Origin of the sequence: Streptomyces sp. Ru72, from assembly GCF_002920635.1 — a bacterium.
In the GTDB taxonomy this organism is placed as follows: Bacteria; Actinomycetota; Actinomycetes; order Streptomycetales; family Streptomycetaceae; genus Streptomyces.
In genome coordinates, this window is record NZ_PQSR01000004.1 from 1 (window position 1) to 55934 (window position 55934).

Below are 55934 nucleotides of genomic sequence, written 5' to 3' on the forward strand. Positions count from 1 at the left end.
GGCACCGCCCTCGACATGCTGCGCCGGTCGCTCGGGCAGCGCGAACATCAGCAGGAAGATCACGAGCATCACCGCCGCGACCCAGCCGAGCGCGTGCTGGAAGGCGCGCACGAAGGCCGGGCCCACCTGCGCGGGGGCCAGCCGGTCGTCGATCTCGCCGAAGAAGACCACCGACACGAGCCCGAGGCCGAGCGCGTTGCCCATCTGCTGCACCGTGTTGATCAGACCGGACGCCGATCCGGAGTGCTCGCGCGGCACCTCGGACAGGATCGCGTCCGTCAGCGGGGCGACGATCAGCCCCATGCCCACGCCCATGACCACCAGCGGCAGCGCCATCTGCCAGGAGGCGATCGACTGGCCGTACCGGTGGGCCTCCGCCATGTAGAGGAGCACGCCCGCCGCCATCACCAGCGCGCCCGACTGCAGGACCTTGCGGCCGAAGCGCGGGACCAGCTTCTGCACCGACATCCCGGCCGCGGTGGAGACCGCGATCGAGAACGGCACGCCCGTCAGTCCGGCCCGGAGCGCGCTCCAGCCCAGGCCGACCTGCATGTACAGCGTCCAGACCAGGAAGAAGACACCGAGGCCGACGCCGAACACGGTCTGCACCGCGATGCCCGCCGCGAAGCTCTTCACCCGGAACAGGGACAGCTCGACCAGCGGGGAACCGTCGCGGGCGGTCTTGCGCTTCTCGTACGCCACCAGCGCCCCGAAGACGACGAGCGCGCCCGTCATCGACGCGTACCCCCACAGCGGCCAGCCCAGTTCCCGGCCACGGGTGAGCGGGTAGAGCAGCATCAGCAGACCGAGCGTGACCAGGGCGACGCCGACGAGGTCGAGGCGCAGGGCCCTCGGAGCCTTCGACTCGGTGATGAAGCGCCGGCCGAGGACGTACGCGGCGACGCCCACCGGCAGGTTGATCAGGAAGATGGGCCGCCACTGAAGCCCGAACAGGTTCCACTCGGTGAGCAGCGCGCCGAGGAGCGGCCCGGAGACGGCCCCCAGCCCGACGATCGCGCCGAACAGGCCGAAGACCTTGCCCCGCTCGTGCGCCGGGAAGGTGGCGTGCACGATGGACAGCACCTGCGGCACCATCATCGCGGCCATCGCGCCCTGCAGGATCCGGGAGGCGACGAGCATCTCCGGGTTCGCGGCGAAGCCGCACAGCGCCGAGGCGAGCGTGAAGCCGCCGATGCCGATCAGGAAGAGGCGCCTGCGGCCGTGGATGTCGCCGAGTCGGCCGCCGGTGATGAGTCCAGCGGCGAAGGCGAGGGCGTAACCGGCGGTGATCCACTGGATCTGGCTGAACGAGGCGCCCGCGTCCCGCTGGATCGACGGGATCGCGATGTTGACGATCGTGACGTCGACGAGGTCCATGAAGGCCGCGGTCATCACGATCGCGAGCGCGAACCAGCGCCGGCGGTCACCCGCGCCGGCCGCGGTGCTGCTGAGTGTCTCGGTGGAGGTCATGCCCCCGAAGTTAGGAGTGCGTTAGGTCAGATCCGGTCCTAACTCTCCGGCATCCTCGACACATGACGACCGACACTCCGGCCCGGCTCCTCCAGTTGCTCTCCCTCCTGCAGACACCGCGCGAGTGGCCCGGCGGCGAGCTCGCCCAGCGGCTCGGGGTGTCCCGGCGCACCGTGCGGCGGGACATCGACCGGCTGCGCGAGCTGGGCTACCCCGTGGAGGCCAGCAAGGGCGCCGACGGCGGTTACCGGCTGGTCGCCGGGAAGGCGATGCCGCCGCTGGTACTGGACGACGAGGAGGCCGTGGCGATCGCCGTCGGGCTTCGGGCGGGCGCCGGGCACGCGGTGGAGGGCGTGGAGGAGGCCTCGGTACGGGCCCTGGCCAAGCTGGAGCAGGTGCTGCCGAGCCGGCTGCGCCACCGCGTCACCACGCTCCAGGCCGCCACCACCGCACTGGCCAGCGGCGACGGGGCGAGCATCGCGCCGGAGACGCTGACCGTCATGGCCTCGGCGATCGCGGGCCGGGAGCGGCTGCGGTTCGCCTACCGCTCCGGGGACGGCACACCGTCGCGGCGCCTGGCAGAGCCGTACCGGCTGGTGTCGACGGGGCGCCGCTGGTATCTGGTCGCCTACGACCTCGAGCGCGAGGACTGGCGGACGTTCCGGGTGGACCGGGTCGCCGAGCCGTTCGCGACCGGTGCTCGGTTCCCGCCGCGCGAGCTGCCGACGGGGAGTGCGGCGGAGTATCTGCGGCAGTCGGTGTACCGGCGGCAGGAGACCTACGAGTTCGAGGCGACCTTCGCCGCCCCCGCGGACTTCGTCGCGGCGCGCATCCCCCGGTGGGTCGGCACCCCCGAGCCGCTCGGCGAGCGCAGTTGCCGGCTGCGGGGTGTGGCCAGCGACTCGGTGGAGTGGCTGGCAGTACGCCTCGCGCTGGTGGACTGCGAGTTCACGGTGCACAGCCCGGCCGACCTCGTCGCCTCCGTACGGGACCTGGGGGCACGGATGAGCCGGGCGGCCGGGTGAGGCCGCGGCTGAGCCGCACTCCTCACGGGGAGTCGGGGTCAGCCGCGGTCCACGGGAAGTCCCGCAGCGCGTCCAGGTTGCGTACGGCGAGTGCGGCGGGCCCGCCCGGGCCGCCGGCCGGTGCGTCGCCCGCGGCCCAGCTCTCCACCGCCACGCGGACGGCGGCACTGGCGACGGCGGCGGCGAACCGGAGGGACGGGGTGACCTGGCCCGGCGTCCCGTCGCCCGCCCGTGCCGCGAGCACCTCCGCCAGCTTCCGCTCGGCCGCCTGACAGATCTCCGCCCATACCTTGCTGAGCGCGGGATGGGACTCGGTGAGGCGCAGCAGGGTACGGACCCACTCCAGGGACGTGGCGGACACACCGGTGCCCGGGGTGAGGGTGTGCCGCACCGCGTCGCGCAGCGCCTCGGCCACGGTGAGGCCGGCGGGGGCGTCGCGGACGGCGTCGGTCCAACGGTGGGCGCCCGCGGTGAGGAGCGGCGCGAGCGCTTCCTCCTTGGTCGCGAAGTAGCGGTAGAAGGTGCGCGGGGCGATCCCGGCGGCGCGGGCGATGTCCTCGGCGCGCGTGGCACGCAGGCCGTTCGCCATGAACAGCCCCGCGGCGGCCCGGGCGATCTCCATACGGGTCGCCGCCTTGCGCCGTTCGGTCAGGGACGTGCCACGTGCGGTACTGCTCACGAACGGCAGGTTATGCCGCTGTGGCACAATCTGCCATCCGGGCCGCCCCGGGGTTCAGGTCCGGGGCGACCCGTCGACGTGCCCCTGCCGTGGCCGGACATCCGTGGCCGGACATACGAAAGAGCCGGTCCCCGGCGCCAGGGGGGAGTGGCGCCGGGGACCGGCCCGGGGAGAGTCCCGGCGCCGGGGGGAGTGCGTCGGGACTCGGCTCTGGGGGATGTACCAACCGTGCGGTCGCGGGACCCGGAGGTCTTGTGCCCCGGACCCGCGCGTTCGATGCGGGGCAACCAGACCGCCCGTCAGGCCGCCGCGTCGAAGCCGGTCTGGCGGGCCAGCTTCTTCAGCTCGAGCAGGGCGTGCTTCTCGATCTGGCGGATGCGCTCACGCGTCAGGCCGTGCTCCTTGCCGACCTCCGTCAGCGTGCGCTCCCGGCCGTCCTCGATGCCGTACCGCATCTTGATGATCGAGGCCGTGCGGTCGTCGAGCCGGCCGATCAGGTCGTCCAGCTCCTCGCTGCGCAGCAGGGTGAGCACCGACTGCTCCGGCGACACGGCGGAGGTGTCCTCGAGCAGGTCGCCGAACTGGGTCTCGCCCTCGTCGTCCACCGACATGTTCAGCGAGACGGGGTCACGCGCCCAGTCGAGGACGTCGCTGATGCGCTCCGCCGACGAGTCCAGCTCGGCCGCGATCTCGCTGGGCTCGGGGTCCCGGCCGTTCTCGCGGTTGAACTCGCGCTGGACGCGGCGGATGCGGCCCAGCTCCTCGACCAGGTGGACGGGCAGCCGGATGGTGCGCGACTGGTCGGCTATCGACCGCGTGATCGCCTGGCGGATCCACCAGGTGGCGTAGGTGGAGAACTTGAAGCCCTTGCGGTAGTCGAACTTCTCGACGGCGCGCACGAGACCCGCGTTCCCCTCCTGGATCAGGTCCAGCAGCGGCAGGCCGCTGCGCGGATAGCGGCGCGCGACGGCGACGACCAGTCGGAGGTTGGAGCGGATGAAGATGTCCTTGGCCCGCTCCCCCTCGGCGACCAGGGCCTCGAGCTCCTCACGGGTGGCATCCGCCTTGGCCTCCTCCTCACCGTCGAGGATCTGCCGTGCGAACACGCCCGCCTCGATGATCTGTGAGAGCTCGACCTCCTTGGCGGCGTCGAGGAGGGGCGTACGCGCGATCTCGTCCAGGTACATGCCGACCAGGTCGCGGTCGGCGATGTCTCCGCCCTGGGCGCGAACACTGCTTGCCGCGGCGTCGATGGTTTCGCCCTCGGCGGCCTGGCGACGGGCGACGGCACGGGTTGCCATGCGTGCTCCCTTGCGTTGGGGGTCCCCCCGCTCGAGCGAAGCCGAGAGTGGGGGGAGGGCTAGCGGATGGTCTGGTAACGATTCGGCCACCCTTCCGGGTGCCCGGCATCCGAAGGAAACAACGACTGGAATCCGGACAGAATTCCCAACCCGCCCCTCATTTTTTCTGATCATGCAGTACCCTGTCCCGCCACACTGGGAGGCGGAGCGATGGCAGAGCGTAGGCACGTGCAGGTCAGGCCGGGAGCCGAGAGCGACCTTCAGGCGCTCACGGACATCTACAACCACTATGTGCGTGAGACGCCGATCACATTCGACACCACGGCCTTCACTGCCGAGGACCGCCGCCCCTGGCTGCTCTCCCACCCTGAAGACGGGCCGCACCGGCTGATGGTTGCCGCGGACGCCGAGTCACAGGAGATCCTGGGGTACGCCACATCCAGCGCCTTCCGCCCGAAGCCGGCGTACGCGACCTCGGTCGAGGTCACGGTCTACCTCGCCCCGCACGCGACCGGCCGCGGCGTCGGCGGACACCTCTACAGGGCCCTCTTCGAGGCCCTGGCGGGCGAGGACCTGCACCGTGCGTACGCGGGCATCGCCCAGCCCAACGAAGCGTCCGTGCGCCTGCACGAACGCTTCGGTTTCCGCCACGTCGGCACCTACCGGGAGGTGGGCCGCAAGTTCGGGCGGTACTGGGACGTGGCCTGGTACGAGAAGGACCTCCAGCAGGGCCTCCGTCCCGACGCGTAGCCTTCGGCCACCGTCATCCGAACTGCACCGACCGCTTCGCCATTCCCATCCAGAAGCCGTCGATCACGGACTTCTGGGCGTCGAGCTCACCACCGGCCTCCGCCGCGCCCATCGTCACGAACAGCGGAGCGAAGTGCTCGGTGCGCGGGTGGGCGTACCGGCCGGCAGGGGCCTTGTTCAGGAAGTCCAGCAGGGCGTCCCAGTCGCGCGTCTCCAGGGCGCGGCGGCCCCAGTCGTCGAACTCCGAGGACCAGGTGGGCACTCCCCCGTGCCGCAGGGCGGCCAGGTTGTGGGTGAAGAAGCCGGAGCCGACGATCAGGACACCCTCGTCGCGCAGCGGGGCCAGCTTGCGGCCGATCTCCATCAGCTTCACCGGGTCCAGTGTCGGCATGGAGATCTGCAGGACCGGGATGTCGGCCTCGGGGAACATCTCGACCAGCGGGACGTACGCGCCGTGGTCCAGGCCGCGGTCCGGGATGTCCTGGACGGGGATGCCGGGGGCGCGCAGCAGCTTGCGGACGGCGTCGGCGAGCTGCGGGGCGCCCGGGGCCTCGTACCGCACCTGGTAGTAGTGCTCGGGGAAGCCCCAGAAGTCGTAGACCAGCGGGACGGTGCGCGTCGCGCCGAGGGCGAGCGGGGCCTCCTCCCAGTGGGCGGAGACCATCAGGATCGCCTTGGGGCGCGGCAGGCCGGCGGACCAGGCGGCGAGCTGGCCGGGCCAGATCGGGTCGTCGGCCAGCGGGGGCGCACCGTGGCTCAGATAGAGGGCGGGCATGCGCTGGGGCGCGGTGCGCTCCTCGACGGCGGCGGACATGGCGGCGGCTCCCTTCGTGCGGCAACGGTGCGGCGTGCCCCTGAAGATTGATTTGCTTGAAACATCAAGCTGTCTCACCGATGAGGTTACGCCTCACTTGTTTAAGTTTCAAGAAGGCGCCTCGTACAGTGGAGTCATGAAGACGGCACCCGCTGAGGACACCCGCTGGCTCACCGACGAGGAGCAGCGCATCTGGCGTGCGTACATGCACGCCGTCACCCTTCTCGAGGACCATCTCGACCGCCAGTTGCAGCGCGACGCGGGCATGCCGCACGTCTACTACGGACTGCTCGTCCAGCTCGCCGACGCGCCGCGGCGGCGCCTGCGGATGACCGAGCTGGCCATGCGGGCGAAGATCACGCGCTCCCGGCTCTCGCACGCCGTCGCGCGCCTGGAGAAGAGCGGCTGGGTGCGGCGCGAGGAGTGTCCCTCCGACAAGCGGGGGCAGCTCGCGGTCCTCACGGACGAGGGGTACGAGGTGCTGGCGCGCACCGCGCCCGGTCATGTGGCGGCCGTGCGCCAGGCCCTGTTCGACCGGCTCACCCCCGAGCAGCAGAAGTCCCTCGGCGACATCATGTCGATCGTCGCGGAGGGACTGCAGCCCAAGGACGCGGGCGCGGACCTGCCCTGGCTCCGCTGAGCCGCCGGGCGGACGCCCGCAGACGGGTCCGCTCCGCCCGCACGGGGCACCGATCCGCTCGGCCCGCACCGGACACCGGCCCGCACCCGACCCGGGCCGACACCGGCCCGCACGGGGCACCGATCCGCTCGGCCCGCACGGGACCATGGCCCCCCCGGCCCGCCCCGGACACGGGTCCGCCCCGGCCCCACCGGATCGGCGGAGCCGGGGCGGACCCCGTCAGACGTACGGCCGAGACGTCCCCTTCCTCGTCCGTACGTACGGGCTCTGTTCTCTACGGGTACCCCTGCGGAGGCGTCTCAGTGGGCGACCACCGGGACGGCCACCTCGTCCTCGGCGCCCTCGCCGGAGGCCACCGGACCGGAGCCCGGGCGGCCGGCGTTGACGAAGGTGACGACGATGACGGCGGCGAGCACCAGCATGCCGACGGCGAACCAGATCGCGTTGGTGTAGCCGTGCACCATGCCCTGCATCTGGACCAGCTGCTGCTGCGGCTTGGAGGTCGCGGTGGCGATGTGGTCCTTGATGTACGAGGTCGTCGCGGAGGCGGCGATCGTGTTCAGCAGGGCGGTGCCGATCGCGCCGCCCACCTGCTGCGAGGTGTTGACCATCGCGGAGGCCACACCGGCGTCCCGGGGCTCGACGCCCAAGGTGGCCAGGGACATGGCCGGCATGAACGCCGTACCCATGCCGAGGCCGAGCAGCAGCATCGACGGCAGGACGGTCGAGGCGTACGACGAGCCGATCTCCAGCTGCGTCAGCAGCAGCATGCCGGACGCGGCGACCAGGAACCCGGGGCCCATCAGCAGCCGGGCCGGGACACGGGTCATCAGGCGCGTGCCGATCTGGGTCGAGCCGACCATCATGCCCGCGATCATCGGCAGGAAGGCGAAGCCCGTCTTGATCGGCGAGTAGCCCTTGATGACCTGCAGGTAGTAGGTCAGGAAGAGGAACGTGCCGAACATCGCGATGATGGCGATGCCGAGGGAGAGGTAGATGCCGCCGCGGTTGCGGTCGGTGACCACGCGCAGGGGCAGCAGCGGGGCCTTCACCCTGGCCTCGGTGATGACGAAAGCCAGCAGGAAGACGGCCGACGCGACGAACAGGGAGACGGTCGTCGAGTCGCCCCAGCCGTCGGACTCGGCGCGGGTGAAGCCGTAGACCAGCGAAACCAGACCCAGGGTGGACAGGACGACGCCGGGGATGTCGAGCGGGGAGCGGTTGCGGCCGCCCTCCGGCTCACGGATGACGAAGTACGCGCCCAGCGCGGCGACCACGGCGAACGGGATGTTGACGAAGAACGTCCAGCGCCAGTCCAGGTACTCGGTCAGCACACCGCCGAGGATGAAGCCGACGGCGCCGCCGCCACCGGCGATCGCGCCGTAGATGCCGAACGCCTTGGCGCGCTCCTTGGCGTCCGTGAACATCACGGCGAGCAGCGAGAGCGCGGCCGGGGCGAGCATGGCGCCGAAGACGCCCTGGAGGGCGCGGGCGCCGAACATCATCGCGCCCGTGGTCGCCGCGCCGCCGAGCGCGGAGGCGGCGGCGAACCCGGTCAGGCCTATGACGAAGGCCCGCTTGCGGCCCCACAGGTCGGCGATCCGGCCGCCGAAGAGGAGCAGACCGCCGAAGGCGAGGGCGTAGGCGGTGACGACCCACTGCCGGTTGCCGTCGGATATCCCGAGGTCCTGCTGGGCGGACGGGAGGGCGATGTTCACGATGGTGGCGTCGAGGACGACCATCAGCTGGGCGAGCGCGATGAAGACGAGCGCCCTCCAGCGGTTGGCGTCGGGGACGCCTGGGGCCGTTGAGGCTGTTTGAGACATGGGGGTACCCACTCCGGGACGTCGTAGAGGAAAAAGGTGACGGTTGGTGACGGCACGTCGTCGCTGACGGCCGGAAGCTCTGCTGTGAGGGATGACTTGGGTGGAGCGCGGAACTAATCGCTACGGATCGCTCAGGACTGGCGCAGCTCCTCCACGGTCACGGCCGTGCCCGGCAGCGTGGAGCGGGCCGGAGCCCGCAGACCGTCCAGGAACAGCTGAAGATGGCGGTGGACGAAACGGTCGGCACTGAAACACGCGGTACCGGCCGGGGGCCGGCTGAGCTGGGCCACGGCGACCATCAGGTCACCGACGCCCACGTCGGGGCGGAGGGTGCCGGCCGCCTTGGCGCGGTCCATGAGCTCCTCGATGAGTCGCTCGACGCGCCGCCGGGCGGCTTCCAGGTCCGGGTGGTGCTTGTCGAACGTGTCGGAGAGCATCGGGCACAGCGCGCTGACCCGCTCGTCGGCGGCGGCGTGCGTGAAGCGCTCCAGCGCCTCGAACGGGTCGGCCTCCTCGGCCAGCGCCTGTTCGGCGACCTCGGAGGTACGGTCCATGACCGAGCAGACGACCTCGCGGACGAGTGCGTCGCGGTCGGGGAAGTTGCGGTACACCGTGGCGTTGCCGACGCCGGCCCGGCGGGCGATCTCGTCGAACGGCACGTCCGGGCCGAACTCGACGAACATCTCCCGGGCGGCGGTGACGATCCGCTCCCGGTTGCGCAGGGCATCGGCCCGGGGCCGGGACGCCCGTCGCTGCACGGGGGTGGCGGTCTGCACGGCGTACTCCTGGTGAGGGGCTGGGTGATCGCGATCCGGGGATCGAGTCCCCGTTTCGCTCGGACACAGCACTAAACGGGGAATCGGTCCCCGGTTATTTCGCCAACGCCGACCCATTTCATGTGATCTGAGTCACAGTGCGACGACGTGGCGTGACCTCACACCTCCCAGCGCCGACCGTCACCCCTCCCCCGCCCCCCAACCCCTCGTTCGGCCTTTCCCAGCGCGCGTCCCCGTACCCCCCGGCACAGGGTGATCGCAAGGGTGCAGCCGGTGAGGCGCGGCTGCCGTGGAGCGAAGGGTCACCGCATGCAGCCGTCCCGCCGCCGGATACGCCCGCGCCGCGCCGCCTCGCTCGCCTCCGTCACCGTCCTGACGCTGGCGGTCTCCACCTCCGCCGGCACGGGGCATCTGACGGCGGGCTCCGCGGCGGGCCCCATAGCCCCGGCCCGCTCCTCGACGCTGCGCCCCTGCATGCTCCACGGTCACCACCGCGTGCTGATGCCGGAGAGCATCCCCACCCCCTCCGGCTACGCCCGCTCCACCGGCACCGTGCACGCCCTGAACCTGATGATCGACTTCTCCGACGCGCCCGGACAGGGCAGCGCGCTCGACCGGCTGGCGGAGTTCGTCCCGCAGACCCGTCAGTGGTTCACCACCAGTTCCTACGGCCGCCTCGACTACCGCACCGAGGCCCCGATACGCCACTGGCTGCGCATGCCCAAGCCGTTCGCGGCGTACGGCATACAGCGCGGCGCCCCCTTCGACCCCGGCTACCGCGAACTGGTGCAGGACATCGTGACCACCGCCGACCCCGAGGTCGACTTCCGCCACTACGACCTGGTGAACGTACTCGTCACCCCGAACGCCGGCCCCTCCGCCCTGGACACCGTCCTGTCGGTGACCTTCGCCGGCAACGCCGAGGCTCCGGTCGCCGACGGCGTCCCCGTCTCCAACGCGTCCTTCATCTACAGCCGCCAGGACGACGGCTCCGGCTCCTACCCGCAGACCGGCTTCCGGGTCCTGCCCCACGAGAACGGCCACATCTTCGGCCTGCCCGACCTCTACACCCCTGAGGGCGGCGCCGCCGTCGGGCACTGGGACATCATGAGCGAGGACTGGGGCGCCGACAACGACATGCTCGCCTGGCACAAGTGGAAGCTCGGCTGGCTCGACGACTCCCAGATCGCCTGTGTGACCGCGCGCGGCTCCGGGCAGTACACGCTGACCCCGCTGGCCCGCGCCGGCGGCCGCAAACTGGTCTTCGTGCCCCTCGACTCCAGGACCGGCTACGGCGTGGAGCTGCGCACCCGCGAGGGCAACGACGCGGCGGTCTGCCGGCCCGGCATCCTCGTCTACCGCGTCGACGCGGACGTCGACACCGGCAACGGCCCCATCCAGGTCTACGACGCCACCCGCGACAGCGGCGGCTGCACCCGCAGTCCGAACGTGCAGGCCGAGCTGTCCGACGCGCCGTTCGTGCCCGGGCAGAGCTTCGTGGACCCCAAGGCGGGGATCGTCATCACCGTCGAGGCGAAGGACCCCTCCGGCGACTACCGGGTCCGGGTGACACGGCGCTGACGCACCCCGGAGGTGTCCCACCGAGGGCATACGGGGGTCGGGGCGCCCTGCGCCGTATGTGAACACGCCGCAGGCGGCCGGCCCCGCATTACCGTGACCACATGCCCCCGAACGTCATCCCGGCCCCGGACAGCAGCGCCCCCGCCGAAGCCGTCGCCCCCCTCATGCGCGGCCTCAACGTGCTGCGGCGACTCACCGACGCCGACGGCAGCTGCAGCCTCAGCGCCCTGGAGCGGGCCAGCGGGCTCGCCCGCTCCACGGTCGACAGGATCACGGCGACCCTCGCCCGTATGGAGTACGTCCGGCTGGACGGCAGGGACGTCGTGCTCGCGCCGCGGCTGATGGAGCTGGGCAACGCCTACCTCGCGGCGCTGCGGCTGCCGACGCTGCTGGACGCGCACGCGGACGCGCTCGCCGACGAGCTGGACGAGTCGGTGTCGCTCGCGGTCGCCGACCTGGACGGCATCCGCTTCATCCACCAGGCGACCCGGCGCCGCGCGATGTCGCTGAGCTTCCGCATCGGCGATCTGCTTCCCGCGGAACGCACCGCTCCGGGTCCGCTGTTCGCGACCGAGTGGGACGAGGAGGACTGGGCGCGGTGGCACGCCCGGCGGGCGACGGACCCCGAGGACCGCCGTTTCCCGGCGGTGCCGGCGCGCAGCCGGCCGCTCGACGGCTCCGACCGCTCGGTGGGCGACGACTTCCAGGAACGCACCGTCCAGGCGCGGGCACAGGGATGGGCGCTGGACGACCAGTTGATCGAGCCGGGTCTGGTGGCGCTGTCCCTGCCCGTGCGGGAGGAGGACGGGCGGATCGCCTGCGTGGTCAGCGTGGTGAGCCACACCAGCCGGCACACGGCGGACGATCTACGCCGGGCCCTGCTGCCCCGGCTGCGCACGGCGGTCGCGGCCATGGAGCGGGAGCTGCGCGAGGCGCCGCCCGCCGTGCCCACGGCGCCGTCCGGGCTCGCGGCCTGGACGGGGGCGTCGAAGCAGGAGCTGGGGCGGGAGTTCGTGGAGTCGCTGGCCCGCGGGCTGACGGTGATCACGTCGTTCGGGGAGGGCCGCTCGGAGCTGACGCTGACGGAGGTGGCCGAGGCGACGGGGCTGGCACGGGCCACGGCACGGCGGGCGCTCATCACGTTGGAGCACCTGGGCTACGTCACCGTGCGCGGCCGCTTCTTCCGGCTCACCCCGCGTGTGCTGGGCCTCGGCTTCCCACCGCTGTCGCGGACGACCCTGTCGGACATCGCGATCCCGCATCTGACCTCCCTGTCCGACCGGGTGCACGAGTCGACGTCGCTGGCGGTGCTGACCGGCGACGACATCCAGTACACGGCCCGGGTGGCCCCGAGCCGCATCATGAGCGTCAACATCACGGTCGGCGCCCGGCTGCCGGCCTACGCGACCTCGCTGGGCCGGGTGATGCTGGCGGACCTGCCGAAGCCGCCGCTGCCCGAGCCGGCCCCGCTGACGCGGCTGACGGTCACGGACCCGGCCGAGCTGAGGGACGTGCTGGAGCGCGTACGGCGCGACGGATACGCCCTGGTCGACGGGGAACTGGAGGAGGGGCTGCGGTCGATCGCGGTCCCGGTGCGGGACCACGGCGGCCGGGTGGTGGCGGCGGTCAACGTGGCCATGCACAGCAGCCGCCGTACGCCCGAGGAGTGCGTGACGGACATCCTGCCGCAGCTGCACGCGACGGCGGCGCGGATCGAGGCGGACCTGCGGGTCGCGGGGCGGTTCCGGAAGGTGCCGAGAACCTGACGGGGTGACGGCCGGCGACGCTCGCGCCCTCGTGCCGTCGCGCCTTTGTGCTCGCGCCCTCGTGCCCTCGCGCCTTTGTGCTCGCGCCCTCGCGCCCTCGCAACCACGCGGCGGAAGGGAGAGCCGATCAGACGAGCTCCGCCTGTCTCCCCGTGGCCACCACCCTGCGCTGCGTCGGCGCCGTGGCGATGCGCGGCAGGAGCAGCGACCAGAAGCGGGTCAGCGTGATCCGCGACAGCCAGCGCACGTCGTGCCCGCCCAGCTCGGCGAAACCGACCGTCGCGCCGACCACCGTGGCCACGAGGTCCCGAGGGGCGACGTCGGAGAGCAGCCCGTCCCGCGCGCACCGGGCGACGCTGTCCTCCACCCAGGCGTGCCACCGCTCGTGGAGGCTCACACCGCGACCGGCGTCCTCCGCGACGCCGTCGAGGCAGAAACCGGCGCGCAGCACGCGGTCCTCACGCAGGTTCAGCAGCAGAGCGTGGCTGGTGTCGACCAGCGCCTGCAGCGAGCCGCCGAGCTGGGGCGGCGGTCGCTCGGCGGAGACGATCCGGTCGAACCGCTCGGCCGCCGCGCCCCGCACCGCCGCGGCGAGGTCGGCCTTGCTGGGGAAGTGGAAGTGCAGCGCGCCGTTGCTGACCCCGGCCCTGGCGCTGATCGCCGCCAGCGAGACGACCTCGTAGCCGTCTCGGCCGAACAGTTCGGCGGCGGACTCGATCAGGGCGTTGCGCGTGCGGACAGCACGTTCCTGCTTGGCCATCAGACGCTCCGTTACTGCGCGGGTACCCTCAGGATAACAAACCGTCCGTGCGGTTTCTGAAGCCTGCTCGGCTTCCGGGCTGACCTGCTCAGCGCGCTCGGACGACCCGGCGGGCTCGGACAGACCCGGCGGGCCCGCCCGGCCCGACGTCTGGCCGGCTCTCTCGGTCAGGGGCGGAGCACGACGGGCAGAGCCCCGTATCCATGGACGATGAAGGACCGCACCGGTTCGATGCCGTCGAGCGGAATCGTCGCCTCCAGGTCAGGGAAGCGGGCGAAGAGCGCCGCCAGCGCGGACGTCGCCTCCAACCGGGCCAGGGGTGCCCCCAGGCAGCGGTGGACACCGTGCCCGAAGGCCAGGTCGTCCCTCCGGCCGGGCCGCAGCACGTCGAAGACGCCCACGTCGTCCCCGTACGCCTCGGGATCCGAGGCCGCACCCGCGAAGGAGACCAGGATCGGATCGCCCTTTCTGATGAGCACCCCGTCGAGCTCGATGTCCTCGACGGCGAACCGCATCGGCGAGTACGCGGCGGGGGCGTGCGTGCGCAGCGTCTCGGCCACCACGTCGGCCCAGTCCGCGCGGCCCTGAAGGACGTGCGCCCGCTGGTCCGGGTGGGCGCACAGCGCGCCGACGGCGTTCGTGATGAGCGTGCAGGTCGTCTCCTGGCCAGCGGCGATCATCAGGTAGAGCGTGCCGAGGAGTTCCTGCTCGGTCAGCCGGCCGTCGTCGCCGTCACGGACCTCGATGAGCGCGGTCGTCAGATCGTCGCCGGGCCTGGCCCGCTTCCCCGCGACCAGCTCGCCGAGCATCCCGAACACCCGTACCTGCGCCGCGGCCATCTCGGCCCCGGGCACGGCCGTGCCGAACACCAACTCCAGGTCGGCGCAGAGCGGTTCGCGCGCCTCCTCGGTGACACCGAACAGCTCGCAGATCACTCGCATCGGCAGCACCTTGGCGAACCGGTCCCGCAGGTCGACCACTTCGCCGTCCGGCAGCGCCTCCAGCTCGTCGAGCAGTTCTCCGGTGAGCTGCTCGACGCGGGGCCGCAACGCCTCGGTACGGCGGACGGTGAAGGCGGCGGCGACCAGCCGGCGCAGCCGGGCATGGCTGTCACCGTAGGCGAAGAGCATGTTCTCGTTCGCCACCCACGGGTACAGCGGCCAGTCCTCACCTATGCGGCCGGCGACGAAGTCGGGCCAGTGCCGGCGGGCGTCCTTCGAGACCCGGGGATCCGTCAGGAGCCGCTTGACGTACTTCTGCCGTACGACGGCCCAGGCGCGCACCCCGCCCGGCAGTTCCACCTCGACGGCGGGTCCCTGCGACCGTAACCGCGCGGTCTCGCCCGCCAGGTCACGTCCGGTCACGTCAAGGGCGTACGGGCACGCGGTCATGTCCATGGGGGTGCACTCCGTTCGATCGGTCGGTCGGCCCTTCGGCTTTCGACGCGGTGCGCCGGCGCAGGCATCACCCGCGTTCTTCCTCTGCGCGTTCCTGTTCGCGTTCTTCCGCACGGCGTCTCATCGCGGCTTCGAACACCTTCGGCCCCCGCTCCGGAGAGAAGTCCAGGCGGACGAGGATCCCCGGCACGGCCACGGACGGCATCAGGAACCGGTAGAGATCGGCCACCCGCTCGGCCAGGTCCACCCGCCCGGTCATGATCCGCGACAGGACCTGGACCCCGGTGAACGCGCCGACGAACAGCTTGGCGAGCGCGGCGACGTCGACATGCGGGAGGAGTTCGCCCCTCTGTTTGGCCTCCGCGAAGAGCGCCTGCGTGTGCTCGGTCCACTCCTGCATCGGCACCCGGCGGTTGAGGTGGTCCTTGGGCGACCCCTGGTCCACGGTCAGGCGCACGCTTCCCTGGACGATCGGATCACCGGTGTCGCCACGGAGCAGGTACGACAGCAGAAGCGCCTCGTCCAGCGACTCCTGCAGCTTCAGCTCCTGTTCCGGGACGCGCGGCAGCGAGGAGACCTGCTCGGCCAGCACCGCCTGGGCCAGCTCCTCCTTGCTGGTGAAGTGGAAGTACAGGGCGCCCTTGGTGACCCCCGACCTGTTCAGTACGTCGGAGATCGTCGCCGCCTCGTACCCCACCTCGTCGAACACCTGCGCCGCGGCGACCAGGATCGCCCGCCGCGTCCGAATGGCCCGCTCCTGCCGCGCCACAAGCAGTCCCCTCTCCCGTCGCACCGGACAATAAAACCAGCCAAACGGTTTGACAACCCTGATTGCACCGCTCCGACAAACGGACACTGGGGAGGAAAAAGGGGTCGAATGAGGCCGTAGCGCGCCTACTGAGACCCTCGAGGGGCTTGAAAAGAAAACCGGTTGGTACGTATCTTCAGTCGGGCTCAGCGCCTGACTCGAGCCCAGACCCCCACCAGGCACCCACACCAGGGGAAAGCCCCATGACTGTCATGACGTCCGAGGCATTAGGGACATCAAGGACGGAAACACCGTCAGGAACGGAAGCCGGGGCCCAGGCACACCCGGCGACCGGCGATCTTGCCGGCCTTCTCTTCGAGGGCGCTCGCCGTGAGCGTACGCACGGCGTCTGGCGCACGGCGATCTCCGGCCGGGCGTTCGCGTACCGGCCCGGCCTGTCCGCCGCCGAGCGGACCGCCCTCTCCTACGACCGTCTGCGCCTCCTCAACGACACCCTCGACGATCCGCTGCGGTTCGCGGCGGACCCGCACCGGCTGGCCGCGCTGCACGAGTGGATCGGACCAGTGGACGGCGGGCTGACCACCCTCGCGAGCATCCACTACAACCTCTTCCTCGGCAGCCTCGTCGACCACGACCACGGGGACCGCGACCTGTCCGCGTTCAGCTCGCTCCGCAACACAGGAACGTTTCTGTGTACCGAGCTGGAGCACGGCAACGACGTGGCCGCGATGGAGACCGTCGCCGTCTTCGACCGCACGAACGGCGGCTTCCACCTGCACACGCCGACTCCCGGCGCGCAGAAGTTCATGCCCAACACGACCCTGACGGGCGGCCCCAAGACGGCGGTCGTCGCCGCCCGGCTCCTCGTGGACGGCGAGGACCGGGGGGTGTTCCTCTTCCTCACCCCGCTCAGCGACGAGACCGGGCACCTGCCGGGGGTGACGGTCCGCCGGCTGCCGGAGCGCACCGGCACCCCGGTCGACCACGCCCTCACGTCCTTCGACCACGTGTGGCTCCCGCGCGAGGCGCTCCTGGAGGCCGACCACGGCCGCCTCGCCCCGGACGGCACGCTGACCAGCAACCTCGGCAACAAGCGCAAGCGGCTCCTGCGCTCCATCAACCGCGTCACCATGGGCAAGCTCTGCATGAGCGCCGGCACCCTGGGCATGGCCCGCGCCGCGCTCGCCATCGCCGTCCGCCACGCCCACAGCCGACTGATCGCCGGCCCCAGGGCCGGCGAGCGCATACCGGTCGCCGCCCACCGGAGCCATCACAGTCGGCTGCTCGACGGCCTGGCGACCGCGTACGCGATGACGTTCCTGCACCGCACCGCGGTGGACCGGTTCGCCGCACACACCGAGGAGGACCGCGAGGAGGTCGAGCGACTCGCGGCGATCGCCAAGGGCTGGATCACCTGGCAGGCACGCACGATCACCCTCGAGTGCCGCGAGCGGTGCGGGGCGCAGGGCCTGTTCCCCGCCAACGGCATCTCCGAACTGCCCGGCAACATCGAGGGCGGCATCACCGCCGAGGGCGACAACCTGGTGATCTGGCTGAAGGCCGCCTCCGAGATGATCTTCGGCCACGATGCCAGGCCCCCGCAGGCACCACCGGCCGACGCGGACCTGACAGACCTCGTCTTCCTACGGGGCCTGCTCGCCCGGATCGAGGCCATCTGGCAGCAACGGGCTCGCGCAGCCCTGCGCGAGGGCCCGTCCGGCGACCCGGTCGGCCGCTGGAACGCCACCTCGGAAGCCGCCCTGGAGATGGTCTCGGCCCACGCCCGGCTGCAGGCGGCGAACGCGTTCGCCACGGCCTGCGAACGGCCGACGGACCCGAGGACCCGCCGGCTGCTGCGCAACCTGTGCCGCCTGTTCCTGCTCCGCCACCTGCGCCCCCACACGGGAGACCTGCTCGCGGAGGGCCACCTGTCGCCGGACCACGTACGAGCGCTGCCGAAGGCACGGGACGCGCTCATCACCGAGCTGGCACCCCAGATGACGACTTTGGCCGACGCGTTCGACTTCCCGCCCGAGATGCTGTCGCGAATACCGATCGCGCGCGGGGGGACGGTCGAGCCGCTGCAGCCGTCCGAGTAGCTTCGGCCGATCGAGCCGAAGCTCACCTTCTGACGGCCGACTCATGACCATGGGCAACCGTCCGATTACCCTCAGACAGCGTGCGGCTACACACCGCTCTTGAGTCACCCCAGGAGGACGGGCCCCTGGGCGGGGCGCAGCTCCTCGAGGACACGACTGCAAGGGAACGGGGACGACCACGAGGGAGCGCATCCGCTAGGCTGTGAGCGGTCGACACGCGTTCTCACGCTTCGGCCTTGCCTTCGTAGCTCAGGGGATAGAGCACCGCTCTCCTAAAGCGGGTGTCGCAGGTTCGAATCCTGCCGGGGGCACTGGCTTAGCAGCAGGTCAGAGAGTTGTCGGCCCCCCGTTCTGTTCGAACGGGGGGCCGTTTTCATGATCGCAGTCCACATAGAGTCCACATGCCCCGGTGATCTTCACCCGTACGGCTAGTGCATCCGGCTGCGTCACGCATACCTACTTACGAGGGCTGGCGCGTCTCCCCGCGCGCCATACGCGGGCTCGCATCATCCGTGCACGCGCAGCGCTGCCCGGGCTGCCCACTCTCCGGGGCCTGGAGCGCCGAAGCCTGCGACGCTTCGGGGTCAGGTCAGGCAGTGGGCCCATCGAGCGGGTCGTCTGCTGTGGCCGTGTCCATGAGCCGCTCGGCTTCCGCCTCCGTTGCGGCCGGTGGCACGACGAGCAGGTCCCAGCGGCCGTGTCCCGGGGCGAGCAGGCAGACGGTGTGTTCGGCTCGTGGCGAGTCCGTCCGGCGCAGGTGCACCATCTGGTCCGCGACGAGCATCCCTTCCCCGGGCAGCGACCACATCGTCCCGTTCACGAGGACACTGCTGATGTGTCCCCAGCGGTGCGGCAACCCGGCGAGCAGTCCGGGCAGTTCGGCAGTCAGGTCGTACGACCTCGGCCACCAGGCCCCGTCGATACGCCGAGCCGAGCCGCCCTGGCGAGGCTCCGCTCCCAGCCGCAGCCGGGCGGAAGACGGGGGAAGCGCAGAGGAGGTCGTCATGAGGGCTCCTGGGGGCTGGTGCGGACGGGAGACCCGCCTCGGTCTGGGATTCGGCGGGCGGTGGCCGCTCCGCCGAGCGCCAGCCGGAGCCCGACGCAGGCAGGCGCACGCGTCACGCGGTCTCGCCCGGATGTGTCCGGTCGACGGGCGGTCTGCTGGCGTCCAGCCAGGAGCGGAGGGGGCCGGCGCCCCGCGCGGGATCGAGCGTGAGATGCAGACGCGTCCCTCTCCCCGACGCGAACGCCGGATAGCTGCGCTGCTCGTCCCCGGCGAACAGCAGCCGGAGAACGTCCGCGACGTGCCGGGCCGCTTCGGCATCCATGGAGACGAGGCGCACCTCGACCGTGCCCTCGGCGGGAACGTCGTCCGGAAAGTTTTCAGTCAAGGGTGAGGGCGACTGCAGGGATTCGGTGGTCATGGTCGGCACCTGCCCCGGGCCGTGCAACGGCTCGTGTCGTGTCACGCGGCCCTACCCTGCCGCGCGCCGAGGACGAGACCAGTCCTGTCACCGGTGTACGAAATACCCTCGACACTCCCCACCGTACTCCTGGTACTCCTGGCAACCCCGGCGCAGCGCGCTTCCGGTCGCGGGCGGCGTACGGTTGAGATACCGAGGGCATCACCACTCCGGCCGCCGCGCCGGGTCGTCCTCGGCGAGTGAGGAATCCCGAGCCACCTCAGCGGTCGGCGCGGAGACGGGTCGGCATCATGTCCGCCGCAGTCGAAGCAACTCCACGCAAGGTCGTACTGGCCGCCCGGGAGCCGCGTCCCCGTACCGGCCCGCGCTTCTGCCGAGGGGAGGCGTGATGGTGCTCTCCCGGCTGGACATCCACCGGCGGAACCGAGGGGAGGGGGCACTCGTCACGCTCGCCGGTGAGATCGGACCGGCCACGGCCCCGCTGCTGCGGGCCGCGCTGGAACAGTGTCTGCGCGACGGCGTCACCGTCATCGACGTCGACCTGACCACGGTCGGCTCCTGCGACGCCAGGGGCTTGGACGTCTTCCTGTCGATGTCACGGCGCGCCGGCCGGGTGCACACTTCCCTGCGGTTGCACCACCCGTGTCCGCAGATCACCCGCCTCCTCACCGTCACCGGCTCCACCCCCTTGCTCCTCGCGGCCCCCACGGATCCCGTGCCGCCCGCGCTGCCCCGCGGCCTCTTGGAAACGGCCTCCTCAGGTCCGTCGGCCGACGGGACGCGGACGCCTGAGGACACCGCTCGCGCACCGGTCCTCAAGGACGGAATCCGCCTGCGTCGGCTGACCCGTTGGCAGGCCGAGGGAGTGGAGGAGGACATCGCGGACCTGGCCATGGCGTCCGTCGCGAACACTCCCAGCGCGTTGTTCCACGGCCGGGGAGGGTTCCTGCGCCACCTGGCCGTCAGTGCCCGGCGCCCCGGCTTCGAGCTACTGGTCGCCGAGACGACGGTGCTGGTCGGTTGTGCCTACGGCTTCCCGCTGGGCCCGGACGGCTCCGGCCGGCGAGGGTTCGACCGATTGCTGCAGGAGAGCATCCAGCGGCTCACCACCTGCGCACGGTTCGTCATCCTCACACAGGTCGTCGCCCATCCGCACGCTCAGCGCCGCCACATCGCCCGCCGACTGCAACAGCGCCTGCTCACCGACCAGGACACCGCCCTGGGAGTCACCCTGCTCCATCCGGCCGACCAGGCCGGACATGCCGTATTCGAGTCCTGGGGCTGGCAGAACATGGGACAGGTCGTCGGGCTGCCCGGCCCTGTCGCCCCCTGCGTGCTGACCCTTCCCCTGGAAAGCCCCTCACCGGCAGGCCGGTGATCACACTGCTGTGGTCGCGATGAGCCGGTGGGCTGTACCCTTCTCGGCCGTACCAGCCGCGGTGGTACCGCCGCCTCTCGTCTGCGGTACGAATGCGCCCTCCGTAATACGCCGGTTGCGCCCCGCGCCGTCCGCCATGGCCGGGGGTACCCTGGCAGTTACCGAGAGCTTTTCGGCCGCACGACCACGGCGAGGCCGTTCCCGGCGAGTGACGAACGCAGGCAGCCGAAAGCCGCCCGGGACGGGATCGCACGATGGACGCCATCACAAAGCCCGCCGAAGGCGCACAACCAGGTGACGCGCACACCTACCGGATGCCCTTGCCCCGTCTCAGTCTCACGCCGGGCGTCAGCCACGGTCCGCTGGACGGAGCGTGGTGGCCGCGCTGCGACGCGCTGGAACTGGAGTTGCCCGCGCTGGTCGCCTCATTGGACCCGGCCGTCGGCACCGTCACCCGGGTCACCGTGGACCCCGCGTCCTGGCCCGATGCCCCGCAGAAGGTGATGGCGCCCGGTCACGTGATCGAGGTGGTCCGGAGCGACCCGGCCGCCGAAGCGCATGCCCTCACCCTGGACTGCAGCACCACGGGGCGCTGGGAACTGCTGGTCGCCCCACCCGACGAGCCGGCCGGAGCAGCCACCCGGCTGCTGACCGCCGCCGCCGACCCCGAAAACACGCTGTCGGCTCCGCGCATCCTGGCACTCGCCGAGAGCGGCCTCGACGCAGAAGCCACATGGGCGTCGGAAGGAGGCCCCGGACTCAGGTGAGGGCCCACGCGGTCGGTCCCAGGTGACCGGCCGGCCGGTCCGGTCGTCGAATTCCCCGGTGGAGTCATGGCACGAGCGATCTCTTCGCCGTCCCGCACCGCCGCTACCGATGCGCGCGGATCATGGCGGGTGAGCGGATGATGCCCGGACGACGTGCGGACCACTCCGAGAGCTTCGGGGAAGCGCTGCTGGGAGCGGTTCTCGACCGCGCGCACGAGCTTCCTCCCCACCTCATCGGGTCCTTGGTCGCCGACGTGGTGGAGCGATTGGAGGGCCGCCGTCCGCAGGTGCTGCTGCAGGACTACGGCCAGCTGATGCTCGTACCCCTGCCCGGCGAGGGCCTCGCGGGCGGGGAGCCCCAGCTGATCGACGACTCCGACGCGGGACGCTGCTTCCTCGACGCGGTCTCCGTCGAGGTGTCCGACGACGACGGTGTACGGGTCCACCTGCCGCTGCTGGACGGCGGTGACCAGGTGGGGGTCATGGCGGTGACGCTGAACAGCGTCGACGACCACGACCGCCGCCTGCTGCACAGGATCTCCGGCCTGGTGGCCGACCTGCTGGTGACCAAGCACGGCTACTCCGACCTGTTCTTCCGTGCCCGACGTGATGAGCCGATGAGCGTCGCCGCGGAGATCCAGTGGTCCCTGCTGCCACCGCTGGCGATGATCATGCCCAAGGTCGCCGTGGCCGGGATCCTGGAACCCGCCTATGACGTGGCGGGTGACAGCTTCGACTACGCGCTCAACGGGGACATCCTCCACGTGGTCATGATCGACGCGATGGGGCACGGCCTGGACGCGGCCACGATGGCCACCGTGGCCATAGGCGCCTACCGCCACGCCCGCCGCGCCGGCATCGGGCTGTCGGAGATCTACGACTTCATGGACCGGGCGGTGGCGGAGCAGTTCGGTCCCGAGCACTTCGTCACCGCGCAGATGATGCAGCTGGACACGACGACCGGACGGGTCCAGTGGGTCAACGCAGGGCATCCGCCGCCGATCCTCGTCCGCAACCACCGCGTCGCGGGCCGCCTGGCTGCCCCGACGACCCTCCCTGTCGGCCTGGGCGGTCCGGAGCCACGGATCAGCGAACTGGGACTGGAGCGCGGGGACCGCGTCCTCTGCTTCACGGACGGACTGGTCGAGGAGCACAAGACCAGTAGGGAGGAGTTCGGGGAGGACCAGCTGATCAACTGCGTGAACCAGCTGGAGAGAACCGGCCGCGGGGTCCGGGCGGTGACGCGCTCCCTGTCCCACACGCTCAAGCGGGCGCGGGGCGGACACACCACGGATGACGCGACGCTGCTCATGGTGGAGTGGCGAGACTGACCTCATCGTTGTCGTCCGCCAACATTCGCCGGCCTCGGCCGAAGTTGCGGCGTATCAGTCCGGCAGAACCTGCCCGCTTCCGGTGTCGATGAGGATCTGTTCCGCCGCGGTGATGTTGCCGGCCCGCACCGCCTGGGCCATCGCGGCCTGGGCGGCCTCGGGTGTCGTGTTCGGCGGGACCACCATCAGTGAAAAGAGGTCCTGGTCGCCCCGGGTGATCAGGACGGTGTCGTCACCCACCGGGAACGAGTCGATGTGCACCACCCGGTCGTCGACGACGATCCGCGTCGGCAGCCCTTGCCAGGCCGCGGTGTCCAGCCCGACACGTGACACGGGGCCGAGGTGCTCGGTGAGGGCGCTCAGCAGCGCGGGCAGCTCGGCACCGATGTCGCGCGACCGCGGCCACCACGCACCGTCCAGGACGCCTTCGCGCGACTCCGTCGTCTCCAGCCGGAGCAGCGCGCACCCCGGCCGCACGACCGCGTGAACGCCACTCGGCAGGTGCCGGGAAGGGGGTGAGTCGGAGCCGGTCATATGGGACCACCCGTCTTCGGGAACCGGTGCGAACACGGGGATTCGCCTCGCTTCTCCCACGCTACTCCGCGTGGCCCCGGGTTCGGAGTCTCCGGGATCGGCCCGACCGCGGTGCCTGCTTCGACGGTCGGAACCCCAGTCGCGGCATACGCTTCAGGAAAGGGGCGTATGCGGAAGCGGGGCGGGCACCCGGACGCCGGACGGTTCTGAGCGGTGGCCGCATATGTCCTCAGCGCCACCGCCGTAGGAGGTACGCATGGATGACGAACCACTGCCCTCGCCTGGCAACGGCTAGATGCGCCTCGTCGCGGCGCCTCCGAAGGCCGTTCGTGGCGTCGCCGAAGGTGGGTGCCTCACTGCTCACCCCGACCGAGCAGCGCAGCTACCCCGCCGGCCGCGAAGGCGCGACCCGCATCCGTCTCACCATCGACCGGCAGGCGCGCCTCACACGGCTACGAAGCCCGCCGCCCCCGTCGGTGCCCGCACCGTCGGCCACGAGCCCGAGAGTGACAGCCATGACACTTCGTGAACGCAAGACCTACCGCCAGGCGATTCTCCGAGCCCTGTACGGGGCGGTCGAACGCAATCGTCCCGAGGTCAGCGGAGCGACACTCCGTGACGAGGTCTCTCTTCCCGACGCGGATCTCTCCGCAGCCTGCGCCTACCTGGCCGACGCGGGCCTGATCACCGTCGACTGGACATCGCACAAGACTCCCGCCACCGCCTCGCTGACCCATGAGGGCATCCGCTTCATGGAGGAGGAAGAAGAGTCGGCTGCATCGACTCAGGGTGACTGACGCGGCGCCCGGTCGCTCCCCACCGCAGGAGGTCGCGGACGAGGTCGGGCGCTGCCGCTGCGAGGGGTGGACGACGTGCTGCGCGGGTGCCGGCGGTCACGTCCGACTGCCTGCTGGCCACCGGCCGTCGCGCTCTTCGCGGGGGACGTGACCTTCATCGCGGTAGTGGAGGCGCGCCGCGCCCTTGCCTCAGGATGCGGGCTTCGTGCGTGCGCGATGCGTGAGCGGACTGCCCGGCACAGGGCGTCATACGGGGGATCGAGTACGCAGCTGCATGGCTGCCGACCAGGGCAAACAGCACTACGTAGCAGCGTTGAGCAGCCCCCGGCAAGGATTCGATCCCACTCCTAAAGCGGGTGTCGCAGGTTCGAATCCTGCCGGGGGCACAGCGCGTTACCGCTCTGACCTGGGGTTTCTCCCCCAGGGAGGGCTCCTATTCGGCCTCGGAGTCCTCGTCCGGGGCCGTTTGCGTGAGCGGTGTGTGAGCGGACGGAGAGTCGATCTCCGGAATTTCTCCTGACGGATCAGCATCATCCGGCACGGACTCCGGGCCGGGATGCTCTGGCTCCGCTTCGGGGGCGGTGTTCTCAGAGGTGGCGCGGGCGCGCGGGACGAGCCGGGCTGCGGCCTCGGCGATCGCCAGGTCGGCCTCGGGGAGCAGGCTCGTGTACGTGTCGGCCGTGACGGTGATCGAGGAGTGGCCGAGCATCTCCTGGATGTCCTTCAGGTCGGCCCCGGCCGCGTGGGCGAGGGTCGCTGCGCCGTGGCGGAGGTCGTGGAGCCGGACCGGCGGGAGGCCGATCTCCTCGTACAGCTCGATGAACCGCGGGTGAGGGTCTGCTGGGTTTCGCGGGTCAAGCGCAGCGGCCCGCCGTCGTCGGACACGCCCGTCCAGGCGTCGGCGGGGCAGGCTCGGGGGGGCGCTTGCGGGAGGGTGAGCGGGCCGAGCTGGAGCGACTGCGGGCCGAGGCCCGGGAGACGGACAAGCGCATCCGCGAGCTGAAGGAGACGGACAAGCGCATCCGCGAGCTGAAGATGGAGCGTGATGTGCGCCAGCGATTCGTGGCCTTGCGGGTGAAGTAGCTGAGGAAGACCCGGCCGTGGCGGCCAGGGTGATCAGCAGCTGCAAGGCCGAACAGATTCCGCACCGCATCGGCTGCCGGGCACTGGGCGTGTCCAAGTCCTGGTTCTACAAGTGGCGCGATCGTGAACCGGCCGCACGTGCGGTGCACCGGCAGCACTTGGCGGAAGAGATCGAGGAGATCTTCCAGCGATCCGGGAACACTTACGGTTCGCCGAAGGTGTTCATCGAGCTGGTCCGGCGCGGCCGGCGAGTGTCGGGGAACACGGTCGCCAAGGCCATGGCGGTGAATCCCCTCGATCTGCGACCGGCGCTATGCGCTCATCGGCAACTGAATGCCCCGGCACCTCCAGCGAAAGCCTCGCCCGGGCGAATCGTTGCTGGAGTGTGTAGATCGGCTTGTGTACGACGGCGGACCTCTTCGACGCTGACGTCCGGGGCGAGTTCGGCAAGAACCAGACCGTCTGGGGTGACGTCGATGACGGAGAGGTCGGTGATGATGCGCTGGACGCAAGCCAAACCGGTCAGCGGCAGGGTGCATTCCGTGACGATCTTGGGAGTGCCGTCTTTGGCGTTGTGGTCGGTGAGGGCGATGACTTTGCGCGCTCCGTGTACGAGGTCCATGACGCCGCCCATGCCCTTGATCATCTTGCCGGGGATGGTCCAGTTGGCGAGGTCGCCGTTCTGAGAGACCTGCATGGCTCCGAGGACGGCGACGTCGATGTGGCCGCCGCGGATCATGCCGAAGGAGAGGGCGGAGTCGAAGTAGGCGGCGCCGGGGAAAGTAGTGACGGTTTCCTTGCCGGCGTTGATGAGGTCGGGGTCGACGTCGGTTTCGGCGGGGTAGGGGCCAGTTCCCAGGATGCCGTTCTCGCTGTGGAGGACGACGTGGATGCCGGGGGGAAGGTGGTTGGGGATGAGGGTGGGCAGTCCGATGCCGAGGTTGACGTAGGCGCCGTCGGGGAGTTCGGCGGCGGCGCGGGCTGCCATCTGCTGGCGGGTCCAGGGCATCAGTTCTCTCCGGCTTCGTGGGTGGAGCGCACCGTGCGCTTCTCGATTCGCTTGCCGCCGGCGGGGACGGGGCCGATGACCCGGTTGACGAAGATGCCGGGGAGGTGGACCGCTTCGGGCGGGATGGTGCCGGGCTCGACGAGTTCTTCGACCTCGGCGATCGTGATCCGTCCGGCCATAGCTGCGAGTGCGTTGAAGTTGCCCGCGGCACGGCGGAAGACCAGGTTGCCGTGGCGGTCCCGCGCGCGGCGCGCACCAGCGCGTAGTCGCAGGTGATGGCTTCTTCCAGGACGAACGTCCTGCCGTTGAAGGAGCGTGTCTCCTTGGGTGGTGAGGCGGTGGTGATGCCTCCGGCTCCGTCGTATCGCCAGGGCAGCCCGCCGTCGGCTATCTGCGTGCCGACGCCCGCGGGGGTGTAGAAGGCGGGGATGCCGCAGCCTCCGGCGCGCAGACGCTCGGCGAGGGTGCCCTGGGGGATGAGTTCGAGCTCGATCTCCCCGGCCAGGTACTGGCGGGCGAACTCCTTGTTCTCACCGACGTAGGAGCCGGTGACACGGGCGATGCTTCCGGCGCCGAGCAGCACACCGAGACCCGCGTCGTCGACGCCGCAGTTGTTGGAGACGACGTGCAGTTCGCCGGCGCCTTGGTCGTGCAGGGCGCCGATGAGGGTTTCGGGGATGCCGCCACAGCCCGAACCCTCCGACAGCCAGTGAGGCTCCGTCAGGAATGTCGGCGACGGCCGACTCGGCGGTCTCGATCACCTTGTCCACGTCTGTCGTGGTCCTTCCTTGAAGAGCCTTCGCCCCGAGCGTGCCGGGGCGAAGGCTCGTGTGTGCGTCGGTGGGCTCAGCCTGTATGGGCGGTGGAGCGCTCCGCGTCCGGTATCTCATCGCCGAGGACTCGGCGCCGCTGGTGGACGACGCCTGCGAGGACCGCGACGGCGGTGACCAGCAGGGTGAGGAAGAGCGAACGGCTGGTTGAGGCATGCATCGCCATGCCGCCGATGATGGTCAGCAGTGCCGCCAGCACGAGCAGGTTCAGGTGGGGGAAGCCCCGCATGCGCAGGGTGAGCAGGTGCGGCGCCTCCCGCTCTATGCGAACGCGGGCACGCAGGTGGGTCACGGTGATGGCCACGTAGATGACGACCGCGATGGATCCGGAGGAGTCCAGGAGGAACTCGAAGACGCTGGTGGTCGGCAGGAAGTAGTTGGCCACGACGGTGGCCAGTCCGACGCTGGAGGCCAGCAGGACGCCGGCGGCGGGGCAGCCGTTGGAGAGGGTGCGGCCGAACACCTTGGGCGCCTCGCCGCGCCGGGCGAGGCTGTAGATCATGCGCGAGGAGGAGTACAGGCCGGAGTTGAGGCAGGACAGCACGGCGGTCAGGACGATGAAGTTCATGACAGGCGCGGCGTAGGGGATGTCCAGGTGTTCCAGCACGGCCACGAACGGGCTCTTGGTGACGGCTGTCGAGTTCCAGGGCAGGAGGGTGACCACGATGGCGATGGCGCCGATGTAGAAGAGCAGGATGCGCCACACGACGCGCGCATGCCGGCGCGGACGGCCTCGGCGGGGTGCTGGGCCTCGCCGGCGGCGATGGTGATGGCCTCGGTGCCGAAGTAGGAGAAGAACACCACCAGGGACGCTTGGAGCACCGGCAGCCAGCCGTTGGGGGCGAATCCGCCGTGGCCGGTCAGGTTGCCCAGGCCCGGCGAATCACTGGAAGGCGCGGCGCCGAGGATGGCGGCGAGTCCGATGAGCAGGAAGGCCACGATGGCAGCCACCTTGATCATGGCGAACCAGAACTCGAAGCGCCCGAACGACTCCACGCGGGAGAAGTTGACGGCCATGAGGGCCGCCATGATGACCAGTGCGGCGAGCCAGGTCGGAACCCCGGGGAGCAGTTGGTTGGCGATGGCCGCCCCGGCGATCGCTTCGAAGCCGATGACAACGCACCAGTGGTAGGCGTAGAGCCAGCCCACCGACAGGCCGGCCCACCGGCCGAGTTCGCGGCCCGCGTAGCTGGAGAACGAGCCGGTCTCCGGCTGGGCGACCGACATCTCGGCGAGCATGCGCATCACCAGGACGACCAGCGCGCCGATGAGCGTGTATGCGATCAGCACCGCGGGGCCGGCCAGATGGATCGCCTTGCCGCTGCCGACGAAGAGGCCCGCGCCGATGACGCCGCCGATGGCGATCATCGTCAGTTGCCGGTTGGCCAGGGCGCCGCGCAGATGCACGGAGCCACTGCCACCAGGGGGTGTGCTCATGAGGGGCCTCCTGGGCCGAATGCGGATGCGGAGTGCGCGCAGACCAGCCACTACGCAATGAAACTTGCATGACTTAGTACGCAGGCAAATCTGTTTCGCGTCAAGGGCCTGGATCGAGGTTCGAGTACGCCGTCGCTCGCGATTCCGGACCCTGACGGCACCCCTCAGGGCACCCCTTACCAGGAAGAATGAAGAGTGCAAGCACACTTGCATTCCATGTCGACGACGCAATGAACGTGCGCCACTCAGGAGCGAGGGCCGCGCACGCAAGCCCCGATGATGGCCCCCGGAGGCAAGAAAGATCCCCGGCACCTCTTCGGGGTGGCAAGGTGCCGGGGTCTTGGGTCCACCCGGGCAACGGCGCGTGAACCGAGCGGGGCCTGCAGGGGCGACCACCCCTTGTGTGCAAATTAAACTGCACTGCAAGATGTGGCGGCAAGTTGATTTTTAATCAACGGGGCTTGCGCGTCCTACCCGGACCGCGTGCTTGACGAAAGGTGCAGCATGGGCGCTCACGTGCGCGAGCAGGAGTTCGCGGGACTGCGGTGGCTGGTGGTCGGCGGGGGGCGGGAAGAGGTCTTTGCGGCGCCCGCAGTCTTTGATGCTGACCAACCTCCGAGGCGATCTGGGCACCGATGACGGCTCGGGCTGCACCGATCTGGGGTGGCGCCGCTCGCGCTCGTACGTCGCACACAACGAGGACGGGGCCCCGGCGCTGGAGGGCCGGCTGATGCTGCTGACGCTGCTCATCGACGGCGACGCCCCCGTGACCACCCAGTGGTACCCGGGCTTCCTTCCCTCCAACACCTACACCGCCACCGGACACGGGCTGGTGTGGGGCATCAACCACATCCAGGCCACACGCCCCGCTCTCGCGGCCGGCCGTCACTTTGTCGCCCGAGCACTACAGCAGGCCCCCGACCTGGAGGCCGCCGTACACCTCCTCCGCACCGTCCCCTCCGCCGGCGGCTTCGCCTACACCATCGGAGAGCGTGAGAGCGGCCGGGTGGTCGAGGCCGTCGCCGGACGGTCGGCGGTGGTCGAGGTCCAGCCCACCCATCCGCTCCAGTGGCACACCAACCACCTGCGCCACCACCCCCTCCCTCCGGACGTACCGAGCACGCAGCCGTCCTCAGGTGTCGGCAGCCTCGGGCAGCGGGCCGCCGGCAGTCTGGGAGGGTATGAGGAGAGCCAGGCCCGCGGCAAAGTCCTCGACGGACTCGACGTGCCGGACCGGGAGCCGTCCGTCGACTGGTTCCTGGACACGCTGACGTCGGCCCCTCTGCCCCACGGTGTCTACCGCACGGCCGCCGGCTCCGACCCGCTGATGACCCTGTGCACCACTGTCACCGACCTCGACGCGGACAGCATCACCCTGCGCATTCCCGGTCACCCATCCGCCACCTTGCCGTTGTCCGCCTACGTACGCGGCAACACCGACGCACGGTGACCCTCACGACTGTCCCGTCACCGGGAGACAATCGTTGGCATGGCCTCTCAACCGCAGTCTTCGCCGCAGACCTACGACGAACTCCTTTCCGTCCTGCATCAGCGCGGGGACACCCTGACCCGTGCACAGCGCCTCCTGGCCGACCGGGTGATGGCCGACCCCGAGGGCGTGGCCTTCATGACGGTCTCGGAGCTCGCTGCCACTGTCGGCGTGAACGAGGCCACCGTCGTCCGGTTCGCCACAAGCCTGGGCCTGGACGGCTACCCGGGCCTGACCCGGCTGTGCCGTGAACGGCTGCGCGAGCAGGCCCAGCTGCTGCGCCGCTACAACCAGCTCCAGCAGTTCACCGCCGAGGGGGGCGACCCGCTGCAGCGGGCCGTCGCCCTCGACCAGGCCAACATCGCCCGCACCTTCGCGCGCATCAATCCCGAAGACTGGCAGGCCGCCGTCAAGGCCCTTGCCGACAGCCCTCGCGTCCACGTGATGGGGCTGCGTAAGTGCTACGCCCCTGGCTACCTGCTGGGCTACCTCCTGCGCATGCTCCGCGAAGAGGTGCACACCGTCACGGGCGCCGCCGGCAGCCTCACCGACGAACTGCGCCGCGTCCGGGAGGGGGACTGCTTCGTGGCGATCTCCATCCACCGCTACAGCGCCGAGACCGTCAAGGCCGCCGCCTGGGCCCACTCCCGCGGCGCCTGGTGCCTGGCGCTGACCGACAACCCGTCATCGCCTCTGGCCACCACCGCCGATCAGGCGTTCTACATCGACGCCACCGGGCCGTTCGTGCTGAGGTCCCTGAGCGCCTTCACTTCCCTCGTCCAGGCGCTGGCCACAGGTGTGGCCCAGGCCCGCGGACACGAGGCCCGTTCCACCCTGCTGCGGGAAGAGGAGCTGCTCGAGACGTTCTCCGTCTACGAATCCCGGGAGAAGTGAGAACGCGGAAGGGGGACAGCATGTACTGTCCCCCTTCCGCATCCCGCGGTGCCGGCCGCTCAGCCGTGCTGCGTCAGGCTCCTCAGCGCGCCGCGCAGGTGCTCCAGCGAGGAAGCTATCCACGGCAGCGACACCGGGTCGTCGCTGTCCAGCGCCTTCCAGCGCTCAGAGGCGGACTCCCCGTACAGCAGGCTGGTCGCCACCCGCACGCGCAGGCCGTCCGGAGTGTCGCCGAACGCCTCACCGGCCAGGACGCCCACGCCGTGGCGCTCCAGCAGCGCATCGGCCAGCGACACTCCGCCCTCGATGCCCTGAGCGGCCAGGATGGGCCGTAGCGGCTCGAAGTCGGGATACAGGTAGAAGCCGGCCTCCGGCCTCCGGCACACGGCGCCGGCGGCGATGAACTCGGCGTGCACCGCCTGCGCCACGGCGGCATGCAGGCGCCGCGACTGCGCGATGTGGGTCACCAGCTCCGGCGGGTCGTGCAGCACATGAACGGCCACCGCCTGCATGGGTGCGGCCAGGCTCGACCAGATCTCACTGGCCACCCCGACCAGATCGTTCATCAGACTCTGCCCCCAGGCGCCCTGCGGCACCCGGGCCATGCCGATCCGCCAGCCGCCCAGTGCCATCGACTTGCTCAGACCAGTGGTCACCACCGTGCGCTGCGGCAGGAAATCCGTGGCGCTGGGCGCCTGTCCGTCATGGACCAGGTCAGCGTAGATCTCGTCCGCGATCACCACGAGCCCCCACTTCTCGGCGATCGCGCATACCTCCCGCACATGGTCCTCCCGCGCCACCGTGCCGGTCGGGTTGTCAGGCACGGTCAGCACGAGAATCCCCGGCCGGGCACCGGTCGCCCGCGCCGCTTCCAGCGCCTGCTCCAGCAGCCGCGGATCCGGCACGCCGCCGGCCTCGGCCGGTATGGGAACGTCGATCGTCCGCTTCGCCGCCAGCGATGCCTGGGCCGCGTAGCTCACCCACGACGGGCAAGGCAGCACGACATCTCCGGGCAGCGCCAGCATGAGAGCGAAGAGCAGCGGCTTGCTGCCCGGCGCGAACACCACCTGGTCCGGCTCCGTGTTCAAACCCCGGCGCGAGAACCAGCCGGCCGCAGCCTCCCGTGCCTCCACCGACCCGACGACAGGGCCGTAACTGTTGCGTCCGACCGCCCCGGCCAGCACCGCAGCCACCGAATCCGGCACCGGCAGACCTGCCTCGCCGAAACCCAGATGCAGCACCGTCTGGCCTGCGGCCCGACGGGCCGCCAGTGTCTCGTTGATCGCCAAGGTCGCCGAATGCATCGTCACGGCGCCCACACTCCTCACTAGCTCGACAGAGTCAGGCAATATCTCCTGCGTTCGGCAGAGTACGTGCAAATCAATTTGCACACAAGGGAGGGGGACACCCCATCGAGTGCCGGTCCGCCCTGCAGGCCACCCACCACGTAGTTCAGGCACGCGAGTCAGCTCACGACATCCATCCCGCGCTGACCTCACGGCACGCCAGCGGGCCGTCACGACATCACGAGCGCGGTGGACCGCCGATCTCCCCTACTCCGGCGTGGCCCGCACGGGCGTGATCCCCACACCGCCGGCGATCAGCAGAGCGCCTGGGCGAGGAGTGAGCCAGAGAGCAGCGTGCCGGACGGATGGCGGACAGTACGCTGAATCCAGCGGGATCGGGCCCGCAGCACAGCGTCCAGGAGGTGCTTCATGACGGCCGAGATGGTGGCCCCGGCATGGATGCATGAGCAGATCACGGCGGAGGAGTACGACTCCTGGTCCGAGGAGCAGTGCGCCGGTATCGAGATCGTGGACGGGATGGTCGTCGTGAGTCCGAGCGCGTCCAAGCGGCACAACCGGCTCGCTCGGATTCTGGCGAACGCCCTGGATGCCGCCGCGGGCCCGGAGTGGAACGCCGACACGGACTTCGACGTCCGGCTTCAGGACGTCCCGCTCACCAATCGCCGCCCGGACGTCATCGTGTATCGCGCAGACACGATCGACATCACCCCCACCCGCCCTGAGCACGTGCTGCTGGTCGCGGAGGTGGTGTCACCAGGGTCGGAGACCACCGACCGGATCGTGAAGGTCGACCAGTACGCCAAGGCAGGCATCGGCTTCTACTGGCGGATGGAGCAGGCCGCGACAGGCGTTCCTCTCGTGTACACCTACGTTCTCGACCCCGCCACGAAGACCTACCGGGACGGAGACGTGTTCACCGGCATCCTCAAGGTAGCGGCTCCCTTCCCGGTGGAGATCGACCTCGGCAAGCTCTGACCATGCACTGCTTGGCAGTCCGCGACGCGTGAGCAATGCGTGAGCGCACTGCCCGATACACGGCGGCATGAGCCGGATCAAGTGGCTCGCCACACGGTTCTGACCAGGGGAAACAGCACCGAGCGGCAGCGCCAGGCAGCCCCCCGGCAGGGATTCGATCCCACTCCTGAAGCGGGTGTCGCAGGTTCGAATCCTGCCGGGGGCAGGACGCGTTACCGCTCCGAACTGGGTTTCTCCCCCAGGGAGGGGTTCTAACCGGCCGACGTCGTGGGTGAGACCTGCCCTGGTCGCGCTGCGCGGCCGAGGCGGGGTGCCGGGCGGCCATGCCCGGCGGCCCTTTGCACCACGGCCCGTCCAGTTTTCGTTATCGGCCTCGCCCCCGCCCGTCTCCATGGCATGCATGCGACACGACAGATCAGCCGCCGCACCATGCTCAAGGCCACGGGCGCCGCAGCCGGAGCCGTCGGCCTCGCCACCGTCGCCACCCCCTCGGTGGCCGCTGGCGGGGCCTTCGCGCACCCCGGCCTCCTCCACACCGGCGCCGACCTCGCCCGTATGGCCGCCAAGGTGAAGGCCGGCGCCTCGCCCTACACCGCCGGGTACGCGAAGCTGACCGCCAACCGGCATTCGCAGAGCGGCTGGACGCCCAATCCGCAGACCATCGTGTACCGGGGCGTGGAACTGCGCCCCCGCAGCACGTGGCCGCAGAACTACGGGATCCTCTACAACGACATCCACGCCGCGTACCAGAACGCCCTGCGCTACCACGTCAGTGGTGACAGCGCCCACGCCGACACCGCCGTCGCGATCCTCAACGCCTGGTCGGCGAAGCTGACGAAGGTCGACGGCAGCGCCGACCGGTTCCTGGCCGCCGGGATATACGGGTACCAGGCCGCCAACGCAGCCGAACTCGTCCGCGACCACCCGGACTTCGAGCTCGGCCGGTTCCAGAAGATGCTGCTCGACGTCTTCTACTCGGTGAGTGAGGACTTTCTCGTCCGCCACAACGGCACTCCCACCCCCCACTACTGGCCCAACTGGGACCTGTGCAACATGGCCTGCGCGCTGGCCACGGGCATCTTCTGCGACGACCGGGCCAAGGTCGAGCGGGCCGTCGAGTACTTCAAGAGCGGCGACGGCATGGGCTCGATCAAGCACGCCATTCCGGTCGTGCACGACGACGGGCTCGCCCAGTGGATGGAGGCCGGGCGCGACCAGGGGCACTCGCTGATGGGCGTCGGCCTGATGGGCACCATCTGCGAGATGGCCTGGAACCAGGGCATCGACCTGTACGGCTACGACGACAACCGCTTCCTCAAGGGCGCCCAGTACGTGGCCAAGTGGAGCCTGGGCGGGAATGTGCCGTACACGCCCTACGCCAGCCTGGACCGTCGGCCGGGGATCCAGCACCCCACCAACGTCGCCCCCGCCGACCCCGCGCAGATGCGGCCGGTCTGGGCCATGGTCGCCAACCACTACACCAAGCGACGCGGGCTGTCCGCCACCTACCTCACGCAGATCGCCGCCAAGGCCGCGCCCGAGGGCGGCGGCGGGGACTACGGGCCCAACAGCGGCGGGTTCGACCAGCTCGGCTTCGGGACGCTGGCGTTCACGCGGGACAAGGCGACGGACACCAAGGCCACACCGACGTCCGCCACTTCACCCTCGGTCACCGCCTCCGACTCGCGGCCCCAGACGGCGGCCACCGCATCGGCCTCCGCTTCCGCCTCCACCACCGCGGGGGGCGGCCTCGCCGCGACCGGCTCCGGCGAGATCGTCGGGTGGACGGCCGCCGCGGGCGTCACCGCCATCGCCGGCGGCCTGCTCTTCCTGCGCCGCCGCGACCGGGGTCGCCACGGGGCGTCGTAGGACGATGCACCACATTCCCGGGGTCCTCTACATCCGGCCCTGGCCCCTGGACCCCGGCCTGCGGCCCTACACTCCCGGCACCCGCGAGACCGCATGGATCAACACCCCGGCCCGACGGTGTACGTGCCGGGTGCGGTGCCCTGCGGCAGTGGGCTGTCGCCGGGACAGCGGGTGGACCTCCAGTGGGAAGCCCCCGGCTTCAAGCAAGACGGGTGCGGCTACCGGGCAGTGAGCCTCGTGCCTCGGTCGGCCTGACGTCCGGGCCCGACGTCGACGACGCTAGAGGTTCTGTCAGTCGCTCTCCCGGTAGTTCATGAACCAGTGGGTGTCGAAATAGCGGGCCATCGTGAACCGGTGGTGCGGGTCGATGAGAACGCGGCAGACGAACTCCGCGGCCTGGCAGTCGAAGGGGACGTCCTTGTTGTCGAAGGTCCGGACCACGACGGGCCGGCGGTCGGGGTCGTCGCCGTCGGCGCCTCGAGCTGGTCGCGAGGCCGGTTATCCCGGAGCTGAAGGCCGAGATACGCCGCCGGCGTCGCCGTGGCCGCCCAGGCGGGCTTCAGACTGCTCGACGTGCCTGATCAGGGGTGAGGAGAGGGGGAGACCTACGCCCCGCAGACGTGGGTTCCACGGCCAAGGCCCGGGTCGGAGACCCGGGCCTTCTTGCTGTCCGGCGTGATCAGCTGTGCGCCCCCCACGGTCGGCGTGATCAGCTGTGCGCCCCCACGGTCGGCGTGTTCAGACCGTGGGGCGGCGCCGGAGGACTCCCGCCTCCTCCGGGAGGTGGCCTGTGCCGCCCAGGACGATCACTTGGAAGGCGGCGGCGACGTAGGCGGTCACGAAGCTGGAGATCCTGCGGGTGCTGTGCATGTCGGGTCACCTGCTTGCTCTCGGGTCTGTGGGCCGGTTCATCGAGCGCGCGCTCGGCGTCACCAGTTGATGGCGTCGTCCATCGACTGCTGCCAGTACGTGACCTTGAGCGAGTCGTCGACGTAGACACCCTTCGCGGGCAGCGAGGGGTGGGCGGCCGCGCCGACGCTCTCGTTGCCGGAGCGGCCGCGGAAGTAGACGGTCAGCGAGTTCACGGTGTGGCCGTTGGAACCGCTGCCGTCGGTGGCGGACAGGTTCACCGAGGCGTAGCCGGACTGGCCCGGCTCAAGCGTGACGACTGCCTGCGGCTGCGATTCCCGGATGACCGGAGGCACGGCCTGGGCCTCGCCGAAACGGACGGCCGGGTAGCCGTAGAGGAAGCAGCTCTTGCTGCCGGTGTTGGTCACCGTGAGCAGCATGTGGTTCACGGGGCGGTTCAGCGGGGCCGCGACCGTCTTGGTGTTGGACCCCTCGCAGGTGACTGGCTTGCCGGAGGAGACGGGCGCCTTCGACGCAGAGGTGTCCGCGGCGGGCCTCGTGGTGCCGGTGGCGGGCCTGGCCTCCGGGGAGGAGGAGCCGGAGCCGGAGCTGGAAGTCGAAGTTCCGGATGAGGAAGAGGCGCCGGCGGAGGAGTTACCGGCCGGCGCGGTGGTCGCCGATGCACCCTCGTTGCGGACGCCGCTGCCGTCGTTGCTGCGGTCAGGGAGAGCGCGGCGAGAACGACGGTAGCGGCGGCGCCGACGAGACGAGTGCGGGAGGTGCGGAGATTGGACATGTGGCCGTGCCCCTTCGGTGTTCGGGTGGAGGTGGTGATTGGATGACCGAAGCTTGTGGGGCGTTCTGTCCCAACTGCCAGGCACAGCGGGCAGTTGGGGACGCTGGAACAGCGAAACGCGCTCTGACCAGGGAGAAGGCAGCGGCCCTGGAACGCGGTACTGGAACACGAGGGGATGGGGGAACGGGTGTCGGGGGCAACAGGGGCCGGCGGAACGGAGGCGTTCGCGCACCTGCTGCGGGAGCTCAAGGACCGCTCGGGACTGAGCTACGGGGCGCTTGCCAAGCGGCTGCACATGAGCACGTCGACGCTGCACCGCTACTGCAACGGCACAGCGGTGCCCGTCGAGTACGCACCGGTGGAGCGCCTGGCCAGGATCTGCCGGGCAACGCCGGACGAGCTGGTGGAGTTGCACCGGCGCTGGATCCTGGCGGACGCGGCACGAGGGAACAGGGCCGAGCAGGCCGCGGCGACGGGTTCGGGACAGGGAGCCGGTTCGGCTGGTACGGCGGATACCGCCGATGCGGCGGAAACGGTCGATACGGCGGATCGAGGATCACCCGCACCGGACGGACGGGGCGAGGGCGAGGGGGAGAGCGACGACGAGGACGGTGAGCAGGTCGTCGTCGACGTGCCGCGCGAGCTCGCGCCGCCACGTCGTCGCCGTACCGTGCTGATCGCCTCGGTAGCGGTGGCCGCCACCCTGGGAGCCGTCGTGCTCACCGTGCGTCCGTTCGGCGTCGGGAACGACACCGGCGGCCGACAGGCGGCCGGTGCCACCGCCACGACCACCGGTACGGCCACCGGCATGACGGACGCCAAAAAGCCGTCCGCCTCCCCGTCCCCGAGCGCGAAGGACCACAAGCCGTCCGCACCGGCCTCCGCCGGCACCGCGTCCGAGGGTGCCGGATCCGGCTCCTCGAAGGACGGCGGCAAGCAGGGCGGGGCCCGGCGGCCCGGCGGCGGCGCCACCGGCGCCGCTCCTCTCACCGTCGCCACCCGTCCCTACGTCTACGACAACCCGTGCAGCCAGCATTTCCTCGTCAACAGCGAACCCGAGCAGGTGGGTCCGCCGGCGAACGAGCAGGACGCCCCGCGCTGGGCCGCCGCGTACGGGGCGGTGTCCTCAGGCGCGCAGGAGATCGCTCTCACCGTCCAGGGCACCGGCGAGGACACCGTCGTCCTGGAGGCGTTGCACGTCCGCGTCATCGCCAAGGGCGCGCCGCTCGCCTGGAACGACTACTCGATGGGCGTGGGCTGCGGAGGAAACGTCGACACCAAGTCGTTCGACATCGACCTCGACGACGGCAGTCCCACGGTCACCGCCAAGAACGGCCAGCGCGACTTCCCGTACAAGGTCAGCGAGTCCGACCCGGAGGTCTTCTACGTCACCGCCCACACCAAGGCCCACGACGTTCGCTGGGACCTCACCCTGGACTGGTCCAGCGGCAGCCGCCGCGGCACCGTCCACATCGACGACGGCGGCTCCTCGTTCCGCACCAGCGCCGACGTGGGCCGTCCGGGCTACGACTACCCGCTGGGCGGCAGCGAGTGGATCGAACGGACCGGCTGACAGGGCCCGGGATCAGCCCGGACCCGGCTCCGTGTCCTCACCGTTCTCCCCGCTCCCCGAGTAGAGGTGCTCCGGACGGCCGGCGGCGCCGTACCGCAGTTCGATGCGGATCGTGCCGTCCGCGGCAAGGTCGGCCAACGCTGGGCCGTCGGCCGGGAGATGCCCGGGCGTTCGGCGAGCGCGCTGGCGGTGATCGGGCCGTCGAGCGAGGCGACGGTGTCCGCCACGAGGTTCCCGGTGGGGGTGGCGCGCGGCCGGCGGGCGCGGGCGGAGCGGTCCGTGCCGTGCAGGGCGCGCAGCGGACCGCGGCGTACGGCCCGGTGCCGGGCTGCCGGGAGTCAGGCGGTCATCGCGTCGCGGACGAGCGCGGTGTCGACGAACTGCTCGAAGCGGACGATCAGGCCGCCGCGGACCACGAAGTGATGGGCGACGCGGACGTCGATCGGTTTGCCGGTCGCCTTGTTGGTCGCGGTGTAACGGGCCAGCGCGACGACGTTCTCGCCGTCGACGACGTAGGTGTCGTCGTGGGCGGTCCAGCCGTCCCAGTCCTGGCCGAGCCTCTCCATCACGTTCGATGTGACCCCCTCGGGGGTGCGGTAGGTACCGGCGAGCGGAAAACCGGCCATCTCCGTCCACTCGACCTCCGGGGCGAGCGTGGCGCGCAGCGCCTCCAGGTCGCCGGCCGCCGAGGCCAGGTACTGACGGCGCACGACGTCGGCCGGGGCGGCGGAGGTCGCGAAGTCGGTGCTGTCGTGCGTCATGGCGCTCAGCCCCACTTCATCTCGCCCTTGGCGACCTTGGCACCGATCTGAGCGGCGATCAGCATGCCGTTCTCCGGGTACCGCTTGACCAGCGCGTCCGTCAGCGCGGCGCCGTCGGCTGCCTTGCCGAGCTCCTCCTCGAAGGCGAGAAGGTACGCGCGGGTGGCGGTGATGGCGGAGCCGTCGGCGGGGGTGCCGGGCAGCCGGTGGCCGGGCACGACCAGTTCCGGCTCGAGCGCGGCCATCTCGTCCAGCAGCTCGACCCAGGCCGCACGGTCGCCCGGGGTGGGCGTGTCGGCGACCCACACGTGTTCCTTCTGGAACAACAGGACGCCACCGAGGATCGCGCGCCGATCGGCCTGCCACAGGTGGTGCCGGTCGGGCAGCCCGGCCGGGCCGCCCTTGAGCTCGAAGCGATGGCCCTCCAGGGTCAGGTCGCCGTTCAGCGGCTGCAACTCGACCAGGCGGGTGGGGAGGTTGGGGCCGAGGGCCGCCCACGCCTTGAGCTTGCCCTCGTAGGAGTGCTTGATGTGCTCGATGACGATCGGGGTGGCGACGAACTTCGCCTCCGGGAAGGCATCGGCGATCACTTCGGCACCGAAGTAGAAGTCGGGGTCGCCGTGGCTGACGAACACGGTGGTCAGCTTCCTGCCCGAGTCGAGGATCTCGGCGGCCAGGCGGTGGCCGTCGGCCCGGGTGAAGCCGGCGTCGACCAGCAGGGCCTCGTGCTCGCCGGTGACGAGGGTGGCGGTCTTGTTCTTGCTGCCGGCCGGGAAGTCCAGGTCGAGGACCTTGAAGGAGAGGGTGCTCACTTTTGACTCCTTGCGGGGAGGGGTGGTCGGGGACGGTGGAAGCTCAGTGAGTACGAAGAGCCGCGAGGCGCCGGTCCACTTCCTCGGCGGTGGCGTGGCCATGGGCCAGCGCGGCGACACGGTCGCCGTCGACGGCGAGGAGGGTGGGGAAGCCGGTGACGCCCAACGACACGGCCCGGTGGAAGTCGGCTTGCGCCGCCACCCGCGACTTGGCACCTTCGAAGGCGGCGACCACGGCGTCGGCGTCCAGGCCGGCCTCCTCGGCGACCTTCCGTTAGGTCCCGGGGTCGGAGAGGCTGCGGCCGTCGACGTAGAAGGCCCTCTGCAGTGCGATGGCCAGTTCCGCCGCACGGGCGGGAGCGGCCTGGCGCAGGGCGGCGACCCCGCGTGCAGCGGCTTCCGAGTCCATGACGAACGAGCCGTCGGCGATCAGCCGCTCATACGCCTCGCCGAACTCGGCACCGGTCAGCTCGGCGATCTTGGCGTTCGCGCCCTGGACGTAGCCGAACTCGCGGATCGGCGTCCGGCGTGATCCGGTGAACAGCCCGCCGGACACGACCTCGACCGGCAGTTCGGGGTGATGGGAGACGACCTCGCTCAGCGTTCCGGAGAACCCGTGCGACCAGCCGCAATAGGCGTCGAAGACGTAGACGAGCTTCATCGAAGGCCTCGACAGGGGTGCGGCGCCCGCCGGACGCGGGCGATTCGCCTGAGAAAACAGTAACTGACTAGTCAGATATTCCGGTGTGACCGCTGCCACACCCCTGCCTCTGCGGCCATGACGGCAGCGGCACCGCCGACTGCTCGACGTCAGGGCAGCCGCGGCAGGACGTCCCGCGCCGCATGACTCAGGATCCGGAGATCCTCGGCGAACCGGTCACGATGCGCCGGCGGAAGCGGCGCCAGGAAGAAACGGCGGATGTTGTCCACATGCACGCGGGAAGCGGCCACGGTGGCCTCCGCACCCTTCCGGGTCAGGCGTACCAGCCGTCCTCGCCGGTCGCCGGGGTCCTCGGCCCGCTCGACCAGCCCGGCCGCCTCCATGCGGTCCACCAGCCGAGTCGCGCCCCCGGTGGTCAGCACCTGCTCCTGGGCGATGGCCCGCATCGACAGCCCCGGCTCGCCGGCGCGCCCCAGGATGAGCAACACCTCGTACATGAGATGGCTGATTCCGCACTCCTGTTCCAGGGACCGCCCCAGGATGTACTCCAGCCGGTTGGCAGCCCCCTGCAGCCGCCCGAAGGCCAGGACGAGCGCGTTGTTCGCGGCATCCTGCGGCGTCGAAATCTCCAGCTGTTCGTCCACGACCCCGGGACCCCTCTCGTCGTACCCGCCCCCATGCCGTTCGATCATCCCCCACAGCAGCCTCTGCCCGGTCCTGCGTCGGCCGTGCCACGGACACGGGATGCGCTTCGGCACGCCGAGGCAGCAAGCGGGCCCTCGGTGGCGACCAGGACATGGCCTCACCGCTCTCAGCGGTTGCCTCTCAGCAGGGCGGTGACCCGGCTCAGCCATCCCGCGCGGGGCCGGTTGTCCCTGTCCATCAGGAAGCGGGCTGTCCGTAGCGGGTCACGCGGGGACCGGCCCATCTGGTGGCGTCGCCAGTAGCGGGCCACTCTCCGCTCCAGGTCGGCCCGGTCACTTCTGGCGGTCCTGGTCAGAACGACCCGGCCTTCCGGCCCCTCGGGAGCGGTCAGCACCAGCACGCGACCCTCCGGTGAGTACGCCGCCGTGTACTCACCCTCCGAAACGTCCATCGCCTCAAGGTAGTTCGTGGCATGCGCGAAGGATTCGAAGACGATCAGGTCTTCCTCTTGGTCGAAGACGAGCACGGTTTCGGGCGGGAGTTCCACACCGATCACTCTGGCAGCCGCTTCCGTCGCGCCGCACCGGAAATACGCGGCGTCTCAGGCGGGTGCCGGCCCCTGCACCGGCCCCCTGCCCAAGCACCCTCCCGGCCGTCCTCCCAGCCGGACGGCCGAGGGCGTCCGGCCGCAAGCCGATCGACGTTCAACTTATTGACATGGACGCACCCCGATGCGACGGTGAGAGCGCTCTCAAAAAGGTACGGACCAACCTCCCCCAACTCCCCCCACGGAGGTGGAGCGTGCTCAGCAGGCTCACTCACCGGCTCCTTGCGCCGACAGCGGCGGCCACGCTGCTCGCGGCATTCCTCGCGCTGCACTCGGCCCCGTCCGCCGCCGCGGCGGTCCCCGACACCATCCCCCTGAAGCTGACCAACAACTCGGGACGCAGCGAGCCGGTCCACGTCTACGACATCGGCACCCTGCTCTCGACGGGACAGCAGGGCTGGGCGGACGCGAACGGCACCTTCCACGCCTGGCCCGCCGGCGGCAATCCGCCGGCACCCGCGCCCGACGCGTCCATCCCCGGCCCCGCGGCCGGACAGTCGAAGACCATCCAGATCCCCAGGTTCTCCGGCCGCATCTACTTCTCCTACGGCCGGAAGCTGGTGTTCAAGCTGACCACGGGCGGCCTGGTACAGCCGGCCGTGCAGAACCCGAGCGACCCCAACCGCGACACCCTGTTCAACTGGTCCGAGTACACGCTCGACGACTCCGGCCTGTGGCTCAACAGCACCCAGGTGGACATGTTCTCGGCGCCCTACGCGGTCGGGGTGAAGCGCGCCGACGGGAGCACGGCCAGTACCGGCCACCTCGAACCGGGCGGCTACAACGGCTTCTTCGAGGCCCTGCGTGGACACTCGGGCGGCTGGGCCGACCTCATCCAGACCCGGTCGGACGGCGCCGTGCTGCGAGCCCTGTCGCCAGGGCACGGCCTGGAGACCGGTGCCCTGGCGGCGTCCGTCATGGACGACTACGTGGGCCGCGTCTGGCAGAAGTACGCGACGACGACCCTCACCGTCACGCCGTTCGCCGACCAGCCGAACACGAAGTACTACGGGCGCGTGTCGGGCAACGTCATGAACTTCACCAACGCATCCGGTGCGGTCGTCACCAGCTTCCAGAAGCCGGACGCAGACAGCGTCTTCGGCTGCCACAAGCTCCTCGACGCACCCAACGACCAGGTGCGCGGGCCGATTTCACGGACGCTGTGCGCGGGATTCAACCGCTCCACCCTCCTGGTCAACCCCAACCAGCCGGATACGAGCACGGCGAACTTCTACCAGGACTCGGTGACCAACCACTACGCCCGCGAGATCCACGCCCGGATGACCGACGGCAGGGCCTACGCGTTCGCCTTCGACGACGTCGCGAACCAGGAGTCACTCGTCCACGACGGCAGTCCGCACCAGGCCTACCTGACCCTCGACCCGCTCAGCTGACACCGATCCCGGGGCCGCCGCACCCGGTGCGAGCGAGCCGGGGACGACCAGCCGGGCGAGTCGCGGCCGCCTCCGGGCGGCCCGGCCCGATCAGGGCATCGCGTCCAGGAACGTCAGCACGGACGCGTCCTCCTCGATCAGCGGGGCGAGGGCGGCGTTGAACGGGGCGCCGTACGGAGCCTTCAGATGCGCCTGGAAGGCGTCCTCGTCCCGGTACACCTCGAAGATCCAGAAGGCGCGCGGGTCGGACGCCTTGGTGTACACGTCGAAGGCGAGGTTGCCGTCCTCCTCGCGCACCTTCTGGGCGTACTCCCCCAGCAGACCGGCCACGTCGGCCTCCGCGCCCTCACGGGCGGTGAACTCGGCGAACAGGGTCTTCTTCACGGTGTCGCGTCCTTGCGTCGTCGTTGTGGCCGTTCGACGGCACCGGGGCCACTGGTCTGGATCACGCCGTCCTCCACCCGCAGAGGGCAGACGTGCGCGCGGACGCCACCGAAGCCCACGTCACCGCAGTGGGTACGGCACACGCCCGCCCCCGGCATGTCATCGCCGACCTATGTCATCGATGACATCGAAGGGTCCGACGATGATGCGGGCAACACGGCCCACGCGTCAACGGGTTCGGCGACCGCGGCGGACGTTGCCGATTTGTGACGAGCACAAGGCATTGACGTTGCCGGGAGCGGAGTCCATCATCCTCGGCAAGCAAGCAGTGTCAACGATGACATATGTCAACGATGACACCTCGGGACGGCATGCTTCGATGCCGGCCGCGCCGACCGCAATCCCGCAGGAGTCGTTCATGTCTCGCACCACTCGTCTGTCCCCCTCCCTCCTCAGAGTCGCCGCGTGCACCGGCATCGCAGCCCTCACCCTGACGGCCTGCGGTTCCGGCTCCGGTTCCGGCTCGGCGAGCGCGGGCTCCGGCTCGGGCAAGGGCGTCAAGGTCGGTCTGATCACCAAGACCGACACCAACCCGTTCTTCGTGAAGATGAAGGAGGGCGCGGAGAAGGCCGCCAAGGAGGACGGCGTCCAACTGGTCACCGCGGCGGGCAAGTTCGACGGGGACAACGCCGGTCAGGTCACCGCCATCGAGAACATGGTCGCCTCCGGGGTCAAGGGCATCCTGATCACCCCGAGCGACTCCAAGGCGATCGTGCCCGCGATCCAGAAGGCCCGCGCCAAGGGCGTCCTGGTGATCGCCCTGGACACCCCGCCCGAGCCGCAGAGCGCGGTCGACGCCCTCTTCGCGACCAACAACTTCAACGCCGGCCAGCTGATCGGCCAGTACGCCAAGGCCGCCATGAAGGGCAAGGCCGCGAAGATAGCCACGCTCGACCTCGCGCCGGGCGTCTCCGTCGGCGTCCAGCGGCACGACGGCTTCCTGAAGGGCTTCGGCGCCACCGGCAAGGACGTCGTCTGCTCCCAGGACACCGGCGGCGACCAGGCCAAGGGCCAGACCGCCATGGAGAACTGCCTGCAGAAGGCGCCCGACATCAACGTCGTCTACACCATCAACGAGCCCGCGGCCCTGGGGGCTTACACCGCGCTGAAGGCCAAGGGCCGGGAGAAGGACGTCCTGATCGTCTCCGTCGACGGCGGCTGCACCGGCACCCAGGCGGTCAAGGACGGCAAGATCGCCGCAACCTCGCAGCAGTACCCGCTGAAGATGGCCGCCGACGGCGTCAAGGCGGTCGCGACGTTCGCCAAGGACGGCACGAAGGCGTCCGGCTACACCGACACCGGCGTCACCCTGATCACCGACAAGCCGCAGGCCGGGGTCACGTCCAAGGACACCGGGTTCGGCCTGCAGAACTGCTGGGGCTGAGCCGCCCCGAGGACCGTTCGACACCGCCTCTTCCCTCAGCGGGGCGGCCGGCCCCACACCTCCCCGACCGTGGGACGGCCGCCCCCTTGTCTTCCGACAAGGACTTCGCATGACCGCCACGTCCACCACCACGCCGTACGCCGAGCTCAAAGGACCGACGACGGCCCGCAGAGTGCTGACGGCACCGACGACCGGCCCGCTGGCCGCCCTCCTGCTGGCCTGTGTCTTCTTCTCCCTGACGACCGATCAGTTCCTCTCCGGGGGGAACTTCTCCCTGATCGTCCAGCAGGTGATGGTCGTCGGCACCCTCGCCATCGGGCAGACCTTGATCATCCTCACGGCGGGCATCGACCTGTCGTGCGGGGCCGTGATGGCGTTCGGCAGCATCCTGATCGCCAAGATGGCGGCCCAGGGCACCCTGCCACCCCTCCTCGCCATCGCTCTGGGCATCGCCGTCTGCGGCGGGTTCGGCCTGGTCAACGGGATGCTGGTGCAGAAGGTCCCGCTGCCGCCGTTCATCGTGACCCTCGGCATGCTCAACGTGGCGTTCGCGCTGACCCACATCTACTCCCAGGAGCAGACCGTCACCAACCTGCCCGGACCGCTGACGGCCCTCGGGCAGACCTTCCCGCTCGGCAGGACCGACATCACCTACGGCTCCCTGGTCACCATCGCCCTGTTCCTGCTGCTCGCCTACGCGCTGAGCAGCACGGCGTGGGGCCGGCACGTCTACGCCCTCGGCAACAGCTCCGAGGCCGCCCGGCTCAACGGCATCCGCAACTCCCGGCTGACCGTGGGCATCTACACCGTCGCGGGCCTGCTGTACGGCATCGCCGCGCTGCTGCTCATCTCGCGCACCGGAGTCGGCGACCCCCAGGCGGGGCAGACCGACAACCTGGACAGCATCACCGCCGTGGTCCTCGGCGGCACCAGCCTCTTCGGTGGACGCGGTTCGGTGCTCGGCACGTTCATCGGCGTCCTCATCGTCGGCGTCTTCCGCAACGGCCTGCAGCTGATGGGCGTCGCCTCCATCTACCAGACCCTGATCACCGGCGTCCTGGTGATCCTCGCGGTGACCGTCGACCAGATCTCCCGGAAGAAGGCCCGATGACCGCCACCTCTCCCACCCCCGTTCTGCAGGCCCGCGGCCTGGTCAAGCGCTACGGTCACGTCACCGCCATCGACGGCGCCGACTTCGACCTGCTGCCCGGCGAGGTCCTCGCGGTCATCGGCGACAACGGCGCCGGCAAGACCAGCCTCATCAAGGCCCTCACCGGCGCGGTGATCCCGGACGCGGGCGAGATACGCCTGAACGGTGAACCCGTCACCTTCTCCGGTCCGCAGAGCGCACGCGCCCACGGCATCGAAACCGTCTACCAGGACCTCGCCGTGGCGGCCTCCATGGACATCGCCTCCAACATGTTCCTCGGCCGCGAACTGCGCCGCCCCGGCCTCCTCGGCAGCGCGTTCCGCATGCTCGACAAGAAGCGGATGCGCCAGGAGGCCGCCGAGCACATGGCCGACCTGAAGATCGGGCTTCGGTCGCTCACCCAGGCGGTCGAGACCCTCTCCGGCGGCCAGCGCCAGGCCGTGGCCGTCGCCCGGGCGGTCGCCTGGGCCCGTACGGTCGTCGTCATGGACGAACCCACCGCCGCCCTCGGCGTCAAGGAGTCCGGCCAGGTCCTGGACCTCATCCGTCGCGTCCGCGACAAGGGCATGCCGGTCGTCCTGATCAGCCACAACATGCCCCATGTCTTCGAGATCGCCGACCGGATCCACGTCCACCGGCTGGGCAAGCGGGCCGCCCTGATCAAACCCTCCGACTACTCCATGGCGGAGGTCGTCGCCATCATGACCGGCGCGCTCACCGTCGATGAGGCCGGCGGTACCGTCGTAGCGGATTCCGAGGCGGCCAAGGCCGCCGGCGTCCAGGCCAACTGACTTGACAGTCTTGTCGGTTCCGGCCGGTCGAGCGGCCGGGACCGACGAGCCCACACGGAACGGTCCTCCATGGCAGCGAACCGCCGACCCACCCTGGCCGACGTCGCCCGAGAAGTCGGCGTCAGCGCCAAGACGGTCTCCCGCGTCCTCAACGCGGACGGACCCGTCTCGGACCGGACCAGGCAGCAGGTGCTCGCCGCCGTGGCCAGGCTCGGCTTCCAGCCGAACCTCATGGCGCGCAACATCCGCGTGGGCGGACCCGACACCACCATCGGACTGGTCGTCCCGGACCTCGGCAACCCGTTCTTCGGGGCCGTGGCCGGCGGCATCGAGGACACGGTGCGCGACCGCGGTCTGACCCTGCTGATGGGTTCCTCCGCGGACGATCCCGGCCGCGAGCACGCGTTGACGGACCAGTTCCTCGCCCGGCGCGTCAGCGTCCTGATGGTGGTGCCGTCCGTCGGCGCCGACCACTCCCACCTCAAGGCCCATCGTGCCGCGGGGCTGCCCGTGGTCTTCGTCGACCGCCCGGGGGCGGGCCTGTCCACGGACAGCGTCGTCAGCTCCAACCGTGCAGGTGCCCAGGAGGGTGTCGCCCATCTGATCGCCCACGGCCACCGGCGCATCGGTTTCATCGGTGACCTGCCCGTCAAGCTGTACACACGCCGCGAACGCCTGGCCGGATACCGCTCGGCCCTTCAGGAAGCCGGCCTCGCCTACGACCGCGCCCTGGTCACCAGCGCCCACGACCCCCAGGCGGCCGCCGCCGCGACCTCGCGCCTGCTCGACCTGGCGGACCCGCCCACGGCCCTGTTCGCCGGCAACAACTTCGCCGCCCTGGGGATCGTCGCCGAACTCTCCCGCAGCAAACGGAAGGACGTGGCGGTCGTCGCGTTCGACGACCTGCCGCTCGCCGAGGTACTGGAGCCGGCCCTCACCGTCGTCGCCCAGGACCCGGGAGAAATCGGCAGGGCGGCGGCGGCCACCGCCCTGGCACGACTCGACGGCGACCGCTCCCGCACCCGCACCATCACCGTCCCCACCCGACTGATCGTCCGGGGCTCGGGCGAGTGCCCTGCCCCTGTGATGCAGAAGGCGTGACCCTCTCGAACTCTCGACGGGCCGAAGGAGCCTGACGGGTGCCCGCAGAGGGCCGAGCCGCGCCCCGGCTCAGCCGGTGAAGAACCTCTCGTCGAGCGCGATGGCCACCAACTGGTCCATGCTCAGAGCCGGCTGCGGTCGCGTCACCGGCCCGCTCTCGGCGTACGAGTTGACCTCCCGCACCGCCACCCGGCGGCCGTCCTTCCGCAGAGTGTCGACCAGCCACACCGCGGCCGAACCACCCTTCTCCGCATGCCCCTTGACCTTCTTCACCTTGGTGCCGTCGGCCAGGGTGACGGCCTCGCACCCAGCCGAGACCCCGGCGCACCCCATGAGGCCGGCCACGAATCTCGTCTGGTCGTACTGCACGTCGACCTCCACCATGTTCTTCCCGTGGCCGTCGTCGTAGACCAGCTGGACCAGCGCGTCGTCGGCATTCACGTCGGACACGGTCCCGCCCCGGGGCAGGTGCGACTTCAGCACCTCGGTCAGGCGCGTGCCCGGTACCCGCTTGCCTCCGGCGGAGGACGTGGCGGCGGGCGCCTCCTGCGGGGCGGGCAGCGCGGCGATCGCCGTGTTCCAGGCCGGGCTGCGCACGATGGAGGTCAGCTGGGCGATCGACAGCAGCGGGTCGGCTCCGGAGGCCGAGCCCTTCTCACCTCCGCCGCCGAACTCCTGCACCGTCAGCTGCGCCCCGTCGCGGGTGGTGTACACGACGTACCACCGTTTCTGCCCGGTGTCGCTGTTGGGGTAGGTGAACGACTTGGTGGTGCTGAGCACCCCGCCGCCCGGGAGCTTCCGGGTGGTGCACTTGTCGTACGGGCGCACCTCCACCGGAAGGCAGCCGCCCTGGCCCTGCTGTCCGGCGGCTGCGCCGGAGTCCAGCCGCGCGATGGCGATGTCGATGCCGGAGGTCCCGTCGGCGGTGGAGTAGGTGAGTCTGGCGGACGGCCAGACGACCGTATCGCCCCCCTCGGAACCCCTGCCCGAGGTGGCCAAGACGGTGCCGCCGGACGGCAGCAGGCTCTTCAGCGTGCGGACCATCTCGTCCCCGCTGATGGACGCCGGTGCCCGGGAGGGCGACTGTTCGGTGGAGTGCACGGGGCCACCCGGCCTCAACTGCTCGGGTGAGCCGCCGCCCCCACTGCCGAGGGCGTCCGTGGCCATCAGGGTGCCGCCCGCGGCGACCGCCGCGAAGGCGGCCGTGGCGGCTGCGACCTGGGTGGCGCGGATCAGCCGCATCCGCCTGCCCCTGGCGACGGAGCGCCGCACCAGGTCGGCGGAGTGGGGCGGGAACTCGCTGATGGCGCGGCTCATGGCGCGGGTCAGCCGTTCCTCGAAGTCCTCGTTGGGTGACATGGGGGTCTCCGTTCGTCTGAGGCGTCGGTCGGACCCGGGCGAGGAGCGCACCGCGCCACCGGGCCGAGCTCGTCATGCGGCCAGGTCGGCCAACTGGTCGCCGAGCAGGGCGCGCAGCCGTTGCAGGGCGCGCATGCTCTGGGCGCGCACGGCTCCCGGCGACAGCTGGAGCATCTGTGCGGTCTCCTCCACCGAGCGGTCCTCCCAGTAGCGGAGCACCAGCACGGCACGGTCCTTGGCCGTCATCCGGGCCAGGCTGTCCAGCAGGGCCATGCACAGCTCCGCGTCCTGCGCCGGGCCTGCCGCGTCGGGCAGCCGGTCGCTGGGCCGCTCGGTGGAGCTGCGTCGGCGGCGCTGGGAGAGGAAGGTCCGCACCAGCACGGTGTCGGCGTAGGCCACCGGGGAGTCCACCCGGCTGATCCGCCGCCAGGAGCGGTACATCTTGGCGAGGGTCTCCTGAACCAGGTCCTCGGCGAGGTGCCAGTCGCCCGTGAGCAGGCAGGCGGTCCGGAACAGTGGCCCGCTGCGGGCGGCTGCGAACTCCAGGTAGTCCGCGGGTGCTTCCCTCACCGTGTGTCCTTTCGTGGTCGGACGTCACCTCTTACACGCGGTGGGGGTGGTGGCGCCTTGCGGACCCGGACGGTGTTCGAGGGCGCGGTTGCGCGAGGGCCGTGCCGGGCCCCGTGGGATCGGAGGGGGGTCTTGCCGAGACTCGGGGTGCACGGAGGGCGCACCCCCGGCCGCCGGTACCGCGACGGAGGTGGGCTGCCCCCGGCGCCCGGCCGGGGGCGACGACCTCACTGCTCAAGCGGGTGCCTTCTGGGTGGGCAGCTGCTGGACCGGGTGCGGGCCACGGGCCCCCTTACTGACCCACCCTTCCGTCGACGCACTCGCGCAGCAGATCGGCGTGCCCGCAGTGACGGGCGTACTCCTCGATCCTGTGCACCATCAGCTCCCGAACCGCGATCCTTTCCTTCCCCAGGCGCTCGCCCAGGTCCGGGTGCCCGGCCAGCGCGGCGTCGGTCGCGGCCTGTTCGCGCTCCAGATCGGCGTACGCGGCGTCGACCACGGCCTGTTCGGCGACAGCTCCGTCGAAGTCCGCGTCACGCTGACCGTACAGCTTCGGGAGCGGGTCACCGTCGCTGATCCAGTTGCGCCAGTCCCGTTCCACCTCGGCGAGGTGCCGGACCAGGCCGAGCAGCGACATCGTCGACGGCGGAACCGACCGGCGGGCCAGTTGCTCCGCGTCCAGGCCCTCGCACTTCATCCGCAGGGTCATGCGGTAGTTCGCCAGGAAGTCCTGGAGCGTGGCAAGCTCGCCGTCCGGACTGGGGCCTTCGCTGTTGCGGGGGTCGTCGTCCGGATCGGCCCACATGTCGGGGTAGACGGTCGCCTGGGTCCATCGCGCGGGTTGGTCAGTCATGCTTCGCATGTTCGTCGGTGACGGCCCGGGCTCGCCACCGAGTTCCCGCTCAGGTGACGCCACGGTGGCGTCGGATCGAGACGCCCGCCTCGGATCAGCCCATGGACTTGGCGCCGTCCAGGCACTCCCGGATGATGTCGGCGTGGCCCGAGTGCTGGGCGGTCTCCGAGATGATGTGCAGCAGCACCCGGCGGGCCGACCACCGTTCGTCGGGCCGGGGCCACGGCGTTTCGGGCAGCGGCTGGGTGGCGTCCAGATCGGGCAGGCCGGCGACCAGCTCGTCGGTCCGGCGTGCCGCCTCGGCGTAGTCGGCCAGCACACCCGCCAGCGTCTCACCGGGCAGCATCCGGAAATCGTCGGCCCGGCGCGCCCAGTCGGCCTCGGTCATGGCGGTGAAGTCGCCTACCGCGGAGGGTCCTTCCAGGATGAAGGCGGCCCAGGTCCGCTCGACCGATGTGACGTGCTTGACCAGGCCGCCCAGGCACAGCTCGCTGACGGTGGTGCGGCGCCCGGCCTGCTCGTCGGTGAGCTCGCGTGTGGTCAGGCGCAGCAGGTCCCGGTGCTTGGCGAGGACCGCCAACAGGTCGGCACGCTCGCCGGTGACCGCCGGCGCGTGGGGCCGGTCGGGCGTGGTCGGCTCGTCGAAAGTCATGGTGTCCGCCTTCCTGGGTGTCCAGTGAGCCTGGAGCTCGGCGCTGCACGCGCCGGAGCGACGGTAGGCGCGATAGCGGTCTGATCCTGACCTAAATGACTGAACCAATTACCCGACCTGAATGCCTGACCTGAATGCCGGAGAGCCGCCGAGGATCACGTGGCTTCTCGCGCCGCTGAGCGAGTCGCACACCCGGCGCGGGCGGCGGGTCCGGACACGCCCACGCCTTCGAGTCGACGCGCTCCCGGCCGGAATGGCGGACATAATCGGAGTGCCCCTCCCCCGACTGACCCTGGTTGAGACCGCGTGAAGCTCGCCGAACCGCATCGACGGCTGCTGGCCGACGTCCTCGCCGTCGGTGCGCCGTACGCCCTGGCGCTCGCCGGTGGGGACGCGGTGCGGGCGCATGGGTTGGTGGACCGGCCCAGCCGCGACGTGGACGTCGCCACCGAGAGCGCCGTCCCGATGGAGCAGATCGCATCCGCCCTCAGGGCCGGGCTGGAGGAACGGGGCTGGGCCGTGCGCCCGTTGGGAACGGACCCCCTCGCCGCGCGGCTCGGCGTCACCGAGCCGTCCACCGGTGAGGAGTGCGAACTCCAGGTACTGAAGGAAGCGCTCTGGCATCCGCCGGTCGTCACCGAGTCCGGCCCGACCGTCTCCCTCGAAGACGTCGTCGGCATGAAGGTACGGGCCCTGGCGGACCGCGGTTTCGCCCGCGACCTCGTCGACGTACACGCCGCCTCCGACCGCTTCAGCCACCCGGAACTCGAGGAACTGGCCCGCCGCCACGCCGGTGACACCTTCGACCTCACCGATCTGCAGGCCCGCCTGACCGGCGCGGAGTGGCTCGACGACTCGCAGTTCGCCGCCTACGGCCTCGACGAGACCGCGATCGCCGAACTCCATCGCTGGGCCCAGCGATGGGCGGACGACATCGCGGAACGGCTCGTGGAAGGCGAGCCGCCGCAGGAGGAGTGACGCGACCCTGACCTCATCCGGGGCGGGTGATGGTGAACATGTAGCAGCCCCAGGCGACATTGCGGCTGTGGATCTGCACGACGTCCGGCTCGGCGAGCAGTGCGGCGATCACTTTTTCGGGGTTCTGGCCGTCGTGCACCGTGGTCGCGTCGTGGATCCGTCCCCGCTCGTCGTACGCCCGCAGCACCTGCGGGCGTCCGCGCCAATCCGGCGGGTAGCGGGTGACGTCGGCCGGGCCGGCGCAGGTTTCCGCATGGGCGAGTACGGCCCCGATCTCCCGGTAGGGACTGGCCGGAAGCGGTGGCTGGTGCCCGAAGAGCAGCAGCCTGTCGCCGGGCCTGGCGTCGCGCAGGCAGCACCGGAGCGGCTCGCCTCCCTCTGCGGTGATGTGCTCGGCGGGACTGCCCAGCGCGTCGACCCCACCGGCGCGGACGGTGTCCAATGCCTCAGCGGGGATCGGATGGATACGGAATGCCGCGGCCGATGTCTGAGTCACGCGTCCAGGCTCCCGGTTCCGTGTGCTGCACGCCGGCGGGTATCCGACATGGCGTCCACCAGCGCCGGGCGAGGTGGGAACCGGCTGCCCCCACCACCGTGCGCATCCACATCCGCGACTCCCGGCGCCGCCGCCCCGGTGTCACTCTCACCCTCACCCGAGGCTCCTGGGTCGGCTTCCTCGGTCTCGCGCGTCGGAGCCGGCCTCGGGCGCCGGTGCGGAAGTGGGCCGTCGGCGGCGGGTCGCCGCCAGGGTCACCGTCACCGTCAGGGATGCCGCCGCCATCAGCGTCATCGCCGGTCCGGGTGACGTCAGTTGAGCCACCGTCCCCGCCAGGGTCGCGCTCACCCCCTGCATCGTGAGCATGCCCGCGGAGTGCAGGCCGAGGGCGTGGCCGCTCAGGTCCGGTGGGGTCAGAGCCATCAGGTGCTCCTGCTGGATCAGGCTCGCCGCGAAGCCGATCGACGCCAGGGCCACGCAGGCCGCCGCCACCGGTACCGAGGGATGCAGGGCGAACAGCAGGTACGGGGCGGCGAGGACCAGCAGGAACGGAATGCCGAGGCGGCGGCGCAGCGCGGGTGGGAGCAGGCGGCCCGTCGTCACGTCACCGACGAACATGCCGAACGCCGCACACGCGAACAGCGCGCCCGCGTGCTCCGGTGCGTAGGAGACGTAGAGCGATTCGCAGCCGACCACCAGGCCGTTGGGGATCCACAGCAGGAGGTAGGTCGTGCGGCGCTCGCGCGACGACCACAGCAGCGCGTTCGTGCGCCACGTCCGCGCGACGGAGGGGCGGCCGGAGCTGCGCGGCGCCCGGCGGGACAGGCCGAAGCGGGCCGTCCCAGCCGCCGCCAGGTACAGCGCGGAGGCCGTCAGCAGCGTCGCCCGCGGGGACAGCACCGCCAGCAGGACGCCGCCCGTCGCGTAACCGGTGATCTGCATCAGGCCGCTCACCACGTTGAAGGCCGAACGGCCCAGTAGGTAGCCGTCCTTGGAGAGGATCTCGTTGAGCAGGCCCCAGCGGACTCCACCGCCGAGTGACTGGATCAGGCCGAGCACGGAGATCAGCGCGAAGATCGCCCCCACCGGCAGGCCGGGCGTCGCCATCACCGCCGTGCCGACCGCGAAGGCGCTCGCGATGCCCGCCGTCGTCGCGCGCGGAGGCAGCCGGTCGGCCGCCGACAGCAGGGTCGTGGCGCCGACGACCTGGGCGAGTTGCGGGCCGAACATGCTCACCGCGGAGAGCAGGGGCGAGTCGGTGGCCCGGTAGACCAGCGTGCCGAGCGCCAGGCCGCCGAGCGTCGAGGCGGCCGTCTGGAAGGCGGTGGACAGGAAGAGAGGGCTGAACTCCCGTGTGCGGAAGAGGTCGGCGTAGCTGCGCATGCGTGGAGTGTGGGCGGGGAGTCCCGGGTGGCCGTTATTGTTTCGCGTACGCGCGAAACCTCCGGCCGTCCCCGATGTGAAGGCGCCCATGGGTCTCTGGTACGTCAGCGCCGACACCCTCGCCGGCAGCCGGTTCCTGCTCTCGCCGCTCGCAGAGGTGTTCGCCGCTCTGAAACTGCTGCACGCCGGTACCGCCTCCCACCCCGGGGAACGCGCCTGGCTGGACGCTCACCTCCCCGCGTACCGGGCGCGGTTGGCCGCCGACCCCGTCACCGGACTGCTCGTCCGCAGCGGGCTCGGCCAGGAGTGGATCGCCGACTTCCTCACGCCCACACCCAGGGACGGGGAGACCTTCGAGGAGGGCGTGGGGCGCGTACGCTCCGCCTCTCCCGCCGACGCCCGGGCCCACCTGGCCGTGTCCCTGCGCGGACCTCTCCCCGCCGCCCTCGACCGCGACGACCTGCCCGAACGCGCGGCCGACCTGCTCACCTACGTGTGGACGCGGACCGTCCGGCCGTATTGGCACCGACGACGGCGCGTCCTGGAGGCCGATGTCGTCGCCCGGACCGCGCAGCTGAGCCGCGGCGGCTGGGCCGCCGCGCTGGACGCCCTGCGGCCGGGCCGGACCCGCTGGCTCGGCGGGAACCGGCTCCAGGTCAACCTCCACGAGTACCCGCCACGTGAGATCTCCGGCGCCCAGCTCGTCTTCGTCCCCGTCACCCCGCAGCGGGCCGGCTGGGTGTCCTGGGAGGAACCCGACCGGTACGCCCTCGTCTATCCCTGCGCGGGCGTGCTGGCGGACGGGACGCGCACGGTGGTACCGGAGAGTCTCGGCGCGCTGCTCGGGCCCGCCCGGGCCCGGGTGCTCGTACTGCTGGACTCCCCGATGAGCACCAGCCAGTTGGTCGCCGTCACCGGGCAGGGGCTCGGCTCGGTCGGGCGCCACCTCAAGGTGCTGCTGGACGGGCGGCTGGTGGAGCGGCGGCGTTCGGGACGGTCGGTGCTGTATTCGCGTACGGCCGCCGGTGAGGTACTCGTCACAGCGCAGCGGGCGTGACGGGCGCATCACCGGGTGGCGGGGCGGCGGAGTTAGCATCCGCCCATGACGACTACTGACAACGGTGCGGGTGCCTCAGTCCTCGATGTCGAGATCGGTGCGCTGCAGGGCGGTACCGCGGACCTGTCCCAGTACGCGGGCAAGGCCGTCCTGGTGGTGAACGTGGCCTCCAAGTGCGGGCTGACGCCGCAGTACGCGGGTCTGGAGCGGCTGCAGGAGCGGTACGCGCCGCTGGGCTTCACCGTGCTCGGGGTGCCCTGCAACCAGTTCCTCGGGCAGGAGCCCGGCAGCGCGGAGGAGATCGCCGAGTTCTGTTCGGCGACGTACGGCGTGACCTTCCCGATGACGGAGAAGATCGAGGTCAACGGGGAGGGACGGCACCCGCTGTACGACCGCCTGGTCGGCCACGCGGATGCCGAGGGGCACAGCGGGGACATCCGCTGGAACTTCGAGAAGTTCCTGATCGGGAAGGACGGCAAGGTCGTCGCCCGCTTCTCGCCGCAGACGGAGCCGGAGGCGGCCGAGGTCGTGGCGGCCATCGAGGCGCAGCTCGCGTAGGAGAGGGTGACCTTCCCTCGGGGCGAGGCGGTCGTACAGCCGCAGGGCCCGGGCCGACAGCCGGGTCCGCGCGGCCGACGCGCCCCTCCCAACCGCATCAGCCGGTGCCTGGGCGGCACCGGCTGAGCGGATCCAGTTCCTCTACGGGGTGCCCATCGCGGCAAGCCGGCATCCGCGCACGCTCCGCGGAGGCAACTTCACGCAGGCCAACTGCCGCATCCCCGGAGAGGATGGGCGGCCCACCGGTTGGACATTCGTATCAAAATCCCTGGCATCAACGCCT

General features: G+C 70.7%; 53 protein-coding genes, 3 tRNA genes and 7 pseudogenes. 29 read left to right on the forward strand and 34 right to left on the reverse strand.

What is annotated here, in order from left to right; translation table 11 throughout:
- Nucleotides 1-1470 (reverse strand): MFS transporter (locus tag C3488_RS02930; protein ID WP_103837706.1); only part of this gene is annotated, 1470 nt, incomplete at its 3' end.
- 62 nt (nt 1471-1532) lie between these two features.
- Between C3488_RS02930 and C3488_RS02935 the strand changes: the two genes are divergently transcribed.
- Nucleotides 1533-2495, forward strand: coding sequence for a YafY family protein (locus C3488_RS02935; protein WP_103837707.1), 963 nt, complete (start codon nt 1533-1535; stop codon nt 2493-2495).
- Between the two features lie 22 nt (nt 2496-2517).
- On the opposite strand, the gene C3488_RS02940 is transcribed toward C3488_RS02935, so the two are convergent.
- On the reverse strand, nt 2518-3117 hold the full coding sequence (locus C3488_RS02940; protein WP_103837708.1) for a TetR/AcrR family transcriptional regulator: 600 nt from the start codon (nt 3115-3117) through the stop codon (nt 2518-2520).
- 356 nt (nt 3118-3473) lie between these two features.
- A complete protein-coding gene (locus C3488_RS02945; RefSeq protein WP_103837709.1) occupies nt 3474-4475 on the reverse strand; it encodes an RNA polymerase sigma factor RpoD/SigA in 1002 nt (333 codons plus the stop codon).
- A gap of 210 nt (nt 4476-4685) precedes the next feature.
- Between C3488_RS02945 and C3488_RS02950 the strand changes: the two genes are divergently transcribed.
- Nucleotides 4686-5225, forward strand: a complete 540-nt coding sequence (locus tag C3488_RS02950) for a GNAT family N-acetyltransferase (protein WP_103837710.1) — start codon at nt 4686-4688, stop codon at nt 5223-5225.
- A 13-nt stretch (nt 5226-5238) separates the two neighbouring features.
- Here the strand turns inward: C3488_RS02950 and C3488_RS02955 are convergent, their stop codons facing one another.
- Entirely contained in the window at nt 5239-6039 is an 801-nt protein-coding gene (locus tag C3488_RS02955) for a dioxygenase (RefSeq protein ID WP_103837711.1), read from the reverse strand.
- Nucleotides 6040-6175: 136 nt separating this feature from the next.
- On the opposite strand from C3488_RS02955, the gene C3488_RS02960 reads away from it, so the two are divergent.
- Nucleotides 6176-6679: a MarR family winged helix-turn-helix transcriptional regulator gene (locus C3488_RS02960; RefSeq protein ID WP_103837712.1), complete on the forward strand. Its 504-nt coding sequence runs from the start codon at nt 6176-6178 to the stop codon at nt 6677-6679.
- A 299-nt stretch (nt 6680-6978) separates the two neighbouring features.
- Here the strand turns inward: C3488_RS02960 and C3488_RS02965 are convergent, their stop codons facing one another.
- Together C3488_RS02965 and C3488_RS02970 are read right to left on the reverse strand one after the other, a co-directional pair.
- Nucleotides 6979-8505 (reverse strand): MFS transporter, encoded by a 1527-nt coding sequence (locus C3488_RS02965; protein WP_103837713.1) that lies wholly within the window; start codon nt 8503-8505, stop codon nt 6979-6981.
- Between the two features lie 131 nt (nt 8506-8636).
- The gene (locus tag C3488_RS02970; RefSeq protein ID WP_181138859.1) at nt 8637-9281 is read right to left on the reverse strand and encodes a TetR/AcrR family transcriptional regulator; all 645 of its coding nucleotides are present in this window, start codon (nt 9279-9281) and stop codon (nt 8637-8639) included.
- A 309-nt stretch (nt 9282-9590) separates the two neighbouring features.
- On the opposite strand from C3488_RS02970, the gene C3488_RS02975 reads away from it, so the two are divergent.
- On the forward strand, nt 9591-10862 hold the full coding sequence (locus C3488_RS02975; RefSeq protein WP_103837715.1) for a M6 family metalloprotease domain-containing protein: 1272 nt from the start codon (nt 9591-9593) through the stop codon (nt 10860-10862).
- A 101-nt stretch (nt 10863-10963) separates the two neighbouring features.
- Nucleotides 10964-12628 (forward strand): IclR family transcriptional regulator C-terminal domain-containing protein, encoded by a 1665-nt coding sequence (locus tag C3488_RS02980; protein WP_103837716.1) that lies wholly within the window; start codon nt 10964-10966, stop codon nt 12626-12628.
- A gap of 127 nt (nt 12629-12755) precedes the next feature.
- On the opposite strand, the gene C3488_RS02985 is transcribed toward C3488_RS02980, so the two are convergent.
- The 3 genes from C3488_RS02985 to C3488_RS02995 all read right to left on the reverse strand — a co-directional run bounded on the left by C3488_RS02985 (nt 12756) and on the right by C3488_RS02995 (nt 15554).
- Nucleotides 12756-13388, reverse strand: coding sequence for a ScbR family autoregulator-binding transcription factor (locus C3488_RS02985; RefSeq protein ID WP_103837717.1), 633 nt, complete (start codon nt 13386-13388; stop codon nt 12756-12758).
- A 167-nt stretch (nt 13389-13555) separates the two neighbouring features.
- Complete coding sequence (locus tag C3488_RS02990; RefSeq protein WP_103837718.1) at nt 13556-14785, reverse strand: cytochrome P450; 1230 nt, start codon at nt 14783-14785, stop codon at nt 13556-13558.
- 67 nt (nt 14786-14852) lie between these two features.
- A complete protein-coding gene (locus tag C3488_RS02995; protein ID WP_103837719.1) occupies nt 14853-15554 on the reverse strand; it encodes a ScbR family autoregulator-binding transcription factor in 702 nt (233 codons plus the stop codon).
- A gap of 242 nt (nt 15555-15796) precedes the next feature.
- Here C3488_RS02995 and C3488_RS03000 point away from each other — a divergent pair, with 242 nt between their 5' ends.
- Together C3488_RS03000 and C3488_RS03005 are read left to right on the forward strand one after the other, a co-directional pair.
- Nucleotides 15797-17653, forward strand: coding sequence for an acyl-CoA dehydrogenase (locus C3488_RS03000; RefSeq protein ID WP_258053260.1), 1857 nt, complete (start codon nt 15797-15799; stop codon nt 17651-17653).
- A 238-nt stretch (nt 17654-17891) separates the two neighbouring features.
- Nucleotides 17892-17964 (forward strand) — tRNA-Arg (locus tag C3488_RS03005).
- Nucleotides 17965-18242: 278 nt separating this feature from the next.
- Here C3488_RS03005 and C3488_RS03010 read toward each other — a convergent pair.
- Entirely contained in the window at nt 18243-18659 is a 417-nt protein-coding gene (locus C3488_RS03010) for a DUF5994 family protein (protein WP_103837720.1), read from the reverse strand.
- Nucleotides 18660-18771: 112 nt separating this feature from the next.
- Nucleotides 18772-19077 carry a hypothetical protein gene (locus C3488_RS03015; RefSeq protein ID WP_103837721.1) on the reverse strand — a complete coding sequence of 102 codons (306 nt, stop codon included), beginning with the start codon at nt 19075-19077 and terminating at the stop codon, nt 18772-18774.
- 388 nt (nt 19078-19465) lie between these two features.
- Here C3488_RS03015 and C3488_RS03020 point away from each other — a divergent pair, with 388 nt between their 5' ends.
- From C3488_RS03020 to C3488_RS03030, 3 genes are all read left to right on the forward strand, one after another.
- Nucleotides 19466-20455, forward strand: coding sequence for an STAS domain-containing protein (locus tag C3488_RS03020; protein WP_103837722.1), 990 nt, complete (start codon nt 19466-19468; stop codon nt 20453-20455).
- A 254-nt stretch (nt 20456-20709) separates the two neighbouring features.
- Complete coding sequence (locus tag C3488_RS03025; protein ID WP_258053261.1) at nt 20710-21222, forward strand: DUF5994 family protein; 513 nt, start codon at nt 20710-20712, stop codon at nt 21220-21222.
- A gap of 137 nt (nt 21223-21359) precedes the next feature.
- On the forward strand, nt 21360-22553 hold the full coding sequence (locus tag C3488_RS03030; protein ID WP_103837723.1) for a PP2C family protein-serine/threonine phosphatase: 1194 nt from the start codon (nt 21360-21362) through the stop codon (nt 22551-22553).
- A 54-nt stretch (nt 22554-22607) separates the two neighbouring features.
- Here the strand turns inward: C3488_RS03030 and C3488_RS03035 are convergent, their stop codons facing one another.
- Entirely contained in the window at nt 22608-23087 is a 480-nt protein-coding gene (locus C3488_RS03035) for a DUF5994 family protein (RefSeq protein ID WP_103837724.1), read from the reverse strand.
- A gap of 515 nt (nt 23088-23602) precedes the next feature.
- Between C3488_RS03035 and C3488_RS03040 the strand changes: the two genes are divergently transcribed.
- Together C3488_RS03040 and C3488_RS40355 are read left to right on the forward strand one after the other, a co-directional pair.
- A complete protein-coding gene (locus tag C3488_RS03040; protein ID WP_103837725.1) occupies nt 23603-23884 on the forward strand; it encodes a hypothetical protein in 282 nt (93 codons plus the stop codon).
- 320 nt (nt 23885-24204) lie between these two features.
- A tRNA-Phe gene (locus C3488_RS40355) sits at nt 24205-24270 on the forward strand.
- 47 nt (nt 24271-24317) lie between these two features.
- Here the strand turns inward: C3488_RS40355 and C3488_RS42500 are convergent.
- Both C3488_RS42500 and C3488_RS42505 read right to left on the reverse strand, forming a co-directional pair.
- Nucleotides 24318-24593 carry a hypothetical protein gene (locus C3488_RS42500; RefSeq protein ID WP_258053273.1) on the reverse strand — a complete coding sequence of 92 codons (276 nt, stop codon included), beginning with the start codon at nt 24591-24593 and terminating at the stop codon, nt 24318-24320.
- A gap of 9 nt (nt 24594-24602) precedes the next feature.
- Nucleotides 24603-24794: pseudogene (locus C3488_RS42505) on the reverse strand (hypothetical protein); the annotation flags it as partial.
- A 14-nt stretch (nt 24795-24808) separates the two neighbouring features.
- Here C3488_RS42505 and C3488_RS40360 point away from each other — a divergent pair.
- Together C3488_RS40360 and C3488_RS42510 are read left to right on the forward strand one after the other, a co-directional pair.
- The gene (locus tag C3488_RS40360) at nt 24809-24967 is read left to right on the forward strand and encodes a hypothetical protein (RefSeq protein ID WP_181138863.1); all 159 of its coding nucleotides are present in this window, start codon (nt 24809-24811) and stop codon (nt 24965-24967) included.
- Between the two features lie 143 nt (nt 24968-25110).
- A pseudogene (locus tag C3488_RS42510) lies at nt 25111-25242 on the forward strand (IS3 family transposase); the annotation flags it as partial.
- 44 nt (nt 25243-25286) lie between these two features.
- On the opposite strand, the gene C3488_RS03050 reads toward C3488_RS42510, so the two are convergent.
- The 3 genes and pseudogenes from C3488_RS03050 to C3488_RS03060 all read right to left on the reverse strand — a co-directional run bounded on the left by C3488_RS03050 (nt 25287) and on the right by C3488_RS03060 (nt 28456).
- Nucleotides 25287-25976, reverse strand: a complete 690-nt coding sequence (locus C3488_RS03050) for a CoA transferase subunit B (RefSeq protein WP_103837726.1) — start codon at nt 25974-25976, stop codon at nt 25287-25289.
- Nucleotides 25976-26746, reverse strand: a pseudogene (locus tag C3488_RS03055) (CoA transferase subunit A). The gene C3488_RS03050 and the pseudogene C3488_RS03055 overlap by 1 nt, the downstream one beginning before the upstream one ends.
- Before the next feature lie 76 nt (nt 26747-26822).
- Nucleotides 26823-28456: pseudogene (locus C3488_RS03060) on the reverse strand (amino acid permease).
- Nucleotides 28457-28844: 388 nt separating this feature from the next.
- Here C3488_RS03060 and C3488_RS03065 point away from each other — a divergent pair.
- Nucleotides 28845-29693, forward strand: a complete 849-nt coding sequence (locus tag C3488_RS03065) for a C45 family autoproteolytic acyltransferase/hydolase (protein ID WP_103837727.1) — start codon at nt 28845-28847, stop codon at nt 29691-29693.
- Nucleotides 29694-29732: 39 nt separating this feature from the next.
- Nucleotides 29733-30626: a MurR/RpiR family transcriptional regulator gene (locus C3488_RS03070; RefSeq protein ID WP_103837728.1), complete on the forward strand. Its 894-nt coding sequence runs from the start codon at nt 29733-29735 to the stop codon at nt 30624-30626.
- A gap of 59 nt (nt 30627-30685) precedes the next feature.
- Here the strand turns inward: C3488_RS03070 and C3488_RS03075 are convergent, their stop codons facing one another.
- The gene (locus C3488_RS03075; RefSeq protein ID WP_308460652.1) at nt 30686-31915 is read right to left on the reverse strand and encodes a pyridoxal phosphate-dependent aminotransferase; all 1230 of its coding nucleotides are present in this window, start codon (nt 31913-31915) and stop codon (nt 30686-30688) included.
- A 426-nt stretch (nt 31916-32341) separates the two neighbouring features.
- Here C3488_RS03075 and C3488_RS03080 point away from each other — a divergent pair, with 426 nt between their 5' ends.
- From C3488_RS03080 to C3488_RS41260, 4 genes and pseudogenes are all read left to right on the forward strand, one after another.
- Nucleotides 32342-32908, forward strand: coding sequence for a Uma2 family endonuclease (locus C3488_RS03080; RefSeq protein ID WP_103837729.1), 567 nt, complete (start codon nt 32342-32344; stop codon nt 32906-32908).
- Nucleotides 32909-33046: 138 nt separating this feature from the next.
- Nucleotides 33047-33113: transfer RNA gene (locus C3488_RS40365), tRNA-Phe, on the forward strand.
- A 191-nt stretch (nt 33114-33304) separates the two neighbouring features.
- Nucleotides 33305-34777, forward strand: coding sequence for an alginate lyase family protein (locus tag C3488_RS03085; RefSeq protein ID WP_107528738.1), 1473 nt, complete (start codon nt 33305-33307; stop codon nt 34775-34777).
- A gap of 153 nt (nt 34778-34930) precedes the next feature.
- Nucleotides 34931-35032, forward strand: a pseudogene (locus tag C3488_RS41260) (cold shock domain-containing protein); the annotation flags it as partial.
- 36 nt (nt 35033-35068) lie between these two features.
- Here C3488_RS41260 and C3488_RS03090 read toward each other — a convergent pair.
- From C3488_RS03090 to C3488_RS03095, 3 genes and pseudogenes are all read right to left on the reverse strand, one after another.
- A complete protein-coding gene (locus C3488_RS03090; protein WP_258053262.1) occupies nt 35069-35218 on the reverse strand; it encodes a hypothetical protein in 150 nt (49 codons plus the stop codon).
- Nucleotides 35219-35515: 297 nt separating this feature from the next.
- Nucleotides 35516-35647, reverse strand: a complete 132-nt coding sequence (locus tag C3488_RS41265; RefSeq protein ID WP_258053263.1) for a hypothetical protein — start codon at nt 35645-35647, stop codon at nt 35516-35518.
- 59 nt (nt 35648-35706) lie between these two features.
- Nucleotides 35707-36422: pseudogene (locus tag C3488_RS03095) on the reverse strand (DUF4232 domain-containing protein).
- Nucleotides 36423-36609: 187 nt separating this feature from the next.
- Between C3488_RS03095 and C3488_RS03100 the strand changes: the two are divergent.
- Nucleotides 36610-37995, forward strand: coding sequence for a helix-turn-helix transcriptional regulator (locus C3488_RS03100; RefSeq protein ID WP_258053264.1), 1386 nt, complete (start codon nt 36610-36612; stop codon nt 37993-37995).
- A 12-nt stretch (nt 37996-38007) separates the two neighbouring features.
- Here the strand turns inward: C3488_RS03100 and C3488_RS41270 are convergent, their stop codons facing one another.
- The 6 genes and pseudogenes from C3488_RS41270 to C3488_RS03125 all read right to left on the reverse strand — a co-directional run bounded on the left by C3488_RS41270 (nt 38008) and on the right by C3488_RS03125 (nt 41421).
- Entirely contained in the window at nt 38008-38133 is a 126-nt protein-coding gene (locus C3488_RS41270) for a hypothetical protein (protein ID WP_258053265.1), read from the reverse strand.
- A 200-nt stretch (nt 38134-38333) separates the two neighbouring features.
- The gene (locus C3488_RS03105; protein WP_103837828.1) at nt 38334-38756 is read right to left on the reverse strand and encodes a nuclear transport factor 2 family protein; all 423 of its coding nucleotides are present in this window, start codon (nt 38754-38756) and stop codon (nt 38334-38336) included.
- A 5-nt stretch (nt 38757-38761) separates the two neighbouring features.
- The gene (locus tag C3488_RS03110; RefSeq protein WP_103837732.1) at nt 38762-39568 is read right to left on the reverse strand and encodes an MBL fold metallo-hydrolase; all 807 of its coding nucleotides are present in this window, start codon (nt 39566-39568) and stop codon (nt 38762-38764) included.
- Between the two features lie 43 nt (nt 39569-39611).
- A pseudogene (locus tag C3488_RS03115) lies at nt 39612-40229 on the reverse strand (DsbA family protein).
- A 149-nt stretch (nt 40230-40378) separates the two neighbouring features.
- Nucleotides 40379-40873, reverse strand: coding sequence for a MarR family winged helix-turn-helix transcriptional regulator (locus C3488_RS03120; protein ID WP_103837829.1), 495 nt, complete (start codon nt 40871-40873; stop codon nt 40379-40381).
- 167 nt (nt 40874-41040) lie between these two features.
- Entirely contained in the window at nt 41041-41421 is a 381-nt protein-coding gene (locus C3488_RS03125) for a hypothetical protein (RefSeq protein WP_146067826.1), read from the reverse strand.
- Between the two features lie 254 nt (nt 41422-41675).
- Between C3488_RS03125 and C3488_RS03130 the strand changes: the two genes are divergently transcribed.
- Nucleotides 41676-42875: a glycoside hydrolase family 64 protein gene (locus tag C3488_RS03130; protein WP_258053266.1), complete on the forward strand. Its 1200-nt coding sequence runs from the start codon at nt 41676-41678 to the stop codon at nt 42873-42875.
- A 90-nt stretch (nt 42876-42965) separates the two neighbouring features.
- Here the strand turns inward: C3488_RS03130 and C3488_RS03135 are convergent, their stop codons facing one another.
- Nucleotides 42966-43259 carry a putative quinol monooxygenase gene (locus tag C3488_RS03135; protein ID WP_103837735.1) on the reverse strand — a complete coding sequence of 98 codons (294 nt, stop codon included), beginning with the start codon at nt 43257-43259 and terminating at the stop codon, nt 42966-42968.
- Between the two features lie 418 nt (nt 43260-43677).
- On the opposite strand from C3488_RS03135, the gene C3488_RS03140 reads away from it, so the two are divergent.
- The 4 genes from C3488_RS03140 (at nt 43678) to C3488_RS03155 (ending at nt 47745) form a co-directional block, all read left to right on the forward strand.
- A complete protein-coding gene (locus C3488_RS03140) occupies nt 43678-44703 on the forward strand; it encodes a sugar ABC transporter substrate-binding protein (RefSeq protein ID WP_103837736.1) in 1026 nt (341 codons plus the stop codon).
- Nucleotides 44704-44812: 109 nt separating this feature from the next.
- Nucleotides 44813-45814: an ABC transporter permease gene (locus C3488_RS03145; protein ID WP_103837737.1), complete on the forward strand. Its 1002-nt coding sequence runs from the start codon at nt 44813-44815 to the stop codon at nt 45812-45814.
- The gene (locus C3488_RS03150; RefSeq protein WP_103837738.1) at nt 45811-46644 is read left to right on the forward strand and encodes an ATP-binding cassette domain-containing protein; all 834 of its coding nucleotides are present in this window, start codon (nt 45811-45813) and stop codon (nt 46642-46644) included. The genes C3488_RS03145 and C3488_RS03150 overlap by 4 nt, the downstream gene beginning before the upstream one ends.
- Before the next feature lie 69 nt (nt 46645-46713).
- Nucleotides 46714-47745, forward strand: a complete 1032-nt coding sequence (locus C3488_RS03155) for a LacI family DNA-binding transcriptional regulator (RefSeq protein ID WP_103837739.1) — start codon at nt 46714-46716, stop codon at nt 47743-47745.
- 69 nt (nt 47746-47814) lie between these two features.
- Here the strand turns inward: C3488_RS03155 and C3488_RS03160 are convergent, their stop codons facing one another.
- From C3488_RS03160 to C3488_RS03175, 4 genes are all read right to left on the reverse strand, one after another.
- A complete protein-coding gene (locus C3488_RS03160) occupies nt 47815-49104 on the reverse strand; it encodes a hypothetical protein (protein ID WP_103837740.1) in 1290 nt (429 codons plus the stop codon).
- Nucleotides 49105-49176: 72 nt separating this feature from the next.
- Nucleotides 49177-49674 (reverse strand): SigE family RNA polymerase sigma factor, encoded by a 498-nt coding sequence (locus C3488_RS03165; protein WP_103837741.1) that lies wholly within the window; start codon nt 49672-49674, stop codon nt 49177-49179.
- Nucleotides 49675-49966: 292 nt separating this feature from the next.
- Nucleotides 49967-50536, reverse strand: a complete 570-nt coding sequence (locus C3488_RS03170) for a DinB family protein (protein ID WP_103837742.1) — start codon at nt 50534-50536, stop codon at nt 49967-49969.
- Between the two features lie 85 nt (nt 50537-50621).
- Nucleotides 50622-51179 (reverse strand): DinB family protein, encoded by a 558-nt coding sequence (locus C3488_RS03175; RefSeq protein ID WP_103837743.1) that lies wholly within the window; start codon nt 51177-51179, stop codon nt 50622-50624.
- Between the two features lie 306 nt (nt 51180-51485).
- On the opposite strand from C3488_RS03175, the gene C3488_RS03180 reads away from it, so the two are divergent.
- Entirely contained in the window at nt 51486-52157 is a 672-nt protein-coding gene (locus tag C3488_RS03180; RefSeq protein ID WP_103837744.1) for a nucleotidyl transferase AbiEii/AbiGii toxin family protein, read from the forward strand.
- Between the two features lie 13 nt (nt 52158-52170).
- Here the strand turns inward: C3488_RS03180 and C3488_RS03185 are convergent, their stop codons facing one another.
- Complete coding sequence (locus tag C3488_RS03185) at nt 52171-52653, reverse strand: DUF1203 domain-containing protein (RefSeq protein ID WP_103837745.1); 483 nt, start codon at nt 52651-52653, stop codon at nt 52171-52173.
- A 153-nt stretch (nt 52654-52806) separates the two neighbouring features.
- Nucleotides 52807-54036, reverse strand: coding sequence for an MFS transporter (locus C3488_RS03190; protein WP_103837746.1), 1230 nt, complete (start codon nt 54034-54036; stop codon nt 52807-52809).
- Nucleotides 54037-54124: 88 nt separating this feature from the next.
- Between C3488_RS03190 and C3488_RS03195 the strand changes: the two genes are divergently transcribed.
- The gene (locus tag C3488_RS03195; RefSeq protein ID WP_103837747.1) at nt 54125-55093 is read left to right on the forward strand and encodes a winged helix-turn-helix domain-containing protein; all 969 of its coding nucleotides are present in this window, start codon (nt 54125-54127) and stop codon (nt 55091-55093) included.
- A 45-nt stretch (nt 55094-55138) separates the two neighbouring features.
- On the forward strand, nt 55139-55651 hold the full coding sequence (locus tag C3488_RS03200) for a glutathione peroxidase (protein ID WP_103837748.1): 513 nt from the start codon (nt 55139-55141) through the stop codon (nt 55649-55651).
- The last annotated feature ends 283 nt before the right edge of the window (nt 55652-55934 follow it).

Excerpts from the sequence above, each read along its gene's own strand:
- C3488_RS02935 (WP_103837707.1), top strand. The coding sequence starts at position 1,533 with ATGACGACCGACACTCCGGCCCGGCTCCTCCAGTTGCTCTCCCTCCTG.
- C3488_RS02940 (WP_103837708.1), bottom strand. The coding sequence starts at position 3,117 with ATGGAGATCGCCCGGGCCGCCGCGGGGCTGTTCATGGCGAACGGCCTG.
- C3488_RS02945 (WP_103837709.1), bottom strand. The coding sequence starts at position 4,475 with ATGGCAACCCGTGCCGTCGCCCGTCGCCAGGCCGCCGAGGGCGAAACC.
- C3488_RS02950 (WP_103837710.1), top strand. The coding sequence starts at position 4,686 with ATGGCAGAGCGTAGGCACGTGCAGGTCAGGCCGGGAGCCGAGAGCGAC.
- C3488_RS02955 (WP_103837711.1), bottom strand. The coding sequence starts at position 6,039 with ATGTCCGCCGCCGTCGAGGAGCGCACCGCGCCCCAGCGCATGCCCGCC.
- C3488_RS02960 (WP_103837712.1), top strand. The coding sequence starts at position 6,176 with ATGAAGACGGCACCCGCTGAGGACACCCGCTGGCTCACCGACGAGGAG.
- C3488_RS02965 (WP_103837713.1), bottom strand. The coding sequence starts at position 8,505 with ATGTCTCAAACAGCCTCAACGGCCCCAGGCGTCCCCGACGCCAACCGC.
- C3488_RS02975 (WP_103837715.1), top strand. The coding sequence starts at position 9,591 with ATGCAGCCGTCCCGCCGCCGGATACGCCCGCGCCGCGCCGCCTCGCTC.
- C3488_RS02980 (WP_103837716.1), top strand. The coding sequence starts at position 10,964 with ATGCCCCCGAACGTCATCCCGGCCCCGGACAGCAGCGCCCCCGCCGAA.
- C3488_RS02985 (WP_103837717.1), bottom strand. The coding sequence starts at position 13,388 with ATGGCCAAGCAGGAACGTGCTGTCCGCACGCGCAACGCCCTGATCGAG.
- C3488_RS02990 (WP_103837718.1), bottom strand. The coding sequence starts at position 14,785 with ATGGACATGACCGCGTGCCCGTACGCCCTTGACGTGACCGGACGTGAC.
- C3488_RS03000 (WP_258053260.1), top strand. The coding sequence starts at position 15,797 with ATGACTGTCATGACGTCCGAGGCATTAGGGACATCAAGGACGGAAACA.
- C3488_RS03010 (WP_103837720.1), bottom strand. The coding sequence starts at position 18,659 with ATGACGACCTCCTCTGCGCTTCCCCCGTCTTCCGCCCGGCTGCGGCTG.
- C3488_RS03015 (WP_103837721.1), bottom strand. The coding sequence starts at position 19,077 with ATGACCACCGAATCCCTGCAGTCGCCCTCACCCTTGACTGAAAACTTT.
- C3488_RS03020 (WP_103837722.1), top strand. The coding sequence starts at position 19,466 with ATGGTGCTCTCCCGGCTGGACATCCACCGGCGGAACCGAGGGGAGGGG.
- C3488_RS03025 (WP_258053261.1), top strand. The coding sequence starts at position 20,710 with ATGGACGCCATCACAAAGCCCGCCGAAGGCGCACAACCAGGTGACGCG.
- C3488_RS03030 (WP_103837723.1), top strand. The coding sequence starts at position 21,360 with ATGATGCCCGGACGACGTGCGGACCACTCCGAGAGCTTCGGGGAAGCG.
- C3488_RS03035 (WP_103837724.1), bottom strand. The coding sequence starts at position 23,087 with ATGACCGGCTCCGACTCACCCCCTTCCCGGCACCTGCCGAGTGGCGTT.
- C3488_RS03040 (WP_103837725.1), top strand. The coding sequence starts at position 23,603 with ATGACACTTCGTGAACGCAAGACCTACCGCCAGGCGATTCTCCGAGCC.
- C3488_RS42500 (WP_258053273.1), bottom strand. The coding sequence starts at position 24,593 with ATGCTCGGCCACTCCTCGATCACCGTCACGGCCGACACGTACACGAGC.
- C3488_RS03050 (WP_103837726.1), bottom strand. The coding sequence starts at position 25,976 with ATGCCCTGGACCCGCCAGCAGATGGCAGCCCGCGCCGCCGCCGAACTC.
- C3488_RS03065 (WP_103837727.1), top strand. The coding sequence starts at position 28,845 with ATGCTGACCAACCTCCGAGGCGATCTGGGCACCGATGACGGCTCGGGC.
- C3488_RS03070 (WP_103837728.1), top strand. The coding sequence starts at position 29,733 with ATGGCCTCTCAACCGCAGTCTTCGCCGCAGACCTACGACGAACTCCTT.
- C3488_RS03080 (WP_103837729.1), top strand. The coding sequence starts at position 32,342 with ATGACGGCCGAGATGGTGGCCCCGGCATGGATGCATGAGCAGATCACG.
- C3488_RS03085 (WP_107528738.1), top strand. The coding sequence starts at position 33,305 with ATGCATGCGACACGACAGATCAGCCGCCGCACCATGCTCAAGGCCACG.
- C3488_RS41265 (WP_258053263.1), bottom strand. The coding sequence starts at position 35,647 with ATGCACAGCACCCGCAGGATCTCCAGCTTCGTGACCGCCTACGTCGCC.
- C3488_RS03105 (WP_103837828.1), bottom strand. The coding sequence starts at position 38,756 with ATGACGCACGACAGCACCGACTTCGCGACCTCCGCCGCCCCGGCCGAC.
- C3488_RS03140 (WP_103837736.1), top strand. The coding sequence starts at position 43,678 with ATGTCTCGCACCACTCGTCTGTCCCCCTCCCTCCTCAGAGTCGCCGCG.
- C3488_RS03145 (WP_103837737.1), top strand. The coding sequence starts at position 44,813 with ATGACCGCCACGTCCACCACCACGCCGTACGCCGAGCTCAAAGGACCG.
- C3488_RS03150 (WP_103837738.1), top strand. The coding sequence starts at position 45,811 with ATGACCGCCACCTCTCCCACCCCCGTTCTGCAGGCCCGCGGCCTGGTC.
- C3488_RS03155 (WP_103837739.1), top strand. The coding sequence starts at position 46,714 with ATGGCAGCGAACCGCCGACCCACCCTGGCCGACGTCGCCCGAGAAGTC.
- C3488_RS03160 (WP_103837740.1), bottom strand. The coding sequence starts at position 49,104 with ATGTCACCCAACGAGGACTTCGAGGAACGGCTGACCCGCGCCATGAGC.
- C3488_RS03170 (WP_103837742.1), bottom strand. The coding sequence starts at position 50,536 with ATGCGAAGCATGACTGACCAACCCGCGCGATGGACCCAGGCGACCGTC.
- C3488_RS03175 (WP_103837743.1), bottom strand. The coding sequence starts at position 51,179 with ATGACTTTCGACGAGCCGACCACGCCCGACCGGCCCCACGCGCCGGCG.
- C3488_RS03190 (WP_103837746.1), bottom strand. The coding sequence starts at position 54,036 with ATGCGCAGCTACGCCGACCTCTTCCGCACACGGGAGTTCAGCCCTCTC.
- C3488_RS03195 (WP_103837747.1), top strand. The coding sequence starts at position 54,125 with ATGGGTCTCTGGTACGTCAGCGCCGACACCCTCGCCGGCAGCCGGTTC.
- C3488_RS03200 (WP_103837748.1), top strand. The coding sequence starts at position 55,139 with ATGACGACTACTGACAACGGTGCGGGTGCCTCAGTCCTCGATGTCGAG.